General features: G+C 68.5%; 43 protein-coding genes, 1 tRNA gene and 1 pseudogene (2 of these 45 cut by a window edge). 23 read left to right on the forward strand and 22 right to left on the reverse strand.

Translation table 11 applies throughout. The annotated features are described in order from the left end of the window. Positions 1 to 9, reverse strand: the 5' portion of a protein-coding gene (locus AB4Z48_RS13255; protein WP_441614536.1) for a glutathione peroxidase. It extends 723 nt beyond the left edge of the window; the window shows 9 of its 732 coding nt (coding positions 1-9); its start codon is at positions 7 to 9; the stop codon falls past the left edge of the window. A gap of 422 nt (positions 10 to 431) precedes the next feature. Here AB4Z48_RS13255 and AB4Z48_RS13260 point away from each other — a divergent pair, with 422 nt between their 5' ends. After that, positions 432 to 3,872: an ATP-binding protein gene (locus tag AB4Z48_RS13260; RefSeq protein ID WP_441614538.1), complete on the forward strand. Its 3,441-nt coding sequence runs from the start codon at positions 432 to 434 to the stop codon at positions 3,870 to 3,872. A gap of 97 nt (positions 3,873 to 3,969) precedes the next feature. Here the strand turns inward: AB4Z48_RS13260 and AB4Z48_RS13265 are convergent, their stop codons facing one another. Continuing rightward, positions 3,970 to 4,608, reverse strand: a complete 639-nt coding sequence (locus AB4Z48_RS13265) for a response regulator (protein ID WP_441614540.1) — start codon at positions 4,606 to 4,608, stop codon at positions 3,970 to 3,972. A 389-nt stretch (positions 4,609 to 4,997) separates the two neighbouring features. Here AB4Z48_RS13265 and AB4Z48_RS13270 point away from each other — a divergent pair, with 389 nt between their 5' ends. Continuing rightward, positions 4,998 to 5,723, forward strand: a complete 726-nt coding sequence (locus tag AB4Z48_RS13270; protein ID WP_441614542.1) for a response regulator — start codon at positions 4,998 to 5,000, stop codon at positions 5,721 to 5,723. A 51-nt stretch (positions 5,724 to 5,774) separates the two neighbouring features. On the opposite strand, the gene AB4Z48_RS13275 is transcribed toward AB4Z48_RS13270, so the two are convergent. The 17 genes from AB4Z48_RS13275 to AB4Z48_RS13355 all read right to left on the reverse strand — a co-directional run bounded on the left by AB4Z48_RS13275 (position 5,775) and on the right by AB4Z48_RS13355 (position 29,689). Continuing rightward, on the reverse strand, positions 5,775 to 5,969 hold the full coding sequence (locus AB4Z48_RS13275) for a hypothetical protein (protein ID WP_441614544.1): 195 nt from the start codon (positions 5,967 to 5,969) through the stop codon (positions 5,775 to 5,777). 278 nt (positions 5,970 to 6,247) lie between these two features. Further along, complete coding sequence (locus tag AB4Z48_RS13280) at positions 6,248 to 8,686, reverse strand: polysaccharide biosynthesis tyrosine autokinase (RefSeq protein WP_441614546.1); 2,439 nt, start codon at positions 8,684 to 8,686, stop codon at positions 6,248 to 6,250. Then, positions 8,683 to 9,495 (reverse strand): Crp/Fnr family transcriptional regulator, encoded by an 813-nt coding sequence (locus AB4Z48_RS13285; protein WP_441614548.1) that lies wholly within the window; start codon positions 9,493 to 9,495, stop codon positions 8,683 to 8,685. Before AB4Z48_RS13285 ends, AB4Z48_RS13280 begins: the two co-directional genes overlap by 4 nt. 188 nt (positions 9,496 to 9,683) lie before the next feature. Further along, positions 9,684 to 11,435, reverse strand: coding sequence for an FAD-dependent oxidoreductase (locus AB4Z48_RS13290; RefSeq protein ID WP_441614550.1), 1,752 nt, complete (start codon positions 11,433 to 11,435; stop codon positions 9,684 to 9,686). Positions 11,436 to 11,573: 138 nt separating this feature from the next. After that, the gene (locus tag AB4Z48_RS13295) at positions 11,574 to 12,815 is read right to left on the reverse strand and encodes a glycosyltransferase (RefSeq protein WP_441614552.1); all 1,242 of its coding nucleotides are present in this window, start codon (positions 12,813 to 12,815) and stop codon (positions 11,574 to 11,576) included. After that, the gene (locus tag AB4Z48_RS13300) at positions 12,812 to 14,260 is read right to left on the reverse strand and encodes a hypothetical protein (RefSeq protein WP_441614554.1); all 1,449 of its coding nucleotides are present in this window, start codon (positions 14,258 to 14,260) and stop codon (positions 12,812 to 12,814) included. Before AB4Z48_RS13300 ends, AB4Z48_RS13295 begins: the two co-directional genes overlap by 4 nt. 203 nt (positions 14,261 to 14,463) lie before the next feature. Further along, complete coding sequence (locus AB4Z48_RS13305) at positions 14,464 to 15,768, reverse strand: glycosyltransferase WbuB (RefSeq protein WP_441614556.1); 1,305 nt, start codon at positions 15,766 to 15,768, stop codon at positions 14,464 to 14,466. Between the two features lie 91 nt (positions 15,769 to 15,859). Next, a complete protein-coding gene (locus tag AB4Z48_RS13310) occupies positions 15,860 to 17,035 on the reverse strand; it encodes a glycosyltransferase family 4 protein (RefSeq protein ID WP_441614558.1) in 1,176 nt (391 codons plus the stop codon). Between the two features lie 19 nt (positions 17,036 to 17,054). Then, a complete protein-coding gene (locus AB4Z48_RS13315; RefSeq protein ID WP_441614560.1) occupies positions 17,055 to 18,044 on the reverse strand; it encodes a GDP-L-fucose synthase family protein in 990 nt (329 codons plus the stop codon). Positions 18,045 to 18,097: 53 nt separating this feature from the next. Continuing rightward, entirely contained in the window at positions 18,098 to 19,216 is a 1,119-nt protein-coding gene (gene gmd, locus AB4Z48_RS13320; RefSeq protein ID WP_441614562.1) for a GDP-mannose 4,6-dehydratase, read from the reverse strand. A gap of 84 nt (positions 19,217 to 19,300) precedes the next feature. Continuing rightward, positions 19,301 to 21,526, reverse strand: a complete 2,226-nt coding sequence (locus AB4Z48_RS13325) for a polysaccharide biosynthesis tyrosine autokinase (RefSeq protein ID WP_441614564.1) — start codon at positions 21,524 to 21,526, stop codon at positions 19,301 to 19,303. Between the two features lie 56 nt (positions 21,527 to 21,582). Continuing rightward, on the reverse strand, positions 21,583 to 22,962 hold the full coding sequence (locus AB4Z48_RS13330) for an undecaprenyl-phosphate glucose phosphotransferase (RefSeq protein ID WP_441614566.1): 1,380 nt from the start codon (positions 22,960 to 22,962) through the stop codon (positions 21,583 to 21,585). Positions 22,963 to 23,188: 226 nt separating this feature from the next. After that, complete coding sequence (locus AB4Z48_RS13335) at positions 23,189 to 24,706, reverse strand: mannose-1-phosphate guanylyltransferase/mannose-6-phosphate isomerase (RefSeq protein ID WP_441614568.1); 1,518 nt, start codon at positions 24,704 to 24,706, stop codon at positions 23,189 to 23,191. Between the two features lie 148 nt (positions 24,707 to 24,854). After that, entirely contained in the window at positions 24,855 to 25,862 is a 1,008-nt protein-coding gene (locus AB4Z48_RS13340) for a GlxA family transcriptional regulator (protein WP_441614570.1), read from the reverse strand. 686 nt (positions 25,863 to 26,548) lie between these two features. Beyond that, positions 26,549 to 27,238, reverse strand: coding sequence for a PIG-L deacetylase family protein (locus AB4Z48_RS13345; RefSeq protein WP_441614572.1), 690 nt, complete (start codon positions 27,236 to 27,238; stop codon positions 26,549 to 26,551). A 109-nt stretch (positions 27,239 to 27,347) separates the two neighbouring features. Further along, complete coding sequence (locus tag AB4Z48_RS13350) at positions 27,348 to 28,424, reverse strand: glycosyltransferase family 4 protein (protein WP_441614749.1); 1,077 nt, start codon at positions 28,422 to 28,424, stop codon at positions 27,348 to 27,350. Then, complete coding sequence (locus AB4Z48_RS13355) at positions 28,424 to 29,689, reverse strand: oligosaccharide flippase family protein (RefSeq protein WP_441614751.1); 1,266 nt, start codon at positions 29,687 to 29,689, stop codon at positions 28,424 to 28,426. Before AB4Z48_RS13355 ends, AB4Z48_RS13350 begins: the two co-directional genes overlap by 1 nt. Before the next feature lie 336 nt (positions 29,690 to 30,025). Between AB4Z48_RS13355 and AB4Z48_RS13360 the strand changes: the two genes are divergently transcribed. From AB4Z48_RS13360 to AB4Z48_RS13375, 4 genes and pseudogenes are all read left to right on the forward strand, one after another. Continuing rightward, positions 30,026 to 31,234: a glycosyltransferase gene (locus AB4Z48_RS13360; RefSeq protein WP_441614574.1), complete on the forward strand. Its 1,209-nt coding sequence runs from the start codon at positions 30,026 to 30,028 to the stop codon at positions 31,232 to 31,234. Positions 31,235 to 31,398: 164 nt separating this feature from the next. Then, positions 31,399 to 32,088, forward strand: coding sequence for a DapH/DapD/GlmU-related protein (locus AB4Z48_RS13365; protein WP_441614576.1), 690 nt, complete (start codon positions 31,399 to 31,401; stop codon positions 32,086 to 32,088). Between the two features lie 142 nt (positions 32,089 to 32,230). After that, complete coding sequence (locus AB4Z48_RS13370) at positions 32,231 to 33,373, forward strand: acyltransferase family protein (RefSeq protein WP_441614578.1); 1,143 nt, start codon at positions 32,231 to 32,233, stop codon at positions 33,371 to 33,373. Between the two features lie 41 nt (positions 33,374 to 33,414). Further along, positions 33,415 to 33,849: pseudogene (locus tag AB4Z48_RS13375) on the forward strand (IS3-like element ISAzo10 family transposase); the annotation flags it as partial. Between the two features lie 280 nt (positions 33,850 to 34,129). Here AB4Z48_RS13375 and AB4Z48_RS13380 read toward each other — a convergent pair. Together AB4Z48_RS13380 and AB4Z48_RS13385 are read right to left on the reverse strand one after the other, a co-directional pair. Then, complete coding sequence (locus AB4Z48_RS13380) at positions 34,130 to 36,088, reverse strand: hypothetical protein (protein WP_441614580.1); 1,959 nt, start codon at positions 36,086 to 36,088, stop codon at positions 34,130 to 34,132. A gap of 67 nt (positions 36,089 to 36,155) precedes the next feature. Next, entirely contained in the window at positions 36,156 to 36,740 is a 585-nt protein-coding gene (locus AB4Z48_RS13385) for a phosphatase PAP2 family protein (RefSeq protein WP_441614582.1), read from the reverse strand. 281 nt (positions 36,741 to 37,021) lie between these two features. Here AB4Z48_RS13385 and galU point away from each other — a divergent pair, with 281 nt between their 5' ends. After that, complete coding sequence (gene galU / locus AB4Z48_RS13390; protein WP_441614584.1) at positions 37,022 to 38,014, forward strand: UTP--glucose-1-phosphate uridylyltransferase GalU; 993 nt, start codon at positions 37,022 to 37,024, stop codon at positions 38,012 to 38,014. Positions 38,015 to 38,059: 45 nt separating this feature from the next. Here galU and AB4Z48_RS13395 read toward each other — a convergent pair whose 3' ends face one another. After that, a complete protein-coding gene (locus AB4Z48_RS13395; RefSeq protein WP_441614586.1) occupies positions 38,060 to 38,530 on the reverse strand; it encodes a GDP-mannose mannosyl hydrolase in 471 nt (156 codons plus the stop codon). A gap of 551 nt (positions 38,531 to 39,081) precedes the next feature. Here AB4Z48_RS13395 and AB4Z48_RS13400 point away from each other — a divergent pair. The 16 genes from AB4Z48_RS13400 to AB4Z48_RS13475 form a co-directional block, all read left to right on the forward strand. Continuing rightward, positions 39,082 to 39,240, forward strand: coding sequence for a hypothetical protein (locus AB4Z48_RS13400; RefSeq protein ID WP_441614588.1), 159 nt, complete (start codon positions 39,082 to 39,084; stop codon positions 39,238 to 39,240). Positions 39,241 to 39,879: 639 nt separating this feature from the next. Then, on the forward strand, positions 39,880 to 42,948 hold the full coding sequence (gene fdnG, locus AB4Z48_RS13405) for a formate dehydrogenase-N subunit alpha (protein WP_441614590.1): 3,069 nt from the start codon (positions 39,880 to 39,882) through the stop codon (positions 42,946 to 42,948). A gap of 13 nt (positions 42,949 to 42,961) precedes the next feature. Continuing rightward, on the forward strand, positions 42,962 to 43,918 hold the full coding sequence (gene fdxH / locus AB4Z48_RS13410) for a formate dehydrogenase subunit beta (RefSeq protein WP_441614592.1): 957 nt from the start codon (positions 42,962 to 42,964) through the stop codon (positions 43,916 to 43,918). 11 nt (positions 43,919 to 43,929) lie between these two features. Beyond that, positions 43,930 to 44,571, forward strand: coding sequence for a formate dehydrogenase subunit gamma (locus AB4Z48_RS13415; protein WP_441614594.1), 642 nt, complete (start codon positions 43,930 to 43,932; stop codon positions 44,569 to 44,571). A gap of 81 nt (positions 44,572 to 44,652) precedes the next feature. After that, the gene (gene fdhE / locus AB4Z48_RS13420; RefSeq protein ID WP_441614596.1) at positions 44,653 to 45,621 is read left to right on the forward strand and encodes a formate dehydrogenase accessory protein FdhE; all 969 of its coding nucleotides are present in this window, start codon (positions 44,653 to 44,655) and stop codon (positions 45,619 to 45,621) included. Continuing rightward, positions 45,618 to 47,069: an L-seryl-tRNA(Sec) selenium transferase gene (gene selA, locus AB4Z48_RS13425; RefSeq protein WP_441614598.1), complete on the forward strand. Its 1,452-nt coding sequence runs from the start codon at positions 45,618 to 45,620 to the stop codon at positions 47,067 to 47,069. Before fdhE ends, selA begins: the two co-directional genes overlap by 4 nt. Then, positions 47,066 to 49,021 carry a selenocysteine-specific translation elongation factor gene (gene selB / locus AB4Z48_RS13430; RefSeq protein ID WP_441614600.1) on the forward strand — a complete coding sequence of 652 codons (1,956 nt, stop codon included), beginning with the start codon at positions 47,066 to 47,068 and terminating at the stop codon, positions 49,019 to 49,021. The genes selA and selB overlap by 4 nt, the downstream gene beginning before the upstream one ends. After that, positions 49,000 to 49,095, forward strand: a tRNA-Sec gene (locus AB4Z48_RS13435). Before selB ends, AB4Z48_RS13435 begins: the two co-directional genes overlap by 22 nt. 340 nt (positions 49,096 to 49,435) lie before the next feature. Then, positions 49,436 to 49,681 carry a hypothetical protein gene (locus AB4Z48_RS13440; protein ID WP_441614602.1) on the forward strand — a complete coding sequence of 82 codons (246 nt, stop codon included), beginning with the start codon at positions 49,436 to 49,438 and terminating at the stop codon, positions 49,679 to 49,681. A gap of 634 nt (positions 49,682 to 50,315) precedes the next feature. After that, on the forward strand, positions 50,316 to 51,437 hold the full coding sequence (locus AB4Z48_RS13445) for a transglutaminase-like domain-containing protein (protein ID WP_441614604.1): 1,122 nt from the start codon (positions 50,316 to 50,318) through the stop codon (positions 51,435 to 51,437). An 8-nt stretch (positions 51,438 to 51,445) separates the two neighbouring features. Next, positions 51,446 to 52,519 carry a selenide, water dikinase SelD gene (gene selD, locus AB4Z48_RS13450; protein WP_441614606.1) on the forward strand — a complete coding sequence of 358 codons (1,074 nt, stop codon included), beginning with the start codon at positions 51,446 to 51,448 and terminating at the stop codon, positions 52,517 to 52,519. Between the two features lie 310 nt (positions 52,520 to 52,829). Further along, positions 52,830 to 54,224, forward strand: a complete 1,395-nt coding sequence (locus AB4Z48_RS13455; protein ID WP_441614608.1) for a selenium-binding protein SBP56-related protein — start codon at positions 52,830 to 52,832, stop codon at positions 54,222 to 54,224. Positions 54,225 to 54,239: 15 nt separating this feature from the next. Beyond that, positions 54,240 to 54,914 (forward strand): hypothetical protein, encoded by a 675-nt coding sequence (locus AB4Z48_RS13460; protein WP_441614610.1) that lies wholly within the window; start codon positions 54,240 to 54,242, stop codon positions 54,912 to 54,914. Between the two features lie 343 nt (positions 54,915 to 55,257). Then, positions 55,258 to 55,599 (forward strand): FKBP-type peptidyl-prolyl cis-trans isomerase, encoded by a 342-nt coding sequence (locus AB4Z48_RS13465; RefSeq protein ID WP_441614612.1) that lies wholly within the window; start codon positions 55,258 to 55,260, stop codon positions 55,597 to 55,599. A 120-nt stretch (positions 55,600 to 55,719) separates the two neighbouring features. Next, a complete protein-coding gene (locus AB4Z48_RS13470; protein WP_441614614.1) occupies positions 55,720 to 57,378 on the forward strand; it encodes an FAD-dependent oxidoreductase in 1,659 nt (552 codons plus the stop codon). After that, on the forward strand, positions 57,375 to 57,671 hold the 5' portion of the coding sequence (locus tag AB4Z48_RS13475; protein ID WP_441614616.1) for a 4Fe-4S binding protein. Its footprint extends 72 nt past the window's final position; 297 of the gene's 369 nt are visible here — the first part of the coding sequence; its start codon is at positions 57,375 to 57,377; the stop codon falls past the right edge of the window. The genes AB4Z48_RS13470 and AB4Z48_RS13475 overlap by 4 nt, the downstream gene beginning before the upstream one ends.

Consider the following 57,671-nt stretch of genomic DNA (forward strand, 5'->3'; position numbering starts at 1 on the left):
TTGCAGCATGGTGAAAAGCTCCTGGGTGACTTGGGGGTGGATGGCCGCGTGTGTTGCAGCGAAGACCCGATTCTGAGGGCGCCCCCTTTATTTGTACAATTTATCGTCACAAATACACTGATTGAAAAATACTATTGTTACTGGATAGGGCCGCCCTATCGCGGCCATCGCAGCAGTGATGCCGCTACGCATGAATCACCTGTTCGCCGCCAGTGCTCCGGACAATCCCCTCGCCGCCGCCCCCCCGGCGTAGGCAATTGCGTACGCAAGTAGCGGAAAGTGCCGACGATCATTTCAGATGTTTCACAGCGATGCCGGTCCTGGCGGCCCTTACATTCGTCACGAAAGCCGCCCCGAACCCGCGGCGTCCTCCCGGCCACGGCTGCCGGCGTGAACCCTGCCGGCCTGCCGGCCTTCGACGAGACTCCCTTATGTGCCGCTGTCTTCCGCCGCGCTTCGCCAAGGGCTTGCCGCCCCGGAGAACGCAACTGCCGTCGCCGCCGCGGCAAGGCCGCCTTGCCGGAGGCCTCGCGGTTTCGCTGCTGGCGCTGTGCCACGGCATGCCCGCAGCGGCGGAACCGGCGCCGCCCGCCGCCCTGCTGCTGAACTCCCAGATCCGGCTGGCCCAGCCCCTGGCCGCCTCCACGGCCCCTGGCACCCGCCCCGCGCAATGGAGCGGCGCACCGCTGGACGACGACCCCGAACTGGCGACCTGGCGCCGCGCGCGGCGGAGCCTGCGGGTGGGCGTGGTGGGCAACTACCTGCCGCCGTTCGACCTGATCGACCTGGAAGGCGAATACCGCGGGATTTCGGCCGACTACCTCGCCGTGCTCGCCGCCCGGCTGCGCATGCCGCTGTCCATCCAGCGCTATCCGTCGCAGCAAGCCGCGCGGCGCGCCCTGGACGAAGGCGCCATCGACCTGGCTACCACTACGCTGGACGGGCACGCCGACGGCCTGCGCACCGCGCCCTACCGCGCGCACCGGCTGGTCGAGCTGGTGTCGCGCCGGGACAGCGAGCACAACGAAGCGGTGCGCACCATCGGCTACCTGCGCGGCGAGGTATCGCCGGATGCCTTGCAGCTGGCCTACCCGGATGCGCCGCTGCAGCCGTTCGGGAACCTGCTCGGCGCGCTCGACGAACTGGTGCGCAAGGCGGATTTCGTGATGGTCACCAGCGCGACCGCGGCCAGCTATCTGATCGACCAGTACAACTATGACGAGCTGACCGCGCGCAACTTCGCGCCGATCGCGCCGGATGGCGTGCGCTTCGCCGTCGCCGACCCCGCGCTGGGCAGGATCGTCGACCGCGCGCTGGCCGGGCTGCCCGCGACACTGCAGCGCCAGATCGACAACGCCTGGGTTCCCGTTGCGCTTGATTTCAACATCGCCGACAAGCTCAACCTGTCCACCGCCGAGCGCGCCTGGCTCGCCGGCCACCCGGACGTGCGCTACCTGGCGTCGCGCGATCTCATGCCTTTCCAGTTCATCGACGCCGGGCAGCGGCTCGAAGGACTGACCGAGCAGGTGCTGCATCTGGTCGGGCAGCGCACCGGGCTGCGCTTCGTGCCCTACTGGCCCGCCAGCGCCGCGGCCGCGAGCGCCGACATCGACACCGGCACGCTGGACGTCGTGCCGGTCCTGCCGCTGAACCATCCGGCCACCGGCCTGGGCGCACTGACGGTGAGCGCCCCGTACTATTCAGGCAACTGGGTGGTGGTCACGCACGTTGGCAACGACAGCACCCACAGCCTGCCCGACCTTGCCGGCAAGGTCATTGCGGGGCCGCCATTCAACGGGATCCAGGAACTGGTGGGCGCCAGCTACCCCGTCAGGCGGCACGAGACCGGCACCTACGAGGAAGCGTTCCGCATGGTGGCCGAGGGCAAGGCTGACGCCACCATCGCCAGCGCCTTCATGGCCGACTACATGCTCAAGCGTGCCTACGCGGGCCGACTGCGCATCGCCACGGCCACGGGCGGCATGCCGCTGGAAGTGGGCCTTGGCGTGACCAGCAAGCATCCGGAACTGCTCGCCATCCTCAACAAGGCCCTGCTCAGCATCTCGCACGAAGATCTCGGCGCCATGCGCGCCCACTGGACGCAGGCGCGCACGCCGGTGCTTGCCTGGCGGCAACTGCTGCCCTGGCTGATGGCCGGCGCGGCCCTGCCGCTGGCAGTAAGCGGGCTGTCCCTGGCATGGGTGACTTCGCTGCGCCGCCAGGTGACGCAGCGCACCGCGGCCGAACATGCCTTGCTGGACCAGCTCGCGTTCCAGGCCACGGTGCTGGACGGCATCCCGCAACCGATCTTCCTGCGCGACAACGCGCTGCGCATGATCACCTGCAACAGCGCCTACGAGAACGCGCTCGGCGCGAAGCGCGAAGCGCTGCGCGGCACCGCGCCGGGCTTCGCGCGCTCCACGGTCCCGTCCGACATCGGCCACGAAGAATGCAGGGACATCTACCGGCACGTGCTGAAAACCGGCCTGCCGTTCGGCGCCGACCGCCGCCTGGTGATCAACGGCGAGATGCGCAGCGTGATCAGCTGGGCGGTACAGCTGCGCCGGGCCGACGGCCGCACAGCCGGCATCGTAGGCGGCTGGATCGACGTGACCGAGCGCGAACAGATGCTGGCCGAACTGGCCGCCGCGAAGGACCGCGCGGAGGCGGCCAACCGCGCCAAATCCACCTTCCTGGCCTCGATCAGCCATGAGATCCGCACCCCCATGAACGCCATCCTCGGCATGCTGGAACTGACGCTGACGCGCCGGCGCGGCACCCGCGACCGCGAGCAGCTGGGCACGGCGCATGGCGCGGCCACCTCGCTGCTGTCGCTGCTGGACGATATCCTCGATCTTTCCAAGCTGGAGGCGGGGCAGTTCACCTTGCAACTGCGCGCCGCATGCCTGCGCAAGGGCCTGCATGAAGTGGTGCGGATGTTCAGGCCGGTGGCGGCGCAAAAGGGCCTGACCCTGGAGCTCCGCGTGGACGACGCAGTGGCGCCGGCCCATCTGGTGGATATGCTGCGCATCAGGCAGATCATCGGCAATTTCGTCTCCAACGCAATCCGCTTCACGGAACGCGGTGGTGTCGAGGTCCGGCTGCACGGCAACGCCGCGCGCGATGGCCGGCAGGCACTGGAGATCGTGATCGAAGACAGCGGCATCGGCATTCCGGTCGAAGCCATCGGCAAGCTGTTCCGCCCCTTTGTCCAGGTGGAATCGGCCGGACGCCCCAATACCGGCGGTACCGGGCTGGGCTTGTCGATCTCGCATAGCCTGGTGCGCAAGATGGGCGGCGAGGTCACCCTCGAAAGCGCGCCGGGGCAAGGCACGCGGGTGGTGGTGCGCCTCGATCTGGAAGTGTCGGCCGCCGCGCCGGCACAATCCAAGCCACCTGGCCAGCGCACCGGGTTCGCGCCGTTTCCACCCGCCTGCCGCGTGCTGGTGGTGGACGACCACGCGCCTAACCGCCTGCTGCTGGTGCGCCAGCTAGAGCGGCTCGGCATCGCCTCTTGCACGGCCGAAGACGGCGCGCTCGGCTTGCAGGCCATCCTGCGCGCGCCCCCGGACCTGGTGATCTGCGACTGCATGATGCCGGTGATGGATGGCTACGGACTCGCCAGCGCGATCCGCGCCCGGCAGGACGCCGTGAGCCGGATCCCGATCATCGGCTGCACCGCCAGCGGCCAGTCCGAAGACCATCAGCGCGCGCTGGCCGCCGGCATGAATGGCGTGATGGTCAAGCCGGTCGGGCTGGCCACGCTGGAGCGCACGCTGCGCGGCTATCTCGGCGCGACCGCGCAAGGCACGGTTGCCCCGCATGAAGACCTTGCCGAAGCAAGCGGCGAAGAGCAACCGAGGCGCAACTAGGACGAGAACGGGCGGGAGGCAGGAAAGCACAAGGCGGAGGCAGGCAGCCGCGCTGCGGCACTGCAGCGGCACGGCTTGCCCGTGCCACCCGCGCGCGTCACTGCCCCGGCGACAGCCTGCACCGCCGCGCGAAGTCGACCAGGTCCACCAGCGAGCTGACCTGCAGCTTGCCCATGATGCGCGTCTTGTGACTGCTCACCGTCTTGTTGCTGATGAACAGGAGTTCGCCGATGGCCTTGTTGGACAAGCCGCGGACCAGCATCTGCAGGATGACGATCTCCTTGTCCGACAGCAGCATCAGCCGTTCTTCGTCCGCCCGCTGAATGACCTGCGGCAACTCGCGCTGCTGGCGCATCTCGGGAAATACCGTGTAGCCGGCCATCACCGCTTCGACGCAGCGCACGATCTCCTTCATGTCCTGCATCTTGCTGACGAAGCCCTGCGCGCCGGCCTGGCGCACGCGGGGCGCGAACGTGGCCTGGTCCTGCCCCGAGATCACCAGGATGCGGATCGGCGGATGGACCAGCTTGAGCCGCGGGATCACGTCGAGGCCGCTGATGCGCGGGATGTCGAGATCCAGGATGGCGAGATCCGGCTCGAACTGCCGCACGGCTTCGATTGCAGCCTGCCCATTGTCGGCTTCCAGAATATTGCCGACCCCCAGCACTTGCGACAACTGAGTCTTGATCACCAGGCGCAATGCCGGATGATCGTCGACGATCAGGATCGTTGCCACTCCCGTTCTCCCCCAAGATTCCCACACTCTGCCCGCCCGCGCCGGCACTGCCACGCCTTCGCAGGTGAAGCGCGGATTATGTTATGACGTTACTTCACAGTCGTGAGGAATTTTCCGCGCGAACTGTCGGAGATTTCCCAAAATACTGGCCACGTGGCGAAATAGACCATTTCCGGCCAGCCACCCCCGCCACAGCCGCCCGTCCCTTGCCCCGGCGAACCCGTGCGCCGGTCCCGCCAGCGCCGCATATCCCCTGATTTGCCGAAATTTCGCAAACCGCCATCGCGCCGTCGCGGCTACAGTCTGAAGCCGACGGCCCTGCCGGCGCCCCGCGCCGCCATGCCTACGATCACTGCGCGCCCGCGCAGCGTCCTCCCGGATATGAGTCCATGCTGGCCGATGCTATGTCCTCCAAAACCCTTATCGTCATCGCCGACGACCATCCCGTCATGCTGCTCGGCCTGCGCGGCCTGCTGGCCCAGTTCGACAGCATCGAGATTGCCGGCGTTGCCCGCAATTCGACCGAGATCATCGCCCTGCTCAACCGGCTGCCGTGCGACATCCTGCTGACGGATTTCGCCATGCCCGGAGGCGTCCACGGCGACGGCATGCACATGCTGGACCTGGTGCGCCGGCACTACCCCGGGCTCTGGATCGTGGTGGTCACCATGCTGGACAATCCCGCGCAGATCGGCAAGCTGTCCAGGTTCGAGAAACTGTCCGTGGTCAGCAAGCTCGACGATGCATCGCACATCGCGACGGCGCTGGGACAGATGCTGGCCGGGCGCCCCTACCTCTCGCCGACCATACAGGCACTGCTGGACAGCGCCATCCCCCAGGTGGACCCGCGCGTACGGTTCGGCGCGCTCAGCCCGCGCGAGATCAGCGTCATCCGCCTCTACCTGACGGGCATGTCGGTCAGCCAGATCGCGGCCAACCTCGGACGCAGCATCAAGACCATCAGCACGCAGAAGATGTCCGCCATGCGCAAGCTGGGACTGCGCGGCGACCTGGATCTCTTCAGCTACGCGAGTTCCACCGGCCTGCTCGGCCAGACGCGCCTGCCCACCGGCGGCAAGGCGCCGGACCAGACCGAGGGCAACAGCCAGCCTTAGGTGGTCCACCCCAGGCAGCCCGCCGCCGTATCGCGCGGCGGCGGCATCCACTCAGGCGTTGCCGGGCGGGTAGCCCTGCGTGCCGCGCGCCCTCCCGGCCGCCGCGGCGACCTGGTCCCCCCCGCCGTGGCCGCCCTGCGCCGCGGTTGCCGCGGCATGCATCTCGAACCCGGGATCGGGCGACGGCACGGAAATGGTGGTCAGCAAGGACAGCGGACACCACCAGAGTGCTTTTATCAGATTCATTGCCCCCCCTCATTCTCGAGCCGACGACCGTGGCCAGCCATGGCCGACTACCCGGCATCATCGCTGGATTTCACCACGAATTCCGTCAGGTATTCCACCGCATAACGGCGGCTGGAGGGCCTCAGTTGAGGGTTGTCACAAACATTTCATCGTGGCGCGTCGCCGGCGTGCGTTTTCACTCACATTCGCCCGGGTGACGGCCTGCCGCGCCCGCGCGACATCCCCGGCACCTTCTGTAGTGCCAGGGAGTCCGCAGCCTTGCCGGCGGGGTGCCGGGTTCAGCAGATCCGCCATCCGGGCGCGGCGGGCTCTTCCGACGGCGTGGCGCGCAGGTAGCTGATGGTCTCGCCGCAGCGCTCGCGGTTGCTCCTGCGCAATTGCAGCCCGTTGAGCACGCCGCCGATCACGTTGGCGCGGGCGCGCTCGAGTTGCTTGAGCGCCTCCGTCACCTTCTCCTGCGGCGTGCAGTCCGCGCGCACGAACAGCAGCGTCGAGCCGGCCAGGCGCCCGACCAGTGCCGCGTCCGCCACCGCGAGGATCGGCGGCGTATCGACCAGGATCAGGTCGAAGCCCGCGTCGCAGGTCAGCAGCAGCTCGCGCAGCGCCGGCAGCATCAGCAACTCCGACGGATTCACCGGCCGGGTGCCGGCGGCAAGCAGCCATAGCCCGCCGACCGATGTGGGCCGGATCGCATCGTGCAGGGCCAGCGTGCCGCACAGCAGGTCCGCCAGTCCCGGCGCACCCTCCAGCCCGAACTGGCTGGCCACGCGGGAGCGGCGCAGGTCGGCGTCGACGAGCAGCACGCGCATGCCGGCTTCGGCCGCCAGTACCGCCAGGTTGACCGCGCCGAAGGTCTTGCCTGCCCCTGCCGATGCACTGGTGATGGCGACGATATGGTTGACCGCGCCCTCCATGGCGAAATGCAAGGCGGCGCGCAAGGTGCGCAACCCTTCCACGGCCGGCGCGTGCGGGTATTGCCGCGCGAGCAGGTAGCGGTCGTGCAGCGCCGGCGGCGGCTCTTCGCTCACCACTTCCGGGCGCGCCGATGCTGGCGCCACGGCGCCGCGCAGTCCGGCGCGTGCCGCGCCGCCGACGCCGACACCGGAAGGCAGGCGCATGGCTTGCGGATGCTCGGTGGCGATCAGCGTCGGCGCGAGCAGCGAGCGCGGCGATGTCAGGCTGCGGCGCTCCAGCTCGGCCTGTTCCGGACTGAATACCACTTCGCCCACCATCGGCAGCGCCAGCGTGCCTTCGATCTCCGGCGCGCTCGCCATGCCCCGGCGCGCGCGGCCCTTGAACCCGGCCACGGCGACGCTGCCCAGCAAGCCGAGGAAGGCCGCCAGCCCCGTCAGCAAGATGCGGTCCGGGCCGGCCGGCAGCGTCGGGGCCACAGCGAAGTCCACCAGGCGCACGTCGCTGGTACTGTCCGAATGTGCCAGCGCCAGTGCCTGCGATTGCCGGCGCAAGGCCATGTAGGTATCCTCGGCCACCTTCACGTCGCGGGTCAGCGCCGCGGATTCGCGCTCGGCCTCGGTCAGGCCCTTGCGCTGGGTATCAAGGTTGCGCCGGTCGCTGTTGAGCTGCAGGAGCTGGTCGTCGACCGCCTGGACCTCCAGGCTCTCCGTGGTGAACTTGCGCAGCAGGCGCGAACGCTCGAGCCGCAGCGCGGAGATCTGCTTCTGGTAGTCGATGCTGCCGCTCAGGTAGGACTGCGACTCCTCGGCCGGCTGCATCGAGCCGACGCGGGCCCGATGCCGCGCCAGCGCGGCTTCGGCCTGTTCGAGCTGCGCCTTGACCCGCGGCAGCTCGCCGGTGACGAAATCCATTTGCTGGTCCGCCTGCTCGCGCCGCTGGATGACTTCGGTATCCGAGATCGAATGCGCAACGGCATTCACCACGGCGGCGGCGCGCGCCGGGTCGCCATCGCGCCAGGTGATGCGCACCGCGCGGGGCGCGCCGCCATCCGCGCTCGCCGTGCCCGGCACGGCACTTGCCGAGGTGCCGCGCACCTCTTCCGTCTTGAGGCCGCGCACGAGCATATCGTAGGCCGTGACCGGGTCGCGGCGCATCAGCTCGAACCGGGTTCCCTCGCGCGCATCCAGCCGCGCCAGCTTCATCGATACGCCGTCGCCGCGCACGACATCGCCGACCTTGCCGGTCAGCAGCATCGAGCCGTCCGCGCGTTGCAGGCGGAACTGCCCGTCGTCGAGCGCAACCAGCGTGAGCGGCTGGTTGAGCAGTGCCTCGGGCACGTTCAGCGCGAGCACATCGATATGCTCGCCGCCCCAGGCATACTCCGACAAGGCGGCCAGCGGCGACGCCAGCGGGCCGCCTTCCGCGTTGCCAGCGAAGCGCGCCCACAGGGGCCCGATGACGGGCAGCATGTGCGGCAGCGCGACAATATCCAGCCTCGATTCGCGCACCACCGGGGTCAGCACCGCGCGGCTGGTCAGCGCATCCGCGCGCAGTTCGCTGGCGGGTTGCGCCGCGCTGCCGCCCTGCGACACGCGCTTGCCGGCATCCGGGCGCACCATGGCGTCGGCCTGGTATACGGCCGGCAGCGACCAGGCGTAGATCGCGCCGCACAGGGCCGCGCAGACGGTCACGCCGAATATCATCCCGGCTTGATCATGCAGCGCGCGGGCCAGCTCAGAGCGCGCGGCCGCAGCCTGCGCGCGGAACGCCGGCGCGGGGCCGGATTGCGTAAAGGTATTCACAGGCAGCTCCCTGAATGGGCTGATTGCGGCAGATGCGCGCAGCTGGCGGCGGAAGACCGCGCAGGACCCGCGCCCTCGCGATGGAAGGATTCGGCAGGCCGGCCGGACAGCAGGCGCCCGTACTCGCGCGCGACCAGCCCGTAGCACTCGCAGGCGTGCAACTCCAGCCGGCCACGGTCGATCACCGTGATATGGCCCCGGCTGTAATGGATCAGGCCCTGCTCCGCGAGCTTGCCCGCGGCCTCGGTCACGCCTTCGCGGCGCACGCCCAGGCGGGCGGCGATCATCTGCTGCGTGATGGCGATCTCGTTCGAACAGAGGCGATCGGCGGACAGCAGGAGCCAGCGGCAGACCTGCTGGCTCAGCGAGTGGTAGCGGTTGCACACCGCGGTCTGCGCGATCTGGGTCATCAGCGCCTGCACGTACAGCAACACCGCGCGCAGCGTGGCGGGCGAGCGCAGCAATTCCTGCCGCAACCGGTTCGCCGCGAGGCGGAAGCCGTAGCCGGCGGTCTGCACCTCCAGCCTGAACGGCATGGCGTAGCCGCCCGTGACCACCGGAATCCCGATCATGCCCTCGTTGCCCACCGTGGCGATCTCGATGGCGGTGCCGTCCTCCAGGTAGGAAAGCATCGACACCACCGCCGTGGTGGGGAAGTAGACATGGCTCGCTTGCTGGCCGCTCTCGCTGAGCAGTTGCCCGGGGCGCATGCGGACGAGTTCCACGTAGTCGGAGATGGCACCCCAGTCCTCGCGCGGCAAGCCGAGCAGCAGATGGTTGACGTCCGGAGATAGTCGCTGACCGTGCATTCTGGTTTCCTCCGCAAAGCCATGCCGCATGCGTGCGGGACCGGTTGCCATTGCGCCCGGGCAAGCGCGCGCAGGCACGCCGCAGGCTCGGCAATCTCCGCAAGATCTGCGCCAATGCCGGCTCGTCCGTGCCCTGTACGTCTTGTCTGGCAACACTGTCACGCCTGGTTACCTCTGGTTACGTCCTGTTACTCCTTGGGCATCGCCATCACCGCCGACACGGCCGGCACGACGGGCGCGATCGCGGCAGCAGCGATCGCCAGGTCGTCCTCGGGCACCGTTGCAGGTGCCTTGCGCGGCGCGTCGGCCTCGCTTTTGTACGTTGCGCATGGCATGCCGAGCTCGCGCGCGATATGGCCGCTCAGCCTCAGCGCCAGCGCGGCGATGGTGATGGTGGGAAAGTTCGCGCCCACCGTGGGAAACACCGAGCTGCCGGCCACATAGAGATTGGCCAGGCCGTGCACGCGGCAGTTGCGGTCCACCACTCCCGAATTTGGCGAATCGTGCATTCGCGTGGTGCCCATGTGGTGCCACGTCCCTTCGAGCGAGGCAGGCCATGGCTGCCCTTCCATGGGCGGATCCAGCGTGACCTGCGCCACGCCGCTGCGCTGCAGTTCGTCTGCCAGCAGGGCAAAGGTGCGGTCGAAGGTACGCTGCACCAGGCTGCCCACGCGCCAGTGCACGCGCACCCGCGGCACGCCGAGCCGGTCACGCTGCTCGCACAGGGTCACCCTGCTGTGCGGGTCGGGCTCGGCCTCGACGATGGCCTGCATCTTCACGCCGGTGATCAGCGAGCGCGGCTGCAGCAGCCGCGTCAGTCCAAAGCCCACGGTATCGATCGGGTGGGCAGCCATCGTCAGCAGGTCGGCGCTGAGCTTGCGCCCCGGCTGGTCCTTCTTGAGCAGCGCCTGCTTGGTGCGGATCAGCGCCTCCGCGCCGGTACTGCCTTCGCCGTAGAACTGCGAGAAAAACCATACGCGCGAATTCAGCAAGCCCTCGCGCTCCAGCACGGCCTGCTTGAGCGCGAACTGCGAGGACACATGGGTGCCATAGGCGCTGACGGCCGCATTCTGGTAGTGGTACTTGATGTCGTACAGCTTGTTGCGCTCCCATGCCTTGCTGAAGCGCACGCTGCCGGACAGCAGGCGTGGATGGTCCATGAAGTAGCGGCCCACCAGGTCCGCGCCGTTGCCCAGGCCGGCCGCCTGCACATTGTTCGAGGCCAGCATCAGCCGCGCGTTCTCGATGCCGCCCGTGGCCAGCACGAACAGGCGCGCCGCCACCCGGATGCGGCGGCCGCTGAGCGTGGCCACCGACACCCGCGAGACCGAACTCGCATCGGCGTTGGCATCGATATTGACGACATTGGCGTAGAGGTACACCTTGATGCGGTGCGACTGCTCGAGCTGGGCACGGTAGAGCTTGCCGAAGCGCGCCGGCGGGCTGAACTGCGAGATGGTGTCGCGGATATACTCGCCGCTCAGCGGCAGGCGCCTGACGTCGTGCCGGCGGATCGCGGCCTCCCAGTAGGCGGGGTCGAAATTGTTCGGGCCGAGCTTGAGCAGGTCGTGGGTGCGCTCATAGAAGGGCGTCAGTTCGTCGAGCCCGAACGGCCAGCCGCTGTGCGCGACCCAGCTGCGCTTTTCCAGATCCCATGGATCCAGCGGACGGCACCACCCGCCCCAGCAATTGCTGCTGCCGCCGAGAAAGCGGCTGCGGCTGCCATCGGCAAAGCTGTAGGGCAGGCCGACGTTCTCGCCACGGTACAGGTCGCGGGTCTCGTCGTCGGGGGCATAGCCGCCGCTCTCCAGCAGGCAGGCATCGATACCGAGGCGATGTAGCTCCAGCGCCAGCGTAATTCCCGCCACACCACCACCGATGATGCAGACGGTCGAAATCACCATCGTGTCGTCCTGCAGTTTTCTCGTATCGATGAACATGGCGTACTCCTCGCGCGCCGGCCCCGGAGCCGGACGGCAACCCTCGCTGCAACCATCYTCCTACCGTGCGCTCGTCCACGTTCGCCAACATTGCGCCAACGACGGCCAAGCGCGCTTGCCTTCTCGTGCCCGCCCCCCTCAACCATCGCCCGCGCGCCAGCCCGGCACGGGCACGGCGGGCGCCGGCGCGGCTTGTTGCACCTGCTCCTGCTCCTGCATGGTCCCCGGCGCCTGCAGCACGCGCAGCAGGTCGCCCGCCATGCCTTCGACCGTGAAGCGCCGCTCGAAGCTGGCCTTCGCGCTTGCGCGCATGGCGCTGCGCGCCTGCTCGTCCATGGCGAACCAGCGCCGCAGCAGCGTCTCGACGCCGTCGGCCGTGTCCGGCGCGACCAGCCCCGCGCCGTCGTGCTCGATCTCGCGCCAGATGTTGATCCTGTCCGAGATCAGCGCGGGCACCGCGCAGCCCAGCGCCTCCGCCACCGCGATACCGAAGTTCTCCTGGTGCGACGGCAAGGCGAACACATCGCTGGCATGGAACGCGCCCCACTTCATCGGGCCGCTGAGCATGCCGGGCCAGCTCACGCGCTGCCCGACGCCGGCCGCCGCCGCCTGCGCGCGCAACTGCGGCAGCCAGCCGGCGCTGTCCGGGCCGGCGATCACAAGGTGTGCGGCGGGATCCATTTCCGCGGTGCGGGCGAACGCTTCGATCAGCAGATCGCAACCCTTCTTCTCGTGAATGCGCCCGAGGAACAGCACGATGCGCTTGCCCCGCAGTTCGGGATACGCAGCCAGGAACGACTCGCGCAGCGCCACCCCGCCCGCATCCCGCTGCGGCGGCGCCTGCGTGCCGAACCGCACCACCAGCGCGCGCGCCCGGTATAGCCAGAACGACTGGCTCGCCAGACGCCGCTCTTCCTCCGCGGTGAAGAGCACCGCCCGCGCGTCGCGCAACACGCGGTACTCCGCCCACGGCCAGTAGAGCCATTTCTTCAGGTGCTTGAGCGGGTAGGTGCGCTTGAACCACGGGTCGAGCATCCCGTGCGGATAGACGTAGTAGGGGACCGGCAGCTTGCGCAGCGCGCGCCAGGCCCCGAAGCCGTGGTACTGCCACAACCCGTTGACGATCACCGCGTCGAACTCGCCCGCATGCGCGCGCAGCCACGGCACCAGCCGCGGCGCATAGCGGTAGAAGCCGCGCGCCGGGCCCAGCGCATGCAGCGGCAGCGCGAAAGCGGCCACGCATGGCGCGTCCGGCGCGTCCAGCGAGAGCACTTCGACGCGATGCCCCTGCGCGATCATCTGCGCGCTGCCCTGGCGCACGCTTTCCACCGGCCCCCCGCAGGCCGGATCGACCGACGCGAGCAGCTGGAGGATCTTCATCGGGATGCTCCGCGCGAGTGATAGCGCAGGCGTGGCACCTGCGGGTCGGCGACCGTGGCCGTAGCCGGGGCCGGCAGCGGCAACGGCACCGGCCGCGGCAGCGGCGGGCGCACCGGCGGCACGGATGCCGCGCCGGCAGCCTCGGCCTCCCGGGCTTGCTGGCTGCGGGCCTGCGCGCGGCGCAGCCGCGCATGCGTGGCTACCAGCAGACCCAGCGCCACGCCGTACAGCAGGCCGGAAAAGCGCGGCCCGAGCGGATTGCCGCCGATCGACGTGGCTGGCAGCGCCGCCAGCACCAGCAGCGCGCGCCCGAGCACGGCCAGGTAAGGCGCGTCCGGCGCCACGCGTCGCCAGTGCCGGTAGGCGACGCTGCCGCAAAACAGCGCGTACAGCACCATGAGCGGCATGGCGATGCCGAACAGCAAGCCGCCCGCAAAGAACTGGTAGACCCAGAAATTGTGGCCGGCCGTCCATTCGTTGATGGCGTAGAACTCCTTCTCGGTCATCTGCCCGGTGAGTGCGGGCAGGTAGGCCGGCGAATAGCGGTAATGGTGTCCGTAGCCCTTGCCGAGCACCATCGAGGTCTTGGTCTGCGTGACCTGGTCGAACTGGTCCTTGAGCTCGGCAAGCCGGGTCGCGGTGGTGGGGTCCACGCCGGACTCGGTGGCCTTGGCCGCCGCGATGCGCTGGGCCCAGTGCGCCGCGACCGCGGGGAACAGCGCCGAGCCCACCAGCGCCGTGCCGCCCACCAGCGTCGTGGTGATGACCGCCGCCCGCAAGGCGGCGCGCAGCAGGTGCCGGATCGAAGGCGCGCTGAGCCAGGTCGCGAACAGGAACAACAACACCGTGCCGACCAGCAGGCTCCGGGTCACGCTCAGCAACTCGACCACCACGGTGACGATGAAGAGCAGCAGGTTGCTCTTGCTCACCCGCCGCGCAATCACGAACTCATGCAGCAGCACGCCCTGCAGTGCAAGAAAGGCCGGCGCGACGATGCGGAAGCGGACGTTCTCCAGCCCGCCGCCCACCGCCATGCCGTAGCCGAAGGTAAACAGCAGCGAAACCGCCATGCCCGTAAACATGGCCGTTTCGACCTGTTCCAGCCGGTCTTGCGGCCAGGGATGGCGCGCCGCCAGGTAGCCGATCAGGAACAGCAGGAACGGCAGCAGCACGCGCAGGTAATTGCCTGTCTCGTTGCCTTGCAGCAGATGGGGGACCAGACTGCCCGGCACCGTCAGCATCAGCGCCGCCATCACCAGCCGGCTCAGCCGGGTGCGCCCGGTGAAGCGCGGTGCGATCAGCGCCAGCGCGATGCCCCCGCCGAGCGCGGGCACCGCCAGCAGGATCTGCAGGATCCGGCTGCCCTGTCCATCGACGCTCTTGAAATCGAGCGCCAGCGGGAACAGCATCATCCAGATCCACAGCGGCGCGAAGCGGTTACGCATGGCGGCAATCCTCCCCTGCCCGCCGGAGGCCGGCGCGTGAGCGCGCCGGCGCCTCCGGGGCGCCGCCTGCCTGCACCGCTGCCTGTTGTCTGCCTGGCATCTCGCGCTTCCCTCCTCGGCTGCTCGTCCTGCTCGTCCTGCTCGTCCTGCTCGTCCCTTGCGACCCGCGCCCGCGCGCCAATTGCATTGCGCGGCGCCGCGGCCTATTCCGTTTTCCCGGGCTGCAGCGCATGCGCCGTCAGGTCCTCCGCGCCGCGCGCCTCTGCCGTCTGCGGCCGCTCCGGTCCGTCACCGCCCCAGGCGCGAAGCCTGGCGTCGAGACGGGACAGCACGGCATCGGACGACAGCGTGGCCTCGGCGTAGGCACGCGCCGCCGCGCCGAGCTCGGCGCGGCGCGCGGGATCCGAGGCCAGCGCCTTGATCGCGCCGGCCAGGGCGTCGATATCGTCCGGCGGCACCGCCACCCCGCGCGCGGACACGGTGGCAAACAGTTCGGTGCCGACATTGGCCATGGCAATGATCGCGCGGCCGCTGGCCAGCATGCCCGTGAGCTTGGACGGCATGACGAGGTCGGCAGCGTCGCCGCGCTGTGGCAGGACATGGATATCCGCCAGGTTGAGCAGCTCGTTGAAACGGTCGGCGGGCTGTAGCGGCAGGAAGCAGCAATTCTCCAGGCCCGCGCAGTAGGTCTCGAGCATGGCGCGGGCAGGGCCGTTGCCGCAGAAGACAAAGGTGATGCCCGCATTGCCGGCCAGCGCCGCCACGGCGCACACCAGCACTTCCAGGCCCTGCTTCTCGCCCATGTTGCCGGCGTACAGCACCACGATCTGCTCCGGCGCAATGCCGAGTTCCTCGCGGTAGGTGCTGGGCCGGTCAAGCGGGAAGACCGCGCCGGTATCCACCCAGTTCGGCAGGCGGAACACCCGCGCGGCGGGAACGCCCTTGCGCGTGGCATGCTCGGCCATCCTCTCCGAGATGGTGGACACCACGTCGAAGCGCCGCATCAGGAAGCGCTCGACGGACAGCGCGGCGCGCCGCAGCCAGGCACGCCTGAGCAGCCCCAGTTCGAAGGCAGCGTCCACTTCGTAGTCCTGCACATGCAGCCAGCTCCTGGCGCCGGTCATGCGCGCCAGCGCCAGCGAGGCGGGCACGCTCATCAGGCTCGGCGCGATGGCGATGACGGCATCGGGCCGCCACGGCACCTGCGCCAGCAACGCCGGCAGCGCGCACACCGCAAAGCTGGCGAGGTGCAACAGGCGCGTGACGCCGGTGGGGCGCCGCGGCACCCACAGCGGCGCGCGGTAGATGCGTACCCCGCCGCGCCATTCGCGGCTGAAGCGCCAGGCCGCATAGCCCTCGCCAACGCGCCAGGCGGGATAGTAGGGCGGTGCGCAGACCACGCGGACATCGTGACCCGCCGCCGCCAGCGCCTCCGCCATCTCGGCCGTGTACTTCCCGGTCCCGGTCAGCTCCGGCGCATAGTTCTGTCCGCAAACAAGGATTTTCACGGGACCCTCCCCTCGAACTTCCGCGAAATGACTCGGGCCGCGATGCCCTGCCCGTCAGCCAGGCATCGCGGCGTCTGTGTGGCGAATGGCTTCAGGTCTGCACCCCGGTGCGCTGGTGCATGTCAGGCGCACTGAGCATCGCGGCGCAGCCCCTGGCGATGTTCGATGCCGCATTGGCCGGGTCGAAGCGCCGGATCACGGCAAGGCAACGCTCCGCCGTGACCTGGGTGTCCGCGAACGCCTTCACCGCCCGCGCCATGCCGGTCTGCAGCGCGGCGGCGTCGCGCACCGGCACCGCAAAGCCGGTCTCGCCCTCCAGCACCAGCTCGGGCACGCACCCGCAGATATCGCTGGCGACCGTCGGGCAGCCGTGGCTCAGTGCCTCGTTGACCACCAGCCCCCACGGCTCGCTATGGCTCGGCAGCACCATGCAGACCGCCCGGTAATACTCCTGCGACAGCCCCTCGTCCTGCAGGCTGCCGACCTGGCACACCGCATCCTCGATTCCCAGGCTGGCCGCCATCTGGCTCAAGGTGCCGGCCAGCGGGCCGGTGCCGACGATGCGCAGCGTGGCCGCGGGGATCTGCTTGCGCAGCCCGGCAAACGCGCTCAGCAAGGTATCGAGGCCCTTTTCCTCGGACAGGCGGCCCACGTAGAGAAACACCGGCTTGCCATCGGCCCGGTGGCGCAGGCGTTCGCGCACCACCTGCTCTGGCCGGTACGTGGCCGGCATCGCCGCGGCCTGGCATGGCGTGAAGATCAGCTCGGGCTTGGCGCCGAGCGACATCAGGTATTCACGGCTGCGCTCGCCGAAGCCGAAATAGCCGTGGCACAACGAGAAGAACAGCCGCTTGGGGATCGAGGTCAGCATGCGCCGGGGCCGGTCGCGCCCGGTGGAATCGCAGAACACCGCGCGCCGCTTGCCGGTGACGATGCAAGCCAGCAGCATGGCCCAGTACTCCGGCCGGTGATAGCCCGGCAGCACCACCAGCTCGCTCTTGGCCTTGAACACTTCCCAGGTCAGGCGCGCTGTCATCTTCCAGCGCGGCACGTCCTCGTAGCAGCCGGTGTACAGCTGGTGCATCGGGTATTTGTGGAAGGAGTAGTCCACATCGGAAAAGCCCACCCGGTAGTGCTCGGTCTCGGCGATCTGCACCATGGTGTACCGGATCGGGCTGGCCGCCGACTGGCTGTACAACGCCGAGAACACGGCGCCCTTGTGACGTGACCAGACGATGTTATGGAATATGGTGACTGAACCTGCCATGATTCGCTCCTGTATCTCGTCACTCGATGACGGCGCTTGCCTGTGCGTCGGCCTCGGCCGGCGCCCCCCCGGGCAAGGCACCATCCCTGCGACTCGCGTACTCCTGGTAGACGGATTCGATACCCTCGTCGAGGCTGATCGCGGGCTGCCAGCCGAGCCGCGCCAGCCTGGAAATGTCCAGCCGCTTGCTTGGCGTGCCGTCCGGCTTGGAGGTGTCGAACGACAGCGTGCCCGCGAACCCGGCGACACGGCAGATGCGCTCGGCCAGCTCGCGGATCGGCAGGTCCGTGCCGGTGCCGACGTTGAACACGCCTTCGGCCACGTCGTGCTCGAGCATGAACAGCGTGGCCGCGGCGAGGTCGTCCACGTGCAGGAACTCGCGCCGCGGCGTGCCGGTGCCCCAGATCTGCAAGGTCGATGCGCCCTCCCGCACCGCCGTGTAGGCCTTGCTGATCAGCGCGGGCAGCACGTGGCTGGTGGACAGGTCGTAGTTGTCGTTCGGGCCGTACAGGTTGGTCGGCATCAGGCTGAAATAGCGCGCGCCGTACTGGCGGTTGTATGCCTCGCACAGCTTCAGCCCGGCGATCTTGGCGATCGCGTAGGCCTCGTTGGTGCGCTCCAGCGGACCGGCCAGCAGGTACTCCTCGCGGATGGGCTGCTGGCATTCGCGCGGATAGATGCACGAGGAGCCGAAGAACACCAGCCTCCCCACGCCGGCCTGGTACGCGGCGTGGATCACATTGGTCTCGATGACCAGGTTCTCATAGAGAAAATTGACCGGGCGCAGGGCATTGGCAAGGATCCCGCCGACGCGCGCGGCGGCCAGCAGCACGACGTCGATGCCCTCGTCGGCGAAGAAGCGGTGCACGGCACCCTGGTCGGTCAGATCCAGTTCGGCGCGGTCACGCGTGACCAGGTTGCTGTATCCCTCGGCGCGCAGGCGCCGCAGCAGCGCCGAGCCCACCATGCCGTTGTGCCCGGCGATATAGATAACGGAGTCTTTTTCCATGGCTCTTGCTGTTGGAGTCGCTCGTGGAGTCGTTTGTGGATGACGGGGTGGCGTTACTCGTGATGCTCGAGCGCCTGGAAGCCGGCCAGTGTCACCAGCGCGTCGCGCCGGGCAATCTGGAAGTCGGCCCGCACCATTTCCTTGACCAGCTTGGCGAACGATGTCGTGGGCTTCCAGCCGAGCTTCTCATGGGCCTTGGACGGGTCTCCCAGCAGCGTCTCCACCTCTGTGGGGCGGAAATACTTCGGGTCCACGCGCAGGATCACCTTGCCCGGCGCGAGACGGGTTTCCTTGCCTTGCACCCGCTCCACCACGCCAACCTCGTCCACGCCCGTGCCTTCGAAGCGCACCGTCACCCCCAGCTCCGCCGCGGCGCACTGGACGAAATCGCGCACGCTGTACTGCTCGCCGGTGGCGATGACGAAATCCTCCGGATGCTCCTGCTGCAGCATCAGCCACTGCATCTCCACGTAGTCCCGCGCATGGCCCCAGTCGCGCAGCGCGGAGAGGTTGCCAAGGTAGAACTCGTCCTGCAGCCCCACCGCGATGCGCGAGATCGCGCGCGTGATCTTGCGCGTGACGAAGGTCTCGCCGCGCACCGGGCTCTCGTGGTTGAAGAGGATGCCGTTGCAGGCATACATGCCATAGGCCTCGCGGTAATTGACCGTGATCCAGTAGGCGTAGAGCTTGGCCACCGCGTACGGGCTGCGCGGATAGAACGGCGTGGTTTCCTTCTGCGGCACTTCCTGCACCAGCCCGTACAGCTCCGAGGTCGAGGCCTGGTAGAAGCGCGTCTTCTTCTCCAGCCCGAGGATGCGGATGGCTTCGAGCAGCCGCAGCGTGCCGAGCCCGTCGGCGTTGGCCGTGTACTCGGGCTCCTCGAAGGACACCGCCACGTGGCTCTGCGCCGCCAGGTTGTAGATCTCGTCGGGCAACACCTGCTGGATGACGCGCAGCATGCTGCTCGCGTCGGTCAGGTCGCCGTGATGCAGGAAGAAGTGCCGGTCGGGATCGTGCGGCTCGCGATAGAGATGATCGATGCGGTCCGTGTTGAACAGGGAGGTGCGCCGCTTGACGCCGTGCACCTCGTACCCCTTTTCCAGCAGCAGCTGCGCAAGATAAGAGCCATCCTGCCCGGTAATGCCTGTGATCAGAGCAACCTTGTGCGTCATCGTCATTCTCCCGCCGTGCGTTGGTGTTGGTGTTGGTATTGGTGATCTGCATCGCGGACCGGGCCGCGCCCGGTGGCGGGCGCGCTACTTCGCGCTGCCCTGGTAACCGTAGTAATCGGTGTAGCCCGTGCGCAGCTGCAAGGGCGGCTTGGGCACGTCGGTGAGCAGCACGCCCTGCAGCGTGACGCTGCCGTTGTTGAGCCGCCGCGCGGTCTCGGCCACTTCGTTGGCCGAATGGCGGCCATGCCGCACCACCAGCAGCGTGGTGCCGGCATGCCGGCCCAGCAGCGCCGCATCGGTCACCGCGAGCACCGGCGGCGTGTCGATGACGACCATGTCATAGCGCTGCTTGAAGTGGTCGAGCAGGGAGTCCAGGCGCTCGCTCATCAGGAGCTCGGCGGGATCGGCGGGCAGCGTGCCGCGCGGCAGCACATCCAGGCCGGGCAGCACGTCGTGCACCACCACGGAATCGATATCCGTGCCCATCAGCGCATCGGACAGGCCCGGCACCTGCGCCAGCCCGAAATGCGCGTGGACCTCGCCGCGGCGCATGTCGCCGTCGATCAGGAGCACGCGCTTGCGCCCCGATGCCACCAGCGCGGCCAGGTTGACCGACATGAACGACTTGCCGGCATCCTGGCTCGACCCGGTCAGCATCACCACGTTGTTGCTGGCGGTGGCCAGCGCACCCCGCAAGGCCGTGCGCAGGCTGCGCACGCCCTCCACGGCGATGTCGTCGGGCGCGCGCGCCGCCAGTACGCCCTGGCGGTTGCGGCCAGAGTGGATTTCACGCTGCAGCCGCAGCTGGGTGCGGCTGCGCGGGATCACCGCGCAAACCGGCACGCCCAGCATCCGCTCCAGCTCCTGCGGATGCTCCACCCCGCCATACAGCCCCTTGCGCAGGAAGGCCAGCAACGCGCCCAGCACCAGGCCGACGCCGCCGCTGATCAGGATCAGCACGACGCGCTGCGGGCGCACGGGGTCGTCCGCCGGCTCGGCGAAGTCCACCACGCGCACGTTGCCGACTTGCCCCGCCTTGACCACGCGCAACTGCTGGGCATTGTTGAGCAGGTTGGTGTACAGCTCCGTGTTGACGCGTACATCGCGCTCCAGGCGCAAAGCGGCCTGTTCGGTATCTGGCAGCACCGACACCTTGCGGCGCAGCGCGCCCTGCTGCGAGGTCAGCGTGGCGATCTGCGCGGTCAGCGCCTGCACGGCGGGGTTCTGGTCGGTGTAGAGCGTGCGCACCTCGGACAGCCGCGTCTGCAGCTTGTCCAGGCTGGCCTTGTTGTCCACGATCTGCTGCAGCAGCAGGCGGCTCTCTTCCCCGAGATTGACGGTGCCCTGGCGGTTGCGGAAGGCGTTGTAGCGCTCCTCGGCCTGATCGAGCTGCTTGCGCAGGGCCGGCAGCTGCTGGTCGAGGAAGGCCAGGGTGTGCTCGGCCTCGGCCGAGCGGCGCCCGATGTCCTGCTGCACGAACTGGCGCGCGATGGTGTTGATGATATCGGCGGTGAGCTTGCTGTCCGGGCCTTCGAGGCTCGCACGGATGATGCCCGACTGCAGCGTCAGTTCGCCGACCGAGAGCGCGCGCTGGATGCGCTCCACGGTGCCGACGGTGGATGAGCGCACCAGCACGAACTGCGAGCCCTTGCGCCCCACCAGCTGGTCGATGCGCACGCTCACCGGACCCAGCGGCGTGGTGCCGGTGGTCTCTTCGCCGACGCGGCCCTGCAGCACGGGGTTGCCATCGGGGTCGCGCAGGCTATAGCTGCGATCGCCCTCGACCACCAGCACGAATGGCTTGCCGTATGACTTCTGCGGCGTCTCGAACGAGGACATCGTGATCGACTCCGGGCCCCACGCGTAGTCGGACAGGCCCAGCAGCGTCGTCGGCGCCGCCAAGCTCCCGTTGAGCGATGCCAGCCAGCGCCCGATCACGGGAAAGTAGCGCGGCCCGGCGGCGATATCCAGGTGCAGCTTGCGTACGGCTTCTTCCACCACCAGCCGCGAGCGGATCAGCTCGGTCTCGGCCGCCGCGGAGGACTTGGAATCGAAGATCGAGGACAGCGTCTGCAGCGAATTGTTCTGGTTCTGGTTCTGGTTGCCCTTGCTGTCTTCCACCTGGATCATCGCGTCGGCACGGTAGACCGGGCTTTGCAGGAACGCGAAGCAGGTGCCCACCGCCAGCGCCAGCAGCGTGACGGCGGTGATCATGCGCCAGTTCTCAAGCAGCGTGACGAGGTAGTCGGAAAGGCGAAGCTCCGACCCGCCGGAGACATCTGTGTACTGGGTGTCGAACTTCGCAGCCATAGCTTTGACTCCCTGTGACCATTGCTTGTCCGCCTGCGGCGCAGCGCAGGCGTTCTTCAATATGCGTTGCGATGAATCAGCCCCTTGACCACGGTGGCCGCGATGATGCGCATGTCCAGCGCGAACGACCAGTTGCCCAGGTAGTACAGGTCGCAGGCAATGCGGCCTTCCATTTTTTCGATGCGGTCGGTCTCGCCGCGAAAGCCGTTGACCTGGGCCCAGCCGGTGATGCCGGGCTTCACGCGATAGCGGTGGATGTATCCGCTCACCAGCTTCTGGTACTGGTCGTCATGCTCGATGGCATGGGGGCGCGGGCCCACCACCGACATGTCCCCGCGCAACACGTTGAAGAACTGCGGCAGCTCGTCCAGGCTGGTACGGCGCAGGAAGGCCCCCACGCGCGTGACGCGCGGATCGTTGCGGGTGGCCTGCGTGACCACGCCCGCCGCCTCCGCATGCGCGCGCATCGAGCGGAACTTGTAGATGGTGAAGATGCGGCCATCGGCGCTCTTGCGCTTCTGCCTGAACAGCACCGGCCCGTGCGAGGACAGCTTGACGGCGATGGCGATGGCCACCAGCAGCGGCGACAAGCCGATCAGCGCGGCGGCGGCGAACAGGCGGTCGAACACATCCTTCTGCCGCAGCGCGCTGGGGGACAGCGGCGACGCCACCAGGTTGATGGCGGGCATGCCGATCAGCTCGACGGTGCCGCTGTCGAACAGGGCCAGGCTGCGCAGGTCCGGCATGAAGCGGACATTGACCAGCTCCTCGCGGAACTCCGCCACGAACTCCAGGATGGTGCGCTCTTCCGACAGCGGCAGCGCCAGCCAGACTTCGTGGATGTCCTGCGAGCGGATGTAGCGGTGGAAGGCCACCCGATCCTCGAAGGTGGGCACCTTCACGTTGAGGCTGCCCACGGAGGGCGCCACGTTGAACGCCGCGACCACGCGAAAACCCGAGGCCGGCGCCCCTGCGCTGCGCCGGATGACAGCGCTGCAGTGCGCGCCGCACCCCACCACGGCGACCTTGTGCAGGTTCATGCCGGCGCTGCGCACCTGGCCGAGCACGCTGTGCGTGAGCAGGCGCGAGAGGATGAGCAGCGCGCCAGTGGAAGCGGTCCAGTAGGCAAACCACAGCCGCGAGACGATGGAGGCGTGGTGCAGGGAGAACAGCACCATGATGCCGCACAGCTGCACCAGCAGCCACGCCAGCGCCAGGTGCCCCGCCAGCCCGATCTTGGAGCGGCCGCGCCAGGAATCGTAGATGCCGAAGGCGGGAAACAATGCCAGCGTGAAGGCCACCGACAGCGCGAGGAAGACATCGTAGAAGGTGCGCTGCGCCATCTCGTCGAAGCGGATGTGCGAGGCGATGGCCGCTCCCGCGAACACCAGCGCGACATCCAGCATGCGTGCCAGCAAGCCTTCGATCTTCAGCATGTTCCCCTCTCCCGGTGCCTTCCTGCCTTGCCCGAAACTACCCCCGCCCCGCGCCGTGCCGCCGTCTCAGTTGCATCTGTTGCCCGTGTTTCCGTGTTTCTTCCCGCCTGGCCCGCTTGTCCCTTTTCCCTCTTTTCCCTCTTTTCCCGCTCTTCCCTTCCTCGCTGTTCGCCCCGCACTGGCCGCTCGCACCGGCCTTGCGGCGCCCGCCGTCCGGGCGGGACCGTCAGGCGCAGCGCCCGTAGGTGTCGTCGACACGCACGATGTCGTCTTCGCCGAGATAGCCGCCCGACTGCACCTCGATGATTTCCAGCGGCAGCTTCCCGGGGTTCTCCAGGCGGTGAAGCACGCCCAGCGGAATGAAGGTGGACTGGTTCTCGCTGAGCAGGAACTTCTCATCTCCGCGCACCACCAGCGCGGTGCCGCTGACCACCACCCAGTGCTCCGCGCGGTGGTGATGCAACTGCAGCGACAAGCGCGCACCCGGCTGCACCACGATGCGCTTGACCTGGAAGCGGTCGCCGTGCTCGATCGAGTCGTAGAAGCCCCAGGGGCGCCGCACCTTGCGGTGGGCATCGGCCTCCGGCGCGTGCAGGATCTTCATGCGCGCAACCACGTCCTTGACGTCCTGCACGTGCGAGCGGTCCACCACGAGCACCGCATCGGCGGTCTCGACCACCACGATATTGCTGGTGCCCACGCAGGCCACCAGCCGGCCGTCGGAGTGCACATAGCTGGAGTGCGCCCCCTCGAACACCACGCGGCCGCGCGCGGCATTGCCGGACGTATCCTTGTCCATGGCGTCCCACACCGCGTCCCATGAGCCCAGATCGGACCACCCGGCCTCCAGGGGCACCACCACGCCATGGCAGGGCGCCTCGGCGCTGTCGAGCCGCTCCATCACGGCATAGTCGATCGAGTCCGACGGGCTCAGCAGGAACTGCCTGGCGCAGGGCCGGAAGAACTGGCCGTCCTGCTCGCCTTCCGCGGCGGCGGCGACGCACATCTCGTGGATGGCCGGATGCAGGACCTCGATGGCTTTCAGCCAGACCGTTGCGCGCACCACGAAGATGCCGCTGTTCCACCAGTAGTTGCCGCTGGCCACGTATTGCGTGGCCAGTTCCACCGCGGGCTTTTCGACGAAGCGCTCCATGCGGCGCACCCCGTCCTGCAACGGCTCGCCGAGCTTGATATAGCCGTAGCCGGTATCCGGGCGCGTGGGCGGCACGCCCAGCGTGACGATGGCGCCCTGCTCCGCGTGGACGGCGGCGAGCGCCAGCGTGCGATGGAATGCGCCGGTATCGGGGATGGCGTGATCCGCCGGCATCACCACCAGGATCGCGTCTTCGCCGCCGGCATAGGCCAGCGCCGCGGCCAGGGTCAGCGCGGGCGCGGTATTGCGCCGCACCGGCTCCACCACCAGCCGGCCTTCCATGCCGCTGGCCTGCAATTGCTCCGCGGTGACAAAACGGTGCTCGTCGCCGCAGACGATGATGGCGGTGGATTCCACCGGATGCCTGCCCGTGAAGCCTTGCATGCGGCGCACGGTGGCCTGCAGCAGCGAATCCGGGCCGACCAGGTCGATCAGCTGCTTGGGAAAGTGCTCCCGCGACAACGGCCACAGCCGGGTACCGGCGCCACCCGCCAGCACGACCGGGGTGATGCGCAAGCGCGCGGCAGTATCCGGCACCTGCGCTTGCGCCGACAAGTGCGCGGCATCGCCTTCCACGAGCGTATTCGACATATCCCGGTCCTCCTTCAAGTGGAGCCGTGCTCCCGTTGCGCCTGGCTGTGCGCCGCCGTGCGTGGCGGCCGCCAGCCGATGCAGCAGCGCGCACACGCAGCGATGGCGCCTGCGCTGTGCCCTGTGCTGCTGCCAGGTTCCCCGCATCTCATTGCTCCGCTTCCGCGGCACCGGACTTGCTGCGCTGGCGGTACTCGGTGGGCGAGATCGACATGCGCTTGCGGAAGATCTTTGCCAGCCTGTCGCCATTGCCCATGCCGCAGCGCCTTGCCACCTTGTCGACCGGCAACTCGGTCTCGGCGAGGAAGCTGCAGGCGGTGTCGAGCCGTGCGTGCAGGAGGTAGTCAGAAGGCGTCACGCCCATTTCGAGCTTGAAGCGTCGCAGGAAATTGCGTTCGCTCATGGTCGCCACCTGGGCCGCGTCGGACACGGAGATCTGCTGCTCGCAGTGCTCGTGGAGCCATCGTGCGGCGCTGCGGATCTTGTCGCCCACGCTGGTGGTGCCGGTGTCGGCAAGCCGTGGCATCAGGCGGGCGGTCCACGCCGGCATCACGCGGCTGCCCACCGCGCGCGCCACGTCCAGGCCCAGGTCGCGCTTGATCAGCGTCAGCGCGCTGCGCACCAGTTCGTACTGCTCGCCGGACTCGTCGGCGCTGTGCAGGCCATAGATCACGTTGCTGTGCTCGCCACCCTGCGACTTGAGGATGCCAGCCGCGGCCAGCACCGCGCGCCCTTCGGCGATCGGCCTGACGGTTGCCGTCCTGGGCGACACCACGCGCAACCAGCGCAGCAGCCGCTCGTCGGCGGCGGCGTTGCGCGCACCCGCGCCGCCGGCGATGAAGAGGACGTCGAAGCCGGAGAACTCACGCGGATCGAGCCCGTCCGTCCACACCCGCATGGCGGCGGAGCAGGCGACACTCCCGCCATCGACGGAAAGCAGCTGGACGTCGTAGGCAGACTCTTTTCCGGAAGCAGCGGCCGAGCATTCATTGGCGGTCTGGAACAGTTCCGCCACCAGCCCGGCCCCCAATAAGGAGAATCCGTCGAACAGGAGAATGCCAACGCGACGCACGGCGCACTTGGAACGGTTTATGGAAGTGCTAAGCGAGGAACTGAGCCAACTAACCGTCGCCGGTTCGAGTTGCGCATAGGGCATGATTCTCCCCCCAAAGAATTGATGAACCGTTTCCGCGAGAATATTTAATTGGTGTTGCGTTGCATCGTAGCCATCCCGAAACCCTAGGAATATGACGGTGTCGGAAAGTAGCGAGATGTTGGCGGAAGGCATCCGTCTATCAGAAAAATCCCTGAAAAATCGGATGCGCCTCCCACTACACCAGCAAGAATCTGGCCCGCATAACCGCTGTAATACGGCGCCGGATGAGGTTCTTGCACTGTAGGCACCATGTTGCTAAGCAGCAAATTTCGCAGAAAAAACAATGCGTGCCAGCGAACATAAGGTCCTATTAAAGTGCATGGACGGCAATAGTCATAACATTAACTTTTGCTTACAATTAATTTCGCACGGACGGAAATGCCATTTTGTAGTTTTTTACAAATAATAAAATTAAGAAAAAATAATTAATATGTCGCATCCGATCCCGATTGAGCCACATGCGCAGTTCGCGAGATTCTTCTATTGTTACGGCGCCTTTCATCCGGCGCGGCGGTGAAAATGGCGCATGCGCCGCGTGCGAGCGCCGGCGCGCGCAAGCGGCGGCGCGCACGGGTTCGCGCGGCGGCAGCGTGAGAATGGAACTCAGGAGAACGACGGACGAGGCACGGGCAGGCCCTCCGGCGCGGCCGGAACGACCTGCCCTGCGGGCAGCCCGCCGGGGCCGGTCAGGCGCCCCAGCGCATGCGCAGGACGTGCAATACCTCGGCCAGTGGGAAGCCGGACTCGGCGCCGCGCCACTGCGCCAGCGCGGTGACGCCTTCCACCCCGACCAGATGGCCGGCCCCTTCGTGGATCTGCGAGACGTGCTGGCGCAGCGCATCGATCTTGCGCTGCCATGTCGTGCTCACATCGATATAGAGGGTGCCGCCAGCCACGCTCACGATGCCGCCGCCACCCCAGCAAGTCGCCGGATACTCATAGGCGGCCACTAGGCCAGGCGCATGCTTGGCGCGGCTCGGGCGCGTAGCCGCGAGGCCGACTTCCCAGCAGTAGCGATGGTCCTGGTGCGAGGAGGCCAGCGGGATCAACACCTCGTCGGGTTCGAAGCGGTTCTGCAACATGTCGAGGCGGTGGATCATCTGCGCGCGCGGCACGGCGTCGAGCGCGCCATCGAAGCCGGTGGTCAGGATCTCGGTTGCCTGCACGCCCAGCACCTTCATCGACTCCAGGAACTCCCCGAGCCGCTCGCGCTCGCTCACTTCGCGCCCGAGGTTCAGCGAACGGCTGGTGCCGGCCGTCGCCAGGGCCACCAGGACTTCGCCGCCGGCGTCGACGACCCGCGCCAGGTACCCGCCGACGCCCAGTTCGGCGTCATCAGCATGCGGGCTCAATACAAGTACGCGCTTGCGTTCCATGTCTCCTCCTTTTTTCCCCTCGCCCTCTTGCCTGGTATCAAGGCGCCATCACGCTCACACTTCCGCCACGCCTCCATCACACCTGCGCCCCGCCTCTGCCACCTCTGCGTCACGCCGAACTCAGCAGCCTGCGCGCCAGGAGGCGGTACTGGCCGGCGGTATCGTTGAGCGTCAGCCCGTCGAGCGGGCGCGCCACGCGCGGCTGCGCCAGCGCGCGCGTCAGCGCCGCTCCATACGCGGCGGCATCGCCGGTATCGAGCAACTGCACGCCGGGGTAGTCCCGTGCGAAGGCAAAGGCGGGAATGGCGCTGGCGACCACCGGCACGCCCGTGGCCAGCGCCTCCAGGAATGCGATGCTGTGCGCCTCCGAGGCCGACGGCATGGCGAACACGCTCGCCGCCGCCAGCAGCTCCGGCACGTTGTTCTGCGGCCCGTTGACCCAGACCCTGTCGACCAGCCCCAGGCTGGACACCAGCGCGCAGACCTCGGCGTAGTAAGCCGGGTCCTCGATCACGCCATACATTTCCAGCCGCGCGCCGGGCACGCTCTGCAGCGCTTCGCGGAACGCAAGCACGGTCTGCAGCTGGTTCTTGATCGCCGCGTAGCGCCCAACCTGCACCACCAGCGGCGCGCGCGCGTCGCCGGGCGCCTCGCGCGTAGCCGCGGGGTGGATGAAGAAACGGCTGGTGTCCACGCCGTTGGGAATCACCGCCATCAGCGGATGCTCGCCCACCGCGCCGATGTAGTCGCGCAGGTTCCCTTGCGAGACGCCGATCACCGCGCGGGCGCGCGTGGAGAGCAGGCGTTCGACGCAGCGGAACAGCTTGCTCTCGAAATCGTTGGCGGCCGAGTGCATCACGTAGACCACCGGCACCCGCGACGGCAGCGCGCGCGCATAGAAAGCCGGAATGGTGGCGTGGGCAAAGATGATGTCGGGCTGGTATGCGCGCAGCGCGCCGCGCAGGTGCCACAGGCGCCCGGGCAGGCGGCGCGGCTGGTCGGGAAACATGCAGCGCACGCCGGCGGCGTCGAGCTGGGCGCGCAGCGGCAGGAAATCGTCCTGCTGCGGCATCAGCGCCGACACGCACACGGTATCGCCATAGGCTTGCTGGTGGATGGCCAGATCCTTGGCCAGCATCTCCGCGCCCGACAGGCGCGGCGTCAACACCAGATGGAGAATCCGCATCATGCCCTCCTCGTTGTCCGTAGCCGGCGTATCTGGTAGAGCATCCAGCCGGCCGCGCACGACAGGCCCAGCGTCATGGCCCAGGCAATGCCGATCGCGCCCCGGTAGTGCGTGGCGAAGGGCACCGTGGCGAGCAGCACGCCGATCTGGATCACCGAGGCCTGCGTGGCCGCCTTGGGCAGGCCCACCGCCCGCAGGTACGCCACCAGCACGGCGATCAGCGCGCCGATCGCCATATAGATGGTGAAGATGCGGAACAGCGGCACGGCGCCGAGCCACGCCGGCCCCAGGATCAGCATGAAGAGCGGCTCCGCCACCAGCCGCAGCACCACCACCACGCAGGCCAGCCCCAGGCCGCCGATCAGCACGAAGCGCCGCAGCAGCGTGGCGTCGGAGCCGTCCTGCTTGCGGAAGCGCGCGGCGAAGGTGGGGAACAGGTACTGCGACATGGCGATCCCGGCGTCGGCCAGCAGCATCTGCGCGAACTTGGACGACATCTGGTACACGCCGAGCTGGGCCGGCCCGAGCAGCTTGCCCACGATGACCTTGTCGAACTGGTTGAGCAGCAGGTTGACCACACTGCCCGCCCAGATCCAGCGGCTGAATCCCATGTAGTGGCCGATGCCCGACCAGCGCGGGCGCAGCGGCGGGCGGGGCTTCATGGTCAGCCAGGTCAGCGCGCTCTTGAGCGATTCGCCGGCCAGCAGGCCGATCAGGATGGCGCTGGCACCGGCGCCGGCCAGCGCGCAGGCCAGGCCGACCACGCAGTCGGTGGCGGCGGCGGCCACCTCGACCCCGGCGATCTGCTGGAAGCCGCGCTCGCGCGTGACCACGAAATAGGCCGGCGAGGCCAGCCCGCGCAGCAGCGGCAGCGCGGCGGCCATCAGCAGCGGCAGCAGGCCGCCCTCCAGGTGGAACTGCGTCTGCAGCACCGGCGCCAGCGCCGCCAGCAGCAACGCCACCAGCGCACCGCGGCAGGTCAGCACGGTCCACAGCGCGCCGAGCTGGTCGGTCGTGGGCGGCTGCTGGCCCTGCACCACGGCCTGTGGCAGGCCCGTGTCGCTGAGGGCCTCGGCAATGGCCACGGCCAGCAGCGCCACCGCGGCGATGCCGACGGCCGACGGCCCGAGGATGCGCCCCACCATGAGGAACTTCACGGCGACCAGCCCGCGCACCAGCACCTGCTGCGCCAGCACCCACGCAGCCGAACTCGCATCCAGGCTACCCGGTGGCAGGAATGCGACACCTTTCAGGGATCTGGCCATATTGCTCTGTTGTCCCGTGGCGACAGCGGTGGCGGCGACGACGCGCACAAAGATGGTCACGCGCCGCGCCGGTGGCTATTGCGAGCCATGCGACCCAATCTACCGTAGCCGTGCAGGCGGGAATCGCCATGGCATAGCGTTAATCCGTCACCAAGGCGATGACCATGTGGACAAGCGCGCCGGCGCGAGCTTGCGTCCCGGCCGCGCCGGCCCAGTCCTTTTCCGCCAGGCGTGGCCACATATTGGCGGCTGGCGCGGCAGGCACGGTGCTAATGTGAAAAGGACGAGTCTTTCGCAACCTGCAGCACGGCGGCCCGCGCCGGGCCTGGATACGCCATGCCCGACCCGACCGCACTGATCATCGAGCACGACTTTACCGGGCACCGCTGGCGCTATGTCGAATGGGCGATGCAGGCTTACCGCGAAGCCGGGTATCACTGCATGGTAGCGACCGATCCGTCAAACCGCGATCACCCTCTCGCACGGCGGCTGCTCGACAGCCCCCAGCCGCACACCACGCTCCTGTTCGTGCCGGCGCCGGCCGCGGCGGGCGACGGCCTGGGCCGCATCGCCTATGTGCGCTTCTGGCGCATGTTCCGCCACGCGTTCCGCATCGCCAGCGCCGAGCGCGCCGCCTCGCTGGTGGTCGTGCCCTATGCCGACTACTTCCTCTATATATTGCCGCTGCTGGGCTCGCCGTTCGGCGCCGTGCCCTGGGTCGGCATCACGATGCGCGCGAACTTCCATCACAGCAAGGTGGGCGTGAAGGCGCCCAGGCGGCCGCTGGTCAACGCGGTCAAGACCTGGCTGTTCCGGCGCGCGCTCGGCACCGGCGGCATGAAGACGCTCCTGTCGATCGACCCGACGCTGCCGCAATGGTGCGCGCGCGCCGGCGGGCGCACGCAGGATGTCGCCTCGATTGCCTGCGTCGCCTATCTTGCCGACCCGTGTCCGGATGCCCTCCCGGCCGATCCCGCCGCGGCCAGGGCGCGCTTCGGGCTGGGCGAAGGCGCGCACCTGCTGGTCTACGGTGCCATCACCGAGCGCAAGGGCATCTGCGAACTGGTGGCGGCGCTGGCGGGCCGCCCGCATGCGCCGGCCCTGGTGGTGGCGGGACAGCAGGATGCGCAGATGCGCGCATTCCTGAGCGAGGCCGCGCCTGCATTGCTGCCTCCGCCGCTCATCCTGGACCGCTTCATTACCGACGAGGAAGAAGCCGCCCTGTTTTGCGCCTGCGACGCGGTATGGCTCGGCTACAAGGGGCACTACGGCATGAGCGGAGTGCTGGTGCAGGCTTACCGCGCCGGCAAGCCTGTCATCGCCACGGCCGACGGGCTGATCGGCTGGTTCTGCCACGGCCGCGAACTCGGGCCGGTGCTGGAGGATCTCTCCGTCGCGGCCATCGGGCGCGCTCTCGACCAGCTCGCCTCGCCTGCGCGCGCAATGCAGCCGGCGGTACCTGCGCAAGGGCCACCGCGCGCCCACCTGCTGGCGCATAACACCCTGAGCGAATTCAAGCAGACGCTGCGCCGCGCGGCCATCTGAGGCCCGCGACCCGCGCGCCGTAGTGCGATGCCGCCAAAACGCCCCTTGCCAGAGGCCAATCCGGCCAAATAGCGGTGCGCCCGCGTTTTCACGTTCGATAATTTTCCCGACAGGAACGAAATGAATGAAATCGCCAGCGGAACGCGAAGCACGAAGGGCCGGACATGAAAACCGAAGCTTACGCAGATTACCTGGATCGGGCGGCCAAGCGCCGCGAAGCCGGCGCAGCGGATGTGCGCGACGGTAGCCGCCAGGCATACGCAGGCCGCGCCGGTGGCCGAGTCATCGATCTCGACCTCGCCGGCAAAGGCAACTATGTCCGCCGCCGCAGCCAGCTGGTCGAGGCGATCTGGTTCGTGATCGAGGCGCTCATCATCAACAACAAGCTGATGCCATTTTCCGGCCTGCGCGCCGGCCTGCTGCGGCTGTTCGGCGCGCGCATCGGAAGGCACTGCCGGCTGGTCCATCCGATTCGCGTCAAGTCGCCGTGGAACCTGGAGGTCGGCGACAGTTGCTGGTTCGGCGTGGACGTCTGGATCTACAACCAGGCGCCGATCCGCATCGGCTCGAACGTGTGCATCTCGCAAGGCAGCTTCCTCACGGCCGGCTCGCACGAAGTGGACGGCAGCATGGACCTGCAGGTCGCACCGATCGTGATCGAGGATGGCGTGTGGATCACCGCCAGGTGCGTGGTCCAGAAGGGCATCACGATCGGGCGCTCGGCGGTGGTCACGCCGCTGTCGGTGGTGCATTGCTCGCTGGAGCCCGAAGGCATCTACGGCGGCAATCCGTGCCGGTTTATCCGCAAGCGCTTCAGTACGCCAGGTGAACCTGGCACGCACGGCGAGCGGTAAGCCTGGCGCGTACAGCACGCCGGGCCAGGTGGCCAGCGGCCAGCCAGGCGCCGCCCGCACCCTGGCCGCGCCGGGGGCCGCCGGAACCAGCGCCGGGACCACCGCCGGGACCATTTCGGAAGCGCCCTTGGAGGAGAACAATATGGAAAACCCGGCCACCCACGGCAAGCACATAGGAAACCGCTCGATAGAGCTGGATTTCGTTCGCGGGCTGGCCATCATTGCCGTGATGGGGATGCACTTCCACACGGTCGCGACCGGCAGCCAGTGGATCGCGCTGCTCGAGTACCCGCTCAAGAACTTCGGCCGCGAGGGCGTCAACCTCTTCTTTACGCTGAGCGGCTTCCTCGTCGGCGGGCTGCTGCTGCGCCAGTATGCGCAGCGCGGGCAGGTGGATGCGCGGCGCTTCATCATCCGCCGCATCTTCAAGATCTGGCCGGCGTACTACGCACTGATCCTGTTCCACGTGCTCGCGGGCAGGCACCCGACCAGCTCCTTCCTGTACCAGAACCTGACGCACTTGCAGAACTATTTCGGCAGCTCCATCGCGCAGACCTGGAGCCTTGCCGTCGAGGAGCACTTCTACCTGTTCCTGCCCGCGGTGCTGCTGCTGGTGGCGCGCTGGAGCCTGCGCGCCGGCACCATCCTGTGGGTGACGGCGGCGCTGTGCGTGGTGGTGCTGGCGGCACGCTGCTTCGCGGTGGCCAGCGGCGACCTCGAGGGCGCTTCGGCCTACACGCAATACCGCATCGACAGCCTGCTGTACGGCGTGATGCTGGCCACGATCTACTGGATGAAGCCCGAGCTGTACCGCCGCATAGCGAGCCGGAAGCTGGTGCTGGTATCGGTCGTCGCGGCCACGGTGGTATGGCTGGTGGTGCTGCAGCGGAACCTGGTGCTGGAGGAAACCATCGGCTACACCATCCAGTCGATCGGCTTTGCCGCGCTGATCGTGCTCGTGCTCGAGTATTCCGGCACGCTGCGCAGCGCACGGCTGTACCGCGCGGTGGCGTGGATCGGCGTGTACTCCTACGGGATCTACCTGTGGCACTCGGTGGCGCTGGCGCCCGGCGAGATCTTTATCCGCAAGGCAACGGCGTTCGGCGTACCGGCGATCCCGCTATGGGGCCTGGCGCTGGTGGTGCAGTTCGCAGTCGCCATCCTGGTCGGCTATGCCGCCACGCGGGCCATCGAATTTCCGTTCTTGCGCATCCGGGACGCACTTTTCCCGGCCAACCGGCGCGGCCAGCCGGCGCTGCAACCCGGCGAACAGCACGCCGCCTAGCGCACCGGATACCGTCGCACGGAGAAACAGGGTGAACCACAGTGGCTAGGTATGCTCAGGCCATCAAGGATCTCGCGGTAGCGCGGATGCTGCCTCCCGAGAATGCCAGCGTCGAGCAGGTCGCGACCGAGATGCATATCTCGTTGGCAGCACTCGGGCGGTGGCGCGCCGATGCCATGGCCATGCCGTCGGCCGACCCGGCTGCGGCCGGCGAAGCCCGGCTCGAAGCCGTGCTGGCCACCGGCGCCATGGGCGAGCTGCAGAAGTCCGCCTGGTGCCGCGAAAACTCGGTCGACCCGCTCGAGCTGGAATACTGGCGCCGCAGCGCCGCCGCGGCGCTGTCGGACAGCCGCGGCATGGGCGCCGTGCGGCGCCTGCACGAGCAGGACCAGCGCAGGATCCGCGAGCTGGAGCGCGAGCTGCGCCGCAAGGAACAGGCGCTGGCCGAAGCCGCCACGCTGCTGGTGCTGACCAAGAACGTCACCGCGCTGTTCGAAGCCCGGGACAAATAGCCAGTAAATAGCCAACAAATAGCCAGCCGGCATCTCGCATGGCTGCGCATTGCGCGCCGCACAGGCATGCGCAGCCGTTCGGCGCGCAGCCCGCTTCCATCCGTTCCTCGGTTCCTCTCTTCCCTCCGCGCCGCTCACCCTGGCGGTGCCATCGCAGCCGCCGTGCGGCGCAGGTGGCAGACTTGCCGCGGCGACGCAACCACGCCGGGCGCTTGCCGATGGCGCCGCGCCGGGCTCGCCCGCCCTATTGCGCGATATATCCCTCCGGCGTGGTCACGCCGGCCTGCGCCACCGTGGCGTTCGCCGAGATGACGTAGATCGGCGCCTCCGTCAGCGTGAGCGTGAGCACGCCATTGGCGTAGGGCACCGTCGATACGTTGCCCATCATGTCCAGCACCGCCACGCTGCCGCTGGTGCCGGGCGCATCCACCTGCAGCGTGTAAGGCACGCTATAGGTCGCGCTGAAGCCGGTGGAGGCGCTCCAGTTCGCATTGTTGTGCGTCCACAGCGCGGTCACTACGCTATTGCTGCCCAGGCGCTGGAATGCATAGCCGTAGACGCCGGCAGGCAAGGCCTTGAGCGGACCCAGCGTATTGGTGCCGTCGATCAGCCGGGTCATCACCGCCACCGCCAGCGCCGCGGGCTTGGGGCTGATGCTCGACGTGCCGAAGCTGCCGCTCGCGCTGGCCAGGTCGAAGAAGATGCCGTAGCCAGGCTCGATCGGTGCGTCGGCGGCGTAGAACACGAAGCTCACGTCCGCGCCTTCGCCCAGCATGATCAGGTGCGTGCGCGCCGTCACCGCACCGTGCGCGAAGAGGATGTTCTGCGTCGGGTAGTCGGGGCCGTAGGTCGAGCCGATGTCATAGCTGATGCCGGTCTCGGTGACGAACAGCTTGGCGCCGCGCTTGAGGCGCGTGGCCATCACGTGACGCAGTTCGCGCATGGAGGCCGGCAAGGCATTCGCGGCGTCGTCGGCGCTGGCGGCACCCACCAGCCGCTCTGGCGGATGCGACGGCGAAGTGCCCGCATCGTAGTAGCCATGCGCGGTCACGCCATCGAGGTACTGTGCGATGCCGAGCGGCACCAGGCGCTCGATCCAGACGGAGTTCTGCCGCAGGAAGGCGTTGGTGGTGCCCATCACCACGGCGCTGGGATCGCCCGCATGGATGCCCTGCCAGGTGGCGCGGTACATCGCCACGAAGTTTGCGTCGGTGTCTTTCCACGGCAGGCCGCCGTCATAGTCCGGCTCCCAGGTCACCTGGTAGTAGTTGGCCGACTGCGCCGGGAAATAGCGCGTGCGCACCGTGTTCGATTCCTGTCCCACGCGCGTCATGTAGTCCTGGTAGGCCGGCAGGGATTTCGGCGCATAGGCGTGGTGGGTGGTATCGGCGACGGGGCTGGCCCAGTCGGGAATGCCGTCGAGCTGGATCAGCCGCATCAGGTCGCCCGGCTTGAAATAGGACGCGAGCTGGTCGGTGGCCGGGTTGAAGGTATTGGGACCGTTGGGCTCCATCTTGTACCAGTTGCGGTTGTCGTTGGCCCAGGACAAACCCAGCGCGGGATAGAGCGGGCGATAGCCGTCGCCGTCGCAGCACGTCTGCCCCGGCGCGAGGTAGGACGTGCCCTGTCCGCCGAAGCGGTGCAGGTCCTGGCGCGCGTAGCTTGCCGCCGGCAGCACCGCGGAGATATCGGGCAGCACGCCGAACGTGGCGATGCCGTTGGGACGGGTGCCGCGCGAACGCACGCCGCCGCCGGCCGACGCCAGGCTCACCGATACGGCGAAGTAGCCGGCAATGGTCGACTTGCAGTCCAGCGTCGATACGCGCGGGCCGGCGATCACGGGGAACTGGCCGCTGGCGCGGGAGCGGCCCCAGGTGTCGGCGATGGTCCAGTTCACGACATCGGCGGCGGCGGACCGCGTCGTGACGCTGAGCTGGAAGGTACTGCCTGCGGGGAACAACCGCGTGCCGTCGCTGCCCGGCGTATCGGCCTCGAGGGTATCGCCGTCCGGCGCGGCATCGGTGCTGGCGGCGGGCGCGGCGCAATTGAGGATGCCGCTGTCGGTCACGCCCGCCGCGGCGGCGGGCGGCGCGCTGCCGTTGGCCTGGGGCTTGGCCTTGTCGGCGCTGCGGTCGCCTCCGCACGCCGTGAAGGCGAACAGGAGCAGGCAGGCGGCAAACGGGAACGGGACATGTCTGGCCATGGCGCGCTGGCGGCGGCACGGCTGGGGCCCGGCAAGCAGGCGGGGAAGAAGCGGCACACTAGCCTCCCTAACGACAAATCACCGGTGCGTAGTACGGTGAGTAGTGCCAGATGATCTGCTCGAAAGGGGCATGGCGTCCATAGGCAACCGTGCACAAGCCGAGTAGTGCAACCCCGGCGATCACGCCATTGCCGAGCCGCCGGGGCGCGGCGGCGCATGCGCGCAGCACCCAGCCTCCGATCGTGCCGCCCAGCAGCCATCCCGCGATCACTTCGGTCGGGGTATGCGCGGCGAGCATCACGCGGCTCAGGCAGATCAGCGCCGCGAGCAACAGCCCCAGCATGAAGCCGCCGTCGCGCCATGCCGGCCTGATGCTGCGCAGGAGCAAGGCGAGGAACACCGACCACACCGCCGCCGACAACATCGCGTGGCCGCTGATCACGCGCATGTCGAAACTCTCCAGCGACATGCCGCAGCCGGCGTTCAGCAGCTTGCTCGCCAGCACCAGCGCCGCGCCCGCGGCGAGGCTGGCGGCCCAGCGCAAGGCGACCCGCCAGCCGTCTGCCTGCAGCAGCCACAAGGCCACGGCCAGCGCCAGCGGCAGCGTCACCGCGGCATCGCCGAGGTCTGTGATGCGGTACCAGTTCATCATTCCTTCCATTGCGCACAGGCACGCCGGCACGCTTGTGCCGCCCCATGTCCGACTCTAGTCGGGCCGCGCCGGCCTGTGGCGCGCGCACCGCCGCGCTGGCTGAATATGGCGAACTGTTGGCAGATGCCCGGATCGGCGCGGCGATACGCTGGCTGCACCTGGACCGGCCGCAGCCGTCTTGCAGTGCGCTTCGCTGCCGGTTCCGCGGTCCGTTTTGCAGTTCGTTTTGCCCCCCATCTCGCAGCAAGTCAACGGAAGAACCACACTACGGGAGTCGCTCCATGCTCAAGATCAGGAAAGCCGTATTTCCGGTAGCCGGACTCGGCACGCGCTTCCTTCCCGCCACCAAGGCAAGCCCGAAGGAGATGTTGCCGGTCGTCGACAAGCCGCTGGTCCAGTACGCCGTGGAAGAGGCCATCGCGGCCGGGATCACCGAGCTGATCTTCGTCACCGGGCGCAGCAAGCGTGCCATCGAGGACCACTTCGACAAGTCGTACGAAGTGGAGGCGGAATTGCTGGCGCGCGGCAAACAGTCACTGCTCGACCTGGTGCGCGGCATCAAGCCCGCCCACGTCGATTGTTTCTATGTGCGGCAGGCGGAGCCGCTCGGGCTCGGCCACGCGGTGCGGTGCGCCAGCAAGCTCATCGGCGACGAAGCGTTCGCGGTGATCCTGGCCGATGACCTGCTGGACGCGCGCACACCCGTGCTCAGGCAGATGATCGAGGTCTTCGACCACTACCACAGCAGCGTCATCGGCGTGGAAGCGATCCGGCCAGAGGATTCCCGCTCCTACGGCGTGATCGAAGGCAAGCCGTGGGACGAGCGCGTGTTCAAGATGTCCGGCATCGTGGAAAAGCCCGCGCCCGAGGCGGCGCCGTCCAACCTGGGCGTGGTCGGGCGCTACGTCCTGATGCCCAGCATCTTCGCGCACCTGAACGCGCTCACGCCGGGCGCCGGCGGCGAGCTGCAGCTGACGGACGCGATCCAGGCGCTGCTCGGCCATGAACAGGCGCTCGCTTACCGCTACGAAGGCCGCCGCTTCGACTGCGGCAGCAAGCTCGGCTACCTCAAAGCCACGGTGGAGTTCGCGCTGCGCCATGCCGAGGTGGCCGCGCCGTTCGCCGAGTACCTGCGCACCGAGTGCGCGCTATTCGCTCAGCCCGCTCAGTCCGAGCAGGCGCACCCGGCTGGCACCGCTGCCGATGCCCCCGCCGCCGCGGCCGATGGCAAGGCCGCCGGCCGGGACGCCGCCCTGGTCCCGCTGGCCGCGTGAGCCGGCCCGGCGGCGGCCTGGCACCCGCCTGGTGCACCAGGGCACTCAGCGAAAGTAAGCCTTGGTGTTTTCATGCACATCGTCGCGGCCGAGGAGTTCCGCCGGGCTCATCCAGCGATATGCACTGTGCTGGCCCGGCGTGCCCACGGCAGCCTCCCTCGCCTCCTGCGTCCCGGCAGGCATCGTCCAGGCGTAGGCCAGCACGACATAGTGGGTGGTGACGCCAGGCTCGCCGGCAAAGTTGTCCGGGTAAAGGTGCTCGAACACGCCGCGCGCGGTGGCGCTGGCACGCTCCACGCCGGCGATGCCCAGTTCGTCCGCCACGATGCGGCGGAATGCCGCATCCAGGTTTTCGTCCTTGCGGATGCGCCCGCCCGGCACGAACCAGGTGTCGCGCGCCGGGCGGTTGCGCCGCCGCCCCAGCAGCGCGCGGCCCTGCGCGTCGGTGACGATCAGGTCGATCGAGACCAGCGGGGCGTGGCGGACCACGGAAAGGAAATCCATTGCGCCAAGCATCGAATGCAGCTCCTGGGATGGCATGCGGCGGCCAGGCCAGCCGCATGCAGCAAAAGGGGAAGTCGTAAAAGGGAAGTCGTAAGGGGGACGTCGTAAGGGGGAAGCGTACCAGTACCGCGCCGGCGCGGAGGCGCCTTCGGGCGGTGGGCAGGCGAACCCGGGCTTGCGCCTGCAGGGGGGATGACCGCAGACGTCGACGCACCCTCGCCGGCGCAGAAAGGCGCCCCGCCCACCGGGGGATAGGCGAGGCGCAAAACGCGCGCAAGTGGGTCAGACCTGCACGCGGCCTTTCGAGCCTAACCGCGTCCGCGCGATTGCAGCGTGGGCTAGCGCACCAGGCGTTGCCGAAGGCGAACGATTGGCGGAAGGCGACGGCATGCCGGCAGGCCGCCGCGGGCGCCATACCACCCTGACGTTGGGTATCCCTTCAGACTGGACCACGGCTGACGTTATTTTCCATGCGGCCGGGACTGGCCTGCCGCATGCCGGGCGCCCGCGCCCGGGTATCATCGCGCGCCAGCAAACCGTGCCCGACCGCACGCAGAATCACCATGCACCCTGAACTGACCAAATTTGCAGCGCTGTGCTGCACCTTCACCGCAGTGCTCTTTACTGCGCTGTGCATCCGCTATATCCGCAAGCGCTCCCGCGTGGACCTGCGCATCGCCGAGCTCGAGGCGCAGTTGCGCGAGCGGCTGCGCAACCGCTGACGCATCGCGCGCCGACTCCCCAGCGTTGTGCGGTAATCGCACGACCAGTACACGGTCCCGGCCTGCGCGAGCGCAGGAACAGAGGCGGAAAATAGGGGCTATTCTCTATACTATGTCTTATAGGCAATACGTATGATTCGTCGCGTGCCAAGTCGCAGCAAATACCTATAAATCCGAGAACTGGGCCAAGCGCGGTTTTGCCGCCTGGAACGATTTGGTTGCCGGTCTTCGCTGTGTGATTCCAGCAATGCCTACGCAGGCCACAGAGTCCGCGGGGCTGGAGTCACGATGTGCGGGATGTCGCGGGGTGTAAAAAGCCATTCTTCGGAATGGCTTTTTTTATGGTTGTGACCCGTCCTGCACAAGCTGAAGCAGGTTGAAGCAAGGTAGAAGCACGGTTGAAGCCTGGTCGACACGGTTCCCGCGCGGGGATGTTGTCGATCGGAAGTGGCTTCCGGGCGCCTGGGCCGGGGCATCACGGCCCCAAGCGGCCCAGGGCGGTGCGACCGGCAACGCCCCGCGGAGGCCGCCCTCGCGGCAAATCCCTCAAAAAGCCGCAATGCCATGCCATTGTGCATCTGGCTTCCTATACTGGACGAGACAATCCCCACCGCTGTCGCCATGCCCAGGAGGGTAGCCATGGTAACGATGAACCGGCGCCAGTTCCTCAAGATAACCGGCGCATCCCTAGCAGGCTCCAGCCTGGCGCTGATGGGATTCTCCCCCGGCGAGGCGCTGGCGGAAGTGCGGGCCTACAAGCTGGCGCGCGCCACCGAGACCCGCAACACCTGTCCGTACTGCTCCGTGGCCTGCGGCATCCTGATGTACAGCCTGGGCGACGGCGCCAAGAACGCCACCGCCAGCGTGATCCACATCGAAGGCGACGCCGACCACCCGGTCAACCGCGGCACGCTGTGCCCCAAGGGCGCCGGCCTGATCGACTTCATCCACAGCCCCAGCCGGCTGAAATACCCGGAGTACCGGGCGCCCGGCTCGGACAAGTGGCAGCGCATGTCGTGGGACGACGCGCTGGATCGCATCGCCAAGCTCCTGAAGGAAGACCGCGATGCCAATTTCGTCGACAAGACGGCGGACGGCAAGACGGTCAACCGCTGGCTGACCACCGGCATGCTGGCCGCATCCGCCAGCAGCAACGAGGTGGGCTACCTCACGCAGAAGACGATCCGCAGCTTCGGGATTCTGGCCTTCGACAATCAGGCGCGCGTCTGACACGGCCCGACGGTGGCAGGTCTTGCCCCGACGTTTGGCCGCGGTGCGATGACGAACCATTGGGTCGACATCAAGAACGCGGACGTGGTCCTGATCATGGGCGGCAATGCGGCCGAGGCGCACCCGTGCGGTTTCAAATGGGTGACCGAAGCCAAGGCGCACAACAAGGCCCGGCTGATCGTGGTCGATCCGCGCTTCACGCGCTCGGCCTCGGTGGCCGACATGTACGTGCCGATCCGCACCGGCAGCGACATCGTCTTCCTCGGCGGCGTGATCACCTACCTGCTGGCCAACGACAAGATCCAGCACGAGTACGTGAAGAACTACACGGACTTCTCCTTCATCGTGCGGGAGGACTTCGCCTTCGACCAGGGCATCTTCTCCGGCTACGACGCCGGCGAGCGCAGCTACGACAAGTCCACCTGGGACTACGAGCGCGGCGACGACGGCTTCGTCAAGACCGACCCCACGCTGGCGCATCCGCGCTGTGTGTTCAATATGCTCAAGCAGCACTACGCGCGCTATACGCCCGAGATGGTGGAGCGCGTGTGCGGCACGCCCAAGGACAAGTTCCTGGCGGTGTGCGAGATGATGGCCTCCACCGCCTCGCCCACGCGCGCCATGACCATCCTGTACGCGCTGGGCTGGACGCAGCACTCGATCGGCTCGCAGATCATCCGCACCGGCGCCATGGTGCAGCTGCTGCTGGGCAATATCGGCATCGCCGGCGGTGGCATGAACGCGCTGCGCGGGCACTCCAACATCCAGGGCCTGACCGACCTGGGGCTGCTGTCGAACCTGCTGCCCGGCTACATGACGCTGCCCAGCGAGGGCGAGCAGGACTACGACAAGTACATCGCCGCGCGCGCGCTCAAGCCGTTGCGCCCCAACCAGCTCAGCTACTGGCAGAACTACCCCAAGTTCCACGTCAGCCTGATGAAGGCGTGGTGGGGCAACGCCGCCACCGCCGACAACCAATGGGCCTTCGACTACCTGCCCAAGCTCGACAAGCCGTATGACCTGCTGCAGGTGGTGGAGCTGATGAACCAGGGCAAGATGAACGGCTACATCGCCCAGGGCTTCAACCCGGTGGTGGCCGCACCCAACAAGGCCAAGCTCATCGCGGGCCTGAGCAAGGTGAAGTTCCTGGTGATCATGGATCCGCTGGCCACCGAGACTTCGGAGTTCTGGCGCAACCACGGCGAGATCAACGACGTCGATCCGGGCAAGATCCAGACCGAGGTGTTTCGCCTGCCAACCACCTGCTTCGCCGAGGAAAACGGCGCGCTGGTCAATTCGGGGCGCTGGCTGCAATGGCACTGGAAAGGCGCGGAGCCCCCGGGCGAAGCGCGCAGCGACCTGGAGATCATGTCCGGGCTGTTCCTGCGCATGCGCAAGATGTACCAGGCCGATGGCGGCAAGTACCCCGACCCCATCGTCAACCTGACCTGGCAGTACGCCGACCCGGCCAGCCCGAGCCCGGAAGAACTGGCCAGGGAATACTCGGGCCGCGCGCTGACGGACCTGCAGGACCCAAAGGATCCCACCAAGTTCACGCGGCGCGCCAACGAGCAGCTGGCCGGCTTCGGGGAACTGCGCGACGACGGCAGCACCGCCAGCGGCTGCTGGATCTTCTGCGGCGCGTGGACTGCCGCCGGCAACCAGATGGCGCGGCGCGACAACGCCGACCCCAGCGGCATCGGCCAGACCCTGAACTGGGCCTGGGCGTGGCCTGCCAACCGGCGCATCCTCTACAACCGCGCCTCGTGCGACCTCAGCGGCAAGCCGTTCAATCCGGCGCGTCGGCTGGTCGCCTGGAACGGCAAGAGCTGGGGCGGCGCCGACGTGCCGGACTTCAAGGCGGACGAAGACCCGGCGGGCGGCATGAGCCCCTTCATCATGAACCCCGAGGGCGTGGCGCGCTTCTTCGCCCGCGCCGGCATGGCCGAGGGGCCGTTCCCTGAGCACTACGAGCCGTTCGAGACGCCGCTGGGCTACAACCCGCTCAACGACAAGCAGCCGCAGGCCACCAGCAACCCGGCCGCGCGCGTCTTCAAGGGCGACCTGGAGGCAATGGGCAAGGTGGCGCAGTTCCCGCATATCGCCACCACGTACCGGCTCACCGAGCATTTCCACGGCTGGACCAAGCACGCCCGCATCAACGCCATCCTCCAGCCCGAGCAATTCGTGGAGATCGGCGAGGCGCTGGCCAAGGAGATCGGCATCAGCGCGGGCGACCGGGTCAAGGTGTCGTCCAACCGCGGCTTCATCAAGGCCGTGGCGGTGGTGACCAAGCGCATCAGGCCGCTCAAGGTGGACGGCAAGACACTGCACACGGTCGGCATCCCGATTCACTGGGGCTTCACCGGACTGGCCAAGCCGGGCTTCATCACCAACACGCTGACACCGGTGGTGGGCGACGGCAATTCGCAGACGCCCGAGTTCAAATCCTTCCTCGTGAAGGTCGAGAAGGCCTAGGGAGGAGCATGCCATGGCACTGCAATCACTCGATATCCGCCGGCGCTCGGCTACCACCACGCCATCCACGCAGGCGCGCGTGCCGGTCACCGGCTCCGTGGCCAAGCTGATCGACACCACCAAGTGCATCGGCTGCAAGGCCTGCCAGGCCGCGTGCATGGAATGGAACGACCTGCGCGACGAAGTCGGACACAACGTGGGCGTGTACGACAACCCGGCCGACCTCAGCGACCAGTCGTGGACCGTGATGCGCTTCTCCGAGTACGAGAACCCCAACGGCAACCTCGAATGGCTGATCCGCAAGGACGGCTGCATGCACTGCGACGACCCCGGCTGCCTCAAGGCCTGCCCGGCGCCGGGCGCCATCGTGCAGTACACCAACGGCATCGTCGATTTCAATGAGGAGAACTGCATCGGCTGCGGCTACTGCATCACCGGCTGCCCGTTCAATATCCCGCGCATCTCCAAGCACGACCGCAAGGCGTACAAGTGCACGCTGTGCTCGGACCGGGTCGGCGTGGGACAGGAGCCCGCCTGCGTGAAGACCTGCCCGACCGGCGCCATCGTGTTCGGCACCAAGGAAGACATGAAGCAGCATGCGGAAGAACGCATCGTCGACCTGAAGTCGCGCGGCTTCGACAAGGCCGGCCTGTACGATCCGGCCGGCGTGGGCGGCACGCACGTGATGTACGTGCTGCATCACGCCGACCAGCCATCGCTCTACCACGGCCTGCCCGACGAGCCGCGCATCAGCCCGCTGGTGGGCCTGTGGAAGGGCCTGGCCAAGCCGCTGGCGGTGGCCGGCATCGCCGTCACCGCGCTGGCGGGCTTCTTCCACTACATCCGCGTGGGCCCCAACGAGACGCTGCCAGAGGACGAGGCCGCCGCGCAGGCCGAACTGGCCCGCGAGCGCGAGCGCGCCGGGCGCGACCCGCGCGATCCGGACGATTCGCGCGGCTTGCCCGGCTGAGGAGGAACGCCATGAGACCCGAAGACAGGCCCGGCCTGATCGTGCGCTACACCCCCGGCGAGCGCACCAACCACTGGATCGTCGCCATCACGTTCATCCTGCTGGCGCTGTCCGGGCTGGCGATGTTCCATCCGTCCATGTTCTGGATGAGCAACCTGTTTGGCGGCGGCACGTGGACGCGCATCCTGCACCCGTTCATCGGCATCGTGATGTTCGTGGCGTTCCTGTGGCTGTCGCTGCGGTTCTGGCACCACAACATGCTCGACCGCAACGACCGCGTCTGGCTCTCGCAGATCCGCGACGTGCTCAACAACCGCGAGGAGGCCCTGCCCGAAGTGGGACGCTACAACGCCGGCCAGAAGCTGCTGTTCTTCGTCATGGTGCTGTGCATGCTGTTGCTGCTGCTGTCCGGCATCGTGATCTGGCGGGTCTACTTCTCCGCGTACTTCCCGATCGGCATCATCCGCTTCTCCGCCGTGGTGCACGCCATTTGCGCCTTCGTGCTGATTTGCGGCATCATTGTCCACATCTATGCCGCGTTGTGGATCAAGGGATCGGTCGCAGCCATGACGCGCGGCACGGTGACCTATGGTTGGGCCTGGAAGCACCATCGCGCGTGGTTCCGGGAAGTCTTCAGGCAAGGCAACAAGTAGCGCCGTCCGGATGCTGCCGCCCGCACCGCCGGCGCTTCCGGCGTCCCCTCGGGGACGCGGTTTCACGGACGCGGGACAACCATGGTGCAGCGCATTCTCCAACCCCACGAAATCGAAGCGCTCGATCACGTCGCGCTGGCGCGCCTGCGCCTGCCGCAGCGCACCGGCACCTTCGGCGCGCGCGCGCAACGCCTGCGCCAGCTGGCCGCAGGCAATCCGATCGGCGCCTACCTTGGCCTGATGGCCATCGTGGCCGATGCCCAGGAAGCCATCGCGCGCACCCTGGAAGTACCGCCGCCCGACACGCACGCCATCGCCCTGGCACACGAGCACCGCATGCCGCCGCTGGCGGCCGCGGGCGGCCAGGGCCAGCACGCATGGCACGCCGCGCTGGCGGCGCTGGCCGGCACGCTGCGCCAGTCGCCCGGCCTGCCCGCACCCGTGATGGCGACGCTGGCGCGGCTGGAGGCCCTGCCCCCGCTCGAGCTGGATGTACAGGCCCAGGCGCTGCTCAGCGGGCGCGACGCGGAAGCGGACCTCGCCATGGCGCCGTTCCTGATGGCGGCGCTCCAGGTCGGCTGGACCTGCAAGGCCAGCCAGCTCGCCGAGGCCGACGTGCCGGCGCTCGACGTGCACACCGTCTGCCCGGTCTGCGGCACGCTCCCCGTTGCCAGCATCGTGCGCATCGGCGGGCGCTACCAGGGCCTGCGCTACCTGCATTGTGCGCTGTGCGCCACCGAATGGCATATGGTGCGCATCAAGTGCAGCCATTGCGAATCCACCGAAGGCATCGCCTATCATGTCGCCGAAAGCAGTGGCGCTGGCGAAGGCGGCGAAGGTGGCAAAAAGAACGACGGCCTGCACGCCGTCAAGGCCGAGTCCTGCGAGCACTGCCAGACCTACCGCAAGATCTGCTACATGGAGAAGGACGCGCAGGTCGAACCGGTCGCGGACGATCTCGCCACGCTGGCGCTGGACGTGTTGATGGGCGAAGCCGGCTACGCGCGCGCCAGCGGCAACCCCATGCTGTGGCAGGGAGCGGAGTCTTGAGCGCACTGGACGACGGCGCGCCCGCCCTTGCCGGCCCGGCGGACATCCCCTCGGTCGACCGCCTGCTCGGCGGCCCCGAACTGCAGACCTTGCTGGCCAGCCACGGCCGCACCCAGGTCACGGCCGCGCTGCGCAGGCTGCTCGACGGCCACCGCGCGCAGGCCATCGCCGGCAGGCTCGCCATGGACGCCGTGGCCCCCGGGGCCCTGGCCGACGCCCTGGCCGCGGCACTGGCCCGCGCCGGCGAGCCGCGCCTGCGCGCCGTGTTCAACCTCACCGGCACCGTGCTGCATACCAACCTCGGCCGCGCCCTGCTGCCCGACAGCGCCGTGCAGGCGGTAGCGCGCGCGCTGACCGCGCCCGCCAACCTGGAGTTCGACCTGGCCACCGGCGCGCGCGGCGACCGCGACGACCTCATCGAAGACCTGCTGTGCGAGCTGACCGGCGCCGAAGCCGCGACGGTGGTCAACAACAACGCCGCGGCCGTGCTGCTGATGCTCAACGCACTGGCGCAGCGCCGCGAGGTGGTGGTGTCGCGCGGCGAACTGGTCGAGATCGGCGGCGCCTTCCGCATCCCGGACATCATGCAGCGCGCCGGCGCGCGCCTGGTCGAAGTCGGCACCACCAACCGCACGCACCCGCACGACTACGCCGATGCCATCGGCCCGCGCACCGCGCTGCTGATGAAAGTCCATTGCAGCAACTACCAGGTGACCGGCTTTACCCGCAGCGTGGCGGTAGCCGAGGTGGCAGCGCTGGCCGCCCCGCACGGCCTGCCGGTGGTGGTGGACCTCGGCAGCGGCACCCTGGTCGACCTGACCCGCTGGGGCTTGCCGGCCGAGACCACGGTACGCGAGACCATCGAAGCCGGCGCCAGCCTGGTGACCTTCAGCGGCGACAAGCTGCTCGGCGGACCGCAGGCGGGCCTGATCGTCGGGCGCGCCGACCTGATCCGCAGGATCAAGAAGAACCCGCTCAAGCGCGCGCTGCGCGTGGGCAAGCTCACGCTGGCCGCGCTCGAGCCGGTGCTGCGGCTCTACCGCGCGCCGGAACTGCTGGCCGACAGCCTGCCCACCCTGCGCCTGCTCACGCGCAGCGCGCCCAGCCTGCACGCGCAGGCGCTGCGCCTGTGCCCGCTGCTGCAGCCGGCGCTGGGCGACGCGTTCCTGGTCTCGGACGCGCCGATGTTCAGCCAGGTCGGCAGCGGCGCGCAGCCCGGCAGCCAGTTGCCCAGCCACGGCCTGGCCATCGCGCCCGTCGCAACCGCGGCGGGCGGGCGGCGCGCCGGCGCGGGACGGCAGCTACAGCGGCTCGAAGCCGCGCTGCGCGAACTGCCCCGGCCAGTCATCGGCCGTATCGCCGGGCAGGCCCTGTGGCTGGACCTGCGTTGCCTCGAGCAAGCCGACGAGCCCGCCTTCACCGCCCAGTGGCAGGCGCTGCGCCTATGATCGTCGGCACCGCCGGACACATCGACCACGGCAAGACCACGCTGGTGCGTGCACTGACCGGTGTCGACACCGACCGCCTCAAGGAAGAGAAGGAGCGCGGCATTTCCATCGCGCTGGGCTACGCCTACACGCCGCTGCCCAACGGCGACGTGCTCGGCTATGTCGACGTGCCCGGGCACGAACGGCTGATCCACACCATGGCGGCCGGCGCCAGCGGCATCGACCTGGCGCTGCTGGTGATCGCCGCCGACGACGGCGTGATGCCGCAAACGCGCGAGCACGCGGCCATCGTCGAGCGGCTTGGCATCGCGCGCGCCGCGGTGGCGCTGACCAAAGCCGACCGCGTCGGCCAGGCGCGCCAGGCCGAGGTGCGCCGCGAGATCGAGGCACTGCTGGCCGGCACGCCATTCGCGCAGGCGCCGGTGTTCGCGCTCGACGCCACGCGCGCCGACGATGCCGGCGTATCGGCCCTGCGCGCCTATCTGCACGAGATCGCGCAGCAATTGCCGCCGCGCGGCACCGACGGCCTGTTCCGGCTGGCGGTGGACCGCGTCTTCACCTTGCCGGGCCACGGCACGGTCGTCACCGGCACGGTCCTCGGCGGCCGGGTCCATGCCGGCGACACGATGCGCCTGGCGCCCTCGGGCAAGCCGGTGCGCGTGCGCGGCATCCATGCGCAGCAGCGCCCGGCCGACACCGGCCTTGCCGGACAGCGCTGCGCGCTGAACCTGGCCGGCATCGACAAGGAAGCGGTCAGCCGCGGCGACTGGGTAGCGGATCCGGCGCTGGTCGCGCCCTCGGCCCGCATCGATGTCTCGCTCACCTTGCTGCCCCAGGCAGAGCTTCGCCTGACGCACTGGACCCCGCTACACGTTCACCTCGGCACCCTGCACCAGCTGGCCAACATCGTGCTGCTCAGCACCGAGGCCCTGGAGCCCGGGGGCACGGCGCTGGCCCAGCTGGTGTTCGGCGCCCCGGTATGCGCCCTGCCCGGCGACCGCTTCATCGTGCGCAATGCGCAGGCGACCCTGACCGTTGGCGGCGGCCGCGTGCTCGACCCCTTCGCGCCCGAGCGCCGGCGCCGCACCGACCGGCGCATCGCCTGGCTGCAGGCGCTGCAGCAGATGACCGAAGGCGCCGGCCTCGCCCCCCTGCTGATGCAGGCCACGCACGGCATCGCCGCGGCGCGGCTGGCCTGCCTGAGCGGCAGCGGCCCGGCCGGCTGGCGGCTGCCGGACGACGCGCTGGTCGTGCCCGCGCCCGGCCATGCCGATGCCTGCGTCATCCTCGCCGCGCACTGGCAGGCGCTGCAGCGCACCGTGCTCGACACGCTGGCGGCATTCCATGCGCGCATGCCGGACGAGCCGGGGCTCGATGCCGGCTCGCTGCGGCGCGTGGCCTTTGCCGGTGCGCCGGCGCTGCCGCATGCCGCCTGGGCGGCGCTGCTCGACACGCTGCTGGAGCGCGGCGAGCTGCGCCGCAACGGCGCCTGGCTGCAGCTGCCATCGCACCTGGCCACGCTGTCCGAGGACGATCTCGCCCTGGCGCTGCGCGTCGTGCCGATGCTGGCGGCCGGCCGATACGATCCGCCGTGGGTGCGCGAGCTTGGCACCGCGCTGAACGTGCCCGAGGAACGCATCCGCGGCCTGTTGCGCAGGATGGCGCGCCAGGGCACGGTGCACCAGGTGGTGCATGACCTGTTCTACGACAACACGCAGGTGCGCGAACTGGCCGCGCTGCTGGCGGCCCTGGTCGCGCAGCACGGCAGCGTGGACGCGATCCGCTTCCGCGACGCCACCGCCCTGGGCCGCAAGCGCGCCATCCAGGTTCTGGAGTTCTTCGATCGCGTCGGATACACTCGTCGCGTCGGAAACGCGCGCGTGCTGCGCCCCGACAGTGAATGGCAGCCGTCGGGTGTTGCCAGCTGCGAGGAAGGCATGCGTATCCGGTGATGCGGCCGGGCTTCAAACCCGGTTGGGGGCGTTAGCCGTTCCCAGGTAGGTTCGACTCCTGCTGCTTTCCGCCATAAGGTTTCCGGGTTTTTGCGGGCATATCGACAAGCGAAGACTTGAAAGGGAGGCGTGTTTTTTTGCCTTCCCCATGCAGATCGTCGAGATTGGATGACTCACAACTGCGGCGGGCGGCGCTAGAACCCCCCGCTCTATCGGAAGGTGCCCCCACCAATTTCCAGCCGGGATCTCATCCGGCGCGTCAGGTCGGAGAGAATGAGGCCGCACCGGGATCACTGTATATCCATACAGTAAACTCAACTATACCCCCACGGCCTCGGATGACCCATACACTGTATATTCATACAGGTCAGGGGCTGCATTCCGCGGCACCCACCTCCGCCCGGAGTTGCCGCCATGCCCGATACTCTCGCCGTCAAGTACATCATCGTGCCGTACCGCAAGGGCAAGAGCGACGCACTCCTGCCTGGTGAGATCCGCCAGGCATCGAGCGAGGTCAGCGCTATCCGTATTGCCAACGCCATGGCATCAAGCTTCGCCGGCGTCGCGGCCTATGAGGTATTGGTGGACGAGGAAACCGGCGAGATGAATTCGCCCCGAATCCTGGTGCAGGAGGGGAACGTCCCCACCCTCGGCGAATGAAACCTGTCGGCCTTGCCGACAGCTTGCGCCAGGTCGGGAAACTGCCGCATGGGTGCGCCCCGGGCGCGGAGGGCAAAGGCAGCCGAGTAGCGACCCATGCAGGCAGGACGGACAATTGGCAGTTGCCAGCGGAGGTCCGCTCTCGGCCAAGGAACAGTCCTTCGACAATCACGTCAGGAGCATCGACAATCTGCATGCTCTCCCTGAACGTGAAGTTTGGGGGCTCGCTAGCGATGCGTGGAGTTGGCAGTTCTGCGTTGCCTTGGCGCATCCATTTGGCGCTGGGCCGCTCCTGGAATCGCTCAGCTCGCTTGTGGTAAGAGCCGACCGGCTCACGACTGGTGGAGGTCGCTTGCCGGGCCAGGAAGAGACATTCGCTGGTGGAACTTCGGATTTAGCGGCGAACTCCTCCGCCCACCGAAACAGCGGCGTGCACGGCTTAGGCCGAGCTGGCCTATGCTTACTCTTACTATTCTGCTTACTCCTCTCCCTACTCCTCGCCCGCTTTTCATTTGCTGTGCCGCAGCATGCGTGCGCATCATGTTGTGCTCCCCGCTTGTGCCGCGCCGGCCTACTATGCATTGGGCAGGCATATTGCCGCGCATTGCCCTGGCTTTGAGTGGGAGGAGTGCAAATGGACCGTCGTTCTTTCCTGAAAGCGGGCGCGGCCGCGCCCGTCCTTGCGAGCACAGCCGGCCTGGCCCGCGCCGGCGCGCAAGGCGCCGAGGCGCTGCCCGCGGCCGAAGGCTGGCGCATCTATGAAGTGACCACCGAGGTCACGCTGCCCGCGGCCGCGGCGCCGGCCAGCGTGTGGGTGCCGATGACCGCCGCGCGCATCGATGACTACCAGCGAACCTTGTCCACCACCTGGAGTGCCCCTGGCGCCATGGCCCGGGATACCCTCGCGCCCGGCTACGACGCGCGCATGCTGGCGCTGCGCTGGCCCGGCCCGGACGCCGTCGAGGGCAAGCCGCTGCATGCCACGCTGACCAATGTGGTGGCCCTGCGCGACCGCAAGACCGACCTTGGCCAGCCGCCTTCGGCGCGCGCGCCGCGCGAATCGGCCGCCACCCTGCGCGAATACCTCCGGCCCACGCGGCTGCTGCCCACCGACGGCATCGTCAAGGCCACCGCGCTGCAGATCACGGCCGGCGCGCCGGACGACATGACGCGCGCCCGCGCGCTCTACGAATGGGTGATCGACCACACCTGCCGCGAAGCCAGCGTGCGCGGCTGCGGCGTGGGCGACGTGCAGGCCATGCTGCGCACCGGCGGCATCATGAACGGCAAGTGCGCGGACATCAACGGCCTGTTCGTGGCGCTGGCGCGCGCCTCCGGCATACCGGCGCGCGATGCCTACGGCGTGCGCGTGGACACCTCCGCCTACGGCTTCAAGGCCATGGGCAAGGCCGGCGACATCTCCAAGGCGCAGCATTGCCGGGCCGAGTTCTACAACGCCGGCTACGGCTGGGTGCCGGTAGACCCCGCCGATGTGCGCAAGGTCGCGCTCGAGGAGGCGCCCGGCGGGCTGCCGATGACGCACTGGAAGGTGCGCTCGGCGCGCGCGATGCTGTTCGGCGCGTGGGAAATGAACTGGGTGGCCTACAACCACGGCCATGACGTGGCGCTGCCTGGCAGCAAGGAGGCCCCGGTTCCGTTCCTGATGTACCCGAACGGCGAGAGCGTCGCCGGCACGCTGGACAGCGTCGATCCCGCTGCGTTCGGCTACCGCATCGCTTCACGACGGATTGCATAGGGAGACTCATGACGCAAGAGACGATGCCCAAACGGCCGGCCAGCACGGCGATCAAGCTGACGGCCTTTTCCCACGGCGGCGGGTGCGGCTGCAAGATCGCGCCCGCCGTTCTCTCCGAGATCCTGAAGAACGCGCGGGGCTTGCCGGCCCCGCCCGCCCTGATGGTGGGCATAGAGACCAGCGACGACGCCGCCGTCTACAAGCTCAACGACACCCAGGCGCTGATCGCCACCACGGATTTCTTCATGCCCGTGGTGGACGACCCCTACGACTTCGGCCGCATTGCCGCGGCCAACGCCATCTCGGATGTCTACGCCATGGGCGGCACGCCGATCATGGCGCTGGCGCTGGTCGGCATGCCGGTGGACAAGCTGCCGCCCGAGGTCATCGGCACCATCCTGGCCGGCGGCGAATCGATCTGCGCGCAGGCGGGCATCCCCATTGCGGGTGGCCATACCATCGATGCGGTCGAGCCGATCTACGGCCTGGTCGTGATGGGCCTGGTGCATCCCGACCACGTCAAGCGCAATTGCGGCGCGCGGCCCGGCGATGTGCTTGTGCTCGGCAAACCGCTCGGCGTGGGCATCATGTCGGCCGCCATCAAGAAGGAAAGACTGGATGCGCACGGCTACCGCGAATTGATCGCCAGCACCACGCGACTCAATACCCCGGGCCGCCTGCTGGCCGGCATGGCGGGCGTGCATGCGCTCACCGACGTGACGGGCTTCGGCCTGCTCGGGCATCTGCTGGAAGTCTGCCGCGGCAGCGGCGTGGGCGCGCGCCTGGCGATGGAGCGGATCCCGCTGCTGCCCGGGGTGGCCGCGCTGGCCGCGGACGGCGTGATCACCGGCGCATCGGGGCGCAACTGGGCCAGCTACGGCGGCGAGGTGACACTGCTGCCGCAGATCGGCGCCGCGCAGAAGGCCCTGCTCACCGATCCGCAGACCAGCGGCGGCTTGCTGGTCGCGTGCGATCCGGCCACGGTGGACGACGTTCTTGCGCTCTTCCGCGACGAGGGCTTCCAGCACGCCGCCGTGATCGGCGAGACCACCGGCGGACCGGCCCGCGTGACCGTGGCGTAGTGGCATGGTCGCGTAGCGGCGCGCGGCTACCGCGGCCGCAAACCGTCGAACGGGTCCTGCAAGCGTTGCCGGGTCGCGGCTTTGCCGGGCACGCGCGGATGGCATGCACCTCCGTGTGTGGCAGGCCGAAACTGCCGCCGGGCGTATGGCACAGCTTGTGGTGCAGCGCTTCGCTTTGGACCGGCGCGTTCGGGTTGCGCCCCGATGTGTCCTATAGTTCAAATCCCGCCCCTGTCCAGCCGGTCAAGCGCACGCGCGCGGCATGCGGGGCCAGGCGGGGATATACGGCATAGGCACAAGGAGGCGCATCATGGCAACCTGGAAGCCCGACCCCAGCTTTTACCCGTCGCCCCGCCTCGCAGCGAAGGCGCCGCCCGAATCACTCGCCTATGTGGCGATGTTCGATCCCACGCGCAGCCAGCCCGACGGCATCGCGGTGGTGGATACGGACCCGGCCTCGCCGTCCTACGCCACCATCGTCGGGCAGGTGACCATGCCGAATGCCGGCGACGAACTGCATCACTTCGGCTGGAACGCCTGTTCCTCCTGCCTCTGCCCGAACGCGCCGCACCCGCATATGGAACGGCGCTACCTGGTGGTGCCTGGCCTGCGCTCCTCGCGCGTGTACATCATCGACACCAGGCCCGATCCGCTGCGGCCCGCCATCGCCAAGGTGATCGAGCCGGGCGAACTGGCCGAGCGCACCGGCTATTCGCGCCCGCACACAGTGCACTGTGGCCCCGGCGGCATCTTCCTGACGGCACTCGGCAATGGCGAAGGCAAGGGGCCGGGCGGCATCATGCTGCTGGACCAGCAGAGTTTCGACCCCCTCGGGCAATGGGAAGTGGAGCGCGGCCCGCAGCAGTTCGCCTACGACGGCTGGTGGCATCTCGGCTACGACACGCTGGTCACCAGCGAATGGGGCACGCCGGACATGATCGAAGACGGCCTGGTGCCCGAGATCCTGCTCGGCTCGCGCTACGGGCGCCGCCTGCATTTCTGGGATCTCAACAAGCGCAAGCATCTGCAGGAGATCGATTTTGGCGAGGAGTACCAGCTGGTGTTCGAGCTGCGTCCCGCGCACAACCCCACCAAGGCCTACGGCTTCGTCAACTGCGTGATCAGCCTCAAGGACCTGTCCTCGTCGATCTGGACCTGGTACCGCGACGGCGACAAATGGGCCGTGCGCAAGATCATCGATATCCCGGCCGAGCCCGCCGACCCCGACCTGCTGCCGCCCATCCTCAAGGGCTTCAAGGCGGTGCCGCCGCTGGTGAGCGACATCGACCTGTCAATGGACGACCGCTTCCTCTACGTCTCGTGCTGGGGCACCGGCGACCTGCTGCAGTACGACGTCTCCGACCCGTTCGCGCCGAAGCAGACCGGACGCGTGCGCATCGGCGGCATCGTCTCGCGCGCCACGCATCCGGGCGCCGGTGGCGCCGCGCTCAACGGCGGCCCGCAGATGGTGGAGATCAGCCGCGACGGCCGCCGCGTCTATTTCACCAACTCGCTGTACGGCGCGGTGGATGCGCAGTTCTACCCGGAAGGCATCGACGGCTGGATGGTCAAGCTCGATGCCGCGCCCGACGGCGGCATCGCGTTCGATCCGCGCTTCTTCCTGCGCTGGCCGGCGGGCCACCGGCCGCACCAGGTGCGGCTGGAGGGCGGCGACTGCTCGTCGGACTCGTACTGCTATCCATAACGGCCCGGAGCCGCCATGTTCACCGGTGCGGCCATCGCGCCGCAGACGCATCTCGCCGCGCAATGGGCCGCGCTGTGGCCGCTCTGGTGGCCGTGGCTCGCGGTCGCCGCGCTAGGGCTGTTCCACGGCATCAATCCCGCCATGGGCTGGCTGTTCGCGGTCGCGCTCGGGCTCCATCGCGGGCGCCGCAAGGTGGTGCTGCTGGCGCTGCTGCCGATCGCGCTCGGCCATGCGCTGGCGGTCGCGCTGGTACTGGCCGCCACGCTGACCCTGGGCAGCCTGCTGGACCCGGCCTGGCTGGCGCGCGCCGGCGGCGCGGTGCTGGTCGGCTGGGCCGCGTGGCACGCGCTGCGCGGGCACCGCCGGCACCCGCGCGTGGGCATGCAGGCCGGCATGGCCGGGCTGGCACTGTGGTCGTTCCTGATGGCGGGCGCGCACGGCGCGGGACTGATGCTGGTGCCGGTGATGCTGCCGCTGTGCGGCGCCGCCACCGCCACGGGCGGCGCGCTGGTGCCCGCGCTGCTGGCGCTGGGCCTGCATACGCTGGCCATGCTGCTAGCCATCGGCACCGTGGCGCTGCTGGTGTACGACCGCGTTGGCGTGGCCTTCCTGCGTACCGGCTGGATCAACCTGGACAAGGTCTGGACGGCGGCATTGGTCGGCTGCGGCACGATATTGCTGCTGGCATGAGCGAGCAGGGCGCCCGGCTCGCCCAGAGCAATCCGCCGGTATCCGCCGGGTAGCCTGCCGCGGCGTACTGCCGTGCCTTCGCTTCGCAGTACGAGCGCAGGGTCCGGCAGGAACCACATGCAGATGGCCTGCATATGGTCCGGCCTGAGGTTGCGCTCGCAATGCTTGCCGCCCGAGCCGGCGGAGAACACGTAGTAGTATCGGCCCCCTCATGACGCAACACATCCTTTCGTGGAAACCGCCGTTCCGCGCCACGCTGGGCGCGGCAGCGGCCTTCGCCGCATAGCGCACGCACCGGCGCATCGAAAGGGCACGACAAGGCAAGACAAGGCAAGACAACGCAATGAGCACCGAACTGAAGATCGAAGACATCGAAGCCGGCACCGGCAAGGCCGTGGTCAAGGGCGCCCTGATCACCACCCAGTACACCGGCTACCTCGAAGACGGCACCAAGTTCGATTCCTCGCACGACCGCGGCAAGCCGTTCCAGTGCGTGATCGGCACCGGCCGCGTCATCAAGGGCTGGGACATCGGGCTGATGGGCATGAAGACCGGCGGCAGGCGCAGGCTGTTCGTCCCGGCGCACCTCGCCTACGGCGAGCGGCAGGTGGGCGAACATATCAGGCCGAATTCGAACCTGGTGTTCGAGATCGAGCTGCTGGAGGTGTTGACGCGGGATGACTGACCGTCGCGGCGGACCTGCCTCCCGCGACAACCGCATAAGGTTCTCACCAATCCTTCGTTGTGCGCGCGGCGCGCCGTGGCTACTGTCCTCCGGTACACCACGATCCGGAGGAACCGTCGCATGCCATCCAGAGAGCGCGAACAGCGCGCCGATATCCATTCGCTCGAAGCCGATGTCCTGGTGATCGGCGGTGGGCCCGCCGGCACCTGGGCAGCGATTGCCGCGGCCGAACGCGGCGCGCGCGTGGTGCTGGCCGACAAGGGATACTGCGGCGCATCGGGCGCCACCGCCGCGGCCGGCACGGCGATCTGGCATGTCGCGCCCGAACCCGCGGCGCGTGCGGCGGCCAGGGCCAGCCGCTACACGCTGGGCGGCGAGCTGGCGGAGCCGGCGTGGATGGACCGCGTGCTGGACCGCACCTGGACCGGACTGGAACGCCTTGCCGAATGGGGCTATCCCTTCCCGCGCGACGAGAACGGGCAAAGCCGGCGCAATTCGCTGCAGGGGCCCGAGTACATGCGCCTGATGCGCAAGCGCGTCAAGGCGGCGGGCGGCCGCCTCCTGGACCATAGCCCCGCGCTGGAACTGCTGGTCGACGCCGGCGGCAGGGTGCGCGGCGCGCGCGGCCTGCACCGGCAGCCACGCGAGGGGCAGGCCGCGCAATGGCGCGTGCACGCCGGCGCGGTGGTGATCGCCACCGGTGGCTGCGCGTTCCTCAGCCGCGCGCTGGGGTGCAACGTGCTGACCGGCGAAGGCCACCTGATGGCCGTGGAAGCCGGCGCCGAATTGTCGGGCATGGAATTCTCCAACGCGTACGGGCTCGGGCCCGCCTTCTCCTCGGTGACCAAATCGCTGTTCTACCAGTGGGCCACCTTCTACGACGCGCAGGGCCAGGAACTCGAAGGCGCGGGCTCGGCGCATGGGCGCGGCGTGATCGCGCGCGCCTTGCAGACGCAGGCCGTGCACGCACGGCTCGACCGCGCCGACGCCAAGGTGCGGGCGTGGATGCGCAGCGCGCAGCCGAACTTCTTCCTGCCGTTCGACCGGCTCGGCATCGATCCCTTTACCCAGCGCTTCCCGGTCACGCTGAGGCTGGAAGGCACGGTGCGCGGCACCGGTGGCCTGCGCATTGCCGACGCGCAATGCGCCACCAGCGTGCCCGGCCTCTACGCCGCCGGCGACGCCGCCACGCGCGAACTGATCTGCGGCGGCTTCACCGGCGGCGGTAGCCACAACGCGGCATGGGCAATGTCGTCCGGCTGGTGGGCCGGCCAAGGTGCGGCTGCGTTCGCGCAAGACGCGCCCGCGGCTGCGGGCGAACCCTTGCGCGGTGCCGGCGCCGGCGACGGCGCACAGGTCCTGCCCGCCGGGCCCGCTCCCGGCCCCGATCCGCAGGTACTGGTCGCCGCCGTGCAGGCCGAGGTCTTTCCCTATGCGCGCAACTGGTTCCGCCACGGCGAGACCCTGGCCGATTCGCTCACGCGGCTCGATGCGCTCTGGCATCAGTGGGGCCAGCGCGCGCCGCAACGCGACGGCGAACGGGCGCTGCGCACGCGCGAAGCCACCGCCATGCTGGCCACCGCGCGCTGGATGTACCGCAGCGCGCTGGCTCGCACGGAGACGCGCGGCATGCACCGGCGCACCGATCATCCCGGGCTCGATGCGAGCCAGCGCTATCGCCTGGTCAGCGGCGGCCTGGACGCGGTGTGGACCACGCGCGAAGCCGTGCGCGACGAGCCCGGTGGCGGGACGGAGTCCGGGTGGAGAGCCGCGGCATGATCGAACTGCTGAACAGCGCGCGCTGCACTGGCTGCAATATCTGCGTGCGCGTGTGCCCCACCAATGTCTTCGCCATCGTCCCCGGCAACGTACCGTCGATCGCGCGGCAGCATGACTGCCAGACCTGCTTCATGTGCGAGCTGTACTGCCCCGAGGATGCGCTCTATGTGGCGCCCCTGGCGGATGCATGCCAGCCGGCGGACCACACCGCGGCGGCGCCGCCGCACCACGCCGGCAGCTATCGCGCGGCAGTTGGCTGGGGCAAGGGGCGAGAGCCGACCGCCGCGCAGGAC

Source organism: Cupriavidus sp. 2TAF22 (genome assembly GCF_052115045.1).
Taxonomy (GTDB): Bacteria; Pseudomonadota; Gammaproteobacteria; order Burkholderiales; family Burkholderiaceae; genus Cupriavidus.

Coding starts and splice junctions, on each gene's coding strand:
- AB4Z48_RS13260 (WP_441614538.1), top strand. CDS start 432: ATGTGCCGCTGTCTTCCGCCGCGCTTCGCCAAGGGCTTGCCGCCCCGG.
- AB4Z48_RS13270 (WP_441614542.1), top strand. CDS start 4,998: ATGCTGGCCGATGCTATGTCCTCCAAAACCCTTATCGTCATCGCCGAC.
- AB4Z48_RS13275 (WP_441614544.1), bottom strand. CDS start 5,969: ATGAATCTGATAAAAGCACTCTGGTGGTGTCCGCTGTCCTTGCTGACC.
- AB4Z48_RS13285 (WP_441614548.1), bottom strand. CDS start 9,495: ATGCACGGTCAGCGACTATCTCCGGACGTCAACCATCTGCTGCTCGGC.
- AB4Z48_RS13290 (WP_441614550.1), bottom strand. CDS start 11,435: ATGTTCATCGATACGAGAAAACTGCAGGACGACACGATGGTGATTTCG.
- AB4Z48_RS13295 (WP_441614552.1), bottom strand. CDS start 12,815: ATGAAGATCCTCCAGCTGCTCGCGTCGGTCGATCCGGCCTGCGGGGGG.
- AB4Z48_RS13300 (WP_441614554.1), bottom strand. CDS start 14,260: ATGCGTAACCGCTTCGCGCCGCTGTGGATCTGGATGATGCTGTTCCCG.
- AB4Z48_RS13310 (WP_441614558.1), bottom strand. CDS start 17,035: ATGGCAGGTTCAGTCACCATATTCCATAACATCGTCTGGTCACGTCAC.
- AB4Z48_RS13315 (WP_441614560.1), bottom strand. CDS start 18,044: ATGGAAAAAGACTCCGTTATCTATATCGCCGGGCACAACGGCATGGTG.
- gmd (WP_441614562.1), bottom strand. CDS start 19,216: ATGACGCACAAGGTTGCTCTGATCACAGGCATTACCGGGCAGGATGGC.
- AB4Z48_RS13325 (WP_441614564.1), bottom strand. CDS start 21,526: ATGGCTGCGAAGTTCGACACCCAGTACACAGATGTCTCCGGCGGGTCG.
- AB4Z48_RS13330 (WP_441614566.1), bottom strand. CDS start 22,962: ATGCTGAAGATCGAAGGCTTGCTGGCACGCATGCTGGATGTCGCGCTG.
- AB4Z48_RS13335 (WP_441614568.1), bottom strand. CDS start 24,706: ATGTCGAATACGCTCGTGGAAGGCGATGCCGCGCACTTGTCGGCGCAA.
- AB4Z48_RS13340 (WP_441614570.1), bottom strand. CDS start 25,862: ATGCCCTATGCGCAACTCGAACCGGCGACGGTTAGTTGGCTCAGTTCC.
- AB4Z48_RS13345 (WP_441614572.1), bottom strand. CDS start 27,238: ATGGAACGCAAGCGCGTACTTGTATTGAGCCCGCATGCTGATGACGCC.
- AB4Z48_RS13350 (WP_441614749.1), bottom strand. CDS start 28,424: ATGCGGATTCTCCATCTGGTGTTGACGCCGCGCCTGTCGGGCGCGGAG.
- AB4Z48_RS13355 (WP_441614751.1), bottom strand. CDS start 29,689: ATGGCCAGATCCCTGAAAGGTGTCGCATTCCTGCCACCGGGTAGCCTG.
- AB4Z48_RS13360 (WP_441614574.1), top strand. CDS start 30,026: ATGCCCGACCCGACCGCACTGATCATCGAGCACGACTTTACCGGGCAC.
- AB4Z48_RS13365 (WP_441614576.1), top strand. CDS start 31,399: ATGAAAACCGAAGCTTACGCAGATTACCTGGATCGGGCGGCCAAGCGC.
- AB4Z48_RS13370 (WP_441614578.1), top strand. CDS start 32,231: ATGGAAAACCCGGCCACCCACGGCAAGCACATAGGAAACCGCTCGATA.
- AB4Z48_RS13380 (WP_441614580.1), bottom strand. CDS start 36,088: ATGGCCAGACATGTCCCGTTCCCGTTTGCCGCCTGCCTGCTCCTGTTC.
- AB4Z48_RS13385 (WP_441614582.1), bottom strand. CDS start 36,740: ATGATGAACTGGTACCGCATCACAGACCTCGGCGATGCCGCGGTGACG.
- galU (WP_441614584.1), top strand. CDS start 37,022: ATGCTCAAGATCAGGAAAGCCGTATTTCCGGTAGCCGGACTCGGCACG.
- AB4Z48_RS13395 (WP_441614586.1), bottom strand. CDS start 38,530: ATGCTTGGCGCAATGGATTTCCTTTCCGTGGTCCGCCACGCCCCGCTG.
- AB4Z48_RS13400 (WP_441614588.1), top strand. CDS start 39,082: ATGCACCCTGAACTGACCAAATTTGCAGCGCTGTGCTGCACCTTCACC.
- fdxH (WP_441614592.1), top strand. CDS start 42,962: ATGGCACTGCAATCACTCGATATCCGCCGGCGCTCGGCTACCACCACG.
- AB4Z48_RS13415 (WP_441614594.1), top strand. CDS start 43,930: ATGAGACCCGAAGACAGGCCCGGCCTGATCGTGCGCTACACCCCCGGC.
- fdhE (WP_441614596.1), top strand. CDS start 44,653: ATGGTGCAGCGCATTCTCCAACCCCACGAAATCGAAGCGCTCGATCAC.
- selB (WP_441614600.1), top strand. CDS start 47,066: ATGATCGTCGGCACCGCCGGACACATCGACCACGGCAAGACCACGCTG.
- AB4Z48_RS13440 (WP_441614602.1), top strand. CDS start 49,436: ATGCCCGATACTCTCGCCGTCAAGTACATCATCGTGCCGTACCGCAAG.
- AB4Z48_RS13445 (WP_441614604.1), top strand. CDS start 50,316: ATGGACCGTCGTTCTTTCCTGAAAGCGGGCGCGGCCGCGCCCGTCCTT.
- selD (WP_441614606.1), top strand. CDS start 51,446: ATGACGCAAGAGACGATGCCCAAACGGCCGGCCAGCACGGCGATCAAG.
- AB4Z48_RS13455 (WP_441614608.1), top strand. CDS start 52,830: ATGGCAACCTGGAAGCCCGACCCCAGCTTTTACCCGTCGCCCCGCCTC.
- AB4Z48_RS13460 (WP_441614610.1), top strand. CDS start 54,240: ATGTTCACCGGTGCGGCCATCGCGCCGCAGACGCATCTCGCCGCGCAA.
- AB4Z48_RS13465 (WP_441614612.1), top strand. CDS start 55,258: ATGAGCACCGAACTGAAGATCGAAGACATCGAAGCCGGCACCGGCAAG.
- AB4Z48_RS13470 (WP_441614614.1), top strand. CDS start 55,720: ATGCCATCCAGAGAGCGCGAACAGCGCGCCGATATCCATTCGCTCGAA.